Source organism: Bordetella genomosp. 7 (genome assembly GCF_002261415.1).
GTDB lineage: Bacteria > Pseudomonadota > Gammaproteobacteria > Burkholderiales > Burkholderiaceae_B > Bordetella_A.
Window position 1 is genome coordinate 281365 of the sequence record NZ_NEVI01000023.1, and the last position, 57477, is coordinate 338841.

The window sequence follows — 57477 nt, forward strand, 5'->3', positions numbered from 1 at the left end:
GGCACAGCGCCTGGACACGGCGCGCCAGGCGCGACCAGACGTCATAGGACATGTTCTGGCTGCCGACGCTGGCGACTTGCTCGGCCCGTATATGCGCCAGTTGGCCCAGGCCCGGCACGGCCGCCAGCAGTTCGCTGACGTCGAGCGCGCCGGCGCGATAGGCCGCCGAAGCCTGCTCGGACTGGACGCCGGCGATCGTGCCGCCCGTTGCCAATACCGCGATGGCGGGCAACCTCGGTTCAGGCATCCAGCACCCCGGACAGCCCCTGCCGTTCAAGCAGGGCGTTTAAATGCTCCCAGCCATGGAAGTCGATGACGATCTGGCCTTTTTCGCGCGCGCCCACTTTCAGGGCCACGCGCGTACCCAACTGATCGGAAAGCGCCTCTTCCAGGCGTGCGACGTCGCGCGAGGCGCCGCTTGCCTTTTTGCGCAGCGGCGTTTCCGCGTCCTTGGCCGTCTTTGCAACCAGTTTTTCAGCTTCACGCACCGAGAGCCGCTTGGCGATGATCTGGTTGGCAAGCTGGATCTGCGTGGCGGCGTCCACCGCCAGCAACGCACGCGCGTGGCCCATGTCGATGTCGCCGGCCAGCAACATGGTCTGTACCGGAGCGGCCAGGTTCAGCAGGCGCAGCAGGTTGCTGGTAGCCGAACGCGATCGTCCGATGGCCTGGGCCGCCTGCTCGTGCGTAAGGCCGAACTCGTCGAGCAGCCGGCGCACGCCCTGGGCTTCTTCGAGGGGGTTCAGATCTTCGCGCTGGATGTTTTCGATCAGGGCCATGACCGCGGCGTTTTCGTCGGCCACGTCACGCACCAGCACAGGCACTTCTTTCAGGCCCGCGAGCTGGGCGGCGCGAAAGCGCCGCTCTCCGGCGATGATTTCGTAGCGACCGGGGTCGTCGCCAAGCGCGCGCACAAGAATGGGCTGCATGATGCCCTGGGCTCGAATGGACTCGGCCAATTCATTCAACGCGCCCTCGTCCATGCGCGTGCGGGGCTGGTACTTGCCGGCGCGCATTTTCGAAACCGGCAGGGTAGACGGCGGGCCTTCCGACTTTGCCGGAGTCTTGCCGAAGGTTTCGATGGCAGGCCCGTCTGCACCTAGCAGCGCATCCAGCCCGCGGCCCAGGCCCTTGGGTTTCTTGGTGGCCATGTCGATTAATCCTTTCTACTACTTTCGATATTGGTGTTGGCGGCCTGCAGGCCGCGCGATAAGGTGCCGACCACGGCTACACCCCTCTTGCGCCAGCTGGAACGATACGCCGGCCAACGCCGCCGTGGACGTGTGGATAACCCCAGCATGGCGACAGGGCAGCCATGGCGTCGCGTCAGTCCATGCTTTCGACGCGCTTTACCATCTCGGCGCCAAAAGCGATGTATGCCTGCGCGCCTCGTGAGTTCTCGTCGTACACGACGCCCGGCAGTCCGTAGCTGGGCGCCTCGGCGAGCCTGACGTTGCGCGGAATGACTGTCGAGAACACCTTGTCGCCGAAGTGCGATTCGAGCTGCGCCGACACTTGCTGCTGCAGCGTCATGCGCGGATCGAACATGACGCGCAGCAAACCGATCAGGCGCAGTTCACCGTTGATGTTGCGGTGAACGCGCTTGATGGTGTTTACCAGGTCGGACAGCCCTTCGAGCGCGAAGTACTCGCACTGCATGGGGATAATGACGCCATGCGCTGCAGCCAGTCCATTGAGCGTCAGCAGCGACAAGGTGGGCGGACAATCGATAAGAATGAAATCGTAATGCGTGGCTACTGCATCGATGGCGGCCCTTAGTTGCCGCTCTCGTTCATCCATGTTTACCAGGTCGATTTCGGCGCCGGCCAGTTCGCGGTTGGCGGGCAGCACGTCGTATCCACCGGCTTCGGACGATACCCGCGCCTGCTCGATGGAAGACTCGCCTATCAGCACCTGGTAAAGATTGGATTCGAGCGAGCTCTTGTCGATGCCGCTTCCCATGGTGGCGTTGCCCTGGGGGTCCAGGTCTACCAGCAGTACGCGCTTGCCGTGCTTGGCCAGCCCTGCGGCCAGGTTGATGGCAGTAGTGGTCTTGCCTACCCCGCCTTTCTGGTTGGCAATGCAGAATACGCGGGCACTGCGAGGACCGGACGAAGTGGTGTTCATAGAGTTCCTTGACTGCGACGCATCCAGATCAGGCAACGTTGCGCATCCAGCCGGGGCACCTGCAGCGCCTGGATGTCTTCTACGCGCCAATCGCCTTGCTGATGCAAGGCTTCAATCTCGTCTTGCGGGACCTTCCCTTTCATGGCGACGAGCGTACCATCGTTGCGCACATGGCGGCCTGCCAACGACGCGAAATCCTTGAGCGAAGCGAACGCGCGCGAGATCACCAGGTCGCACTGCGCAGGTTGCAACTGCTCCACCCGCGCATGCACGGCGTGCAGGTTGGGCAGCGCGAGCACGCCCGATACCTGGCGCACAAAAGCCGTTTTCTTTTCGACGGCGTCGACACAGGTAACCTGCCAAGGCGCACGCATGATGGCGAGCACCACGCCGGGCAGACCGCCTCCCGAGCCGACGTCATAGACGCGGGCCGGCGTGTGCGCGGCAATGACGCGACCCAGCGGCGCAATCACACTGAGGCTGTCAAACAGATGTTGCACCAGCATCTGCGCGGGATCACGGATGGCGGTCAGGTTGTAGGTGCGATTCCAACGCTGCATTTGCGCCAGATAGCCCAATAGTTTTTCTGCCTGGGGCGTGTCTATGGACACGCCCAGTTCCGCCGCGGCTTCGTGCAGTTGCTGCGACAGGTCGACGCCGGTTGCGGCGCTCATGCGACTTGCTTGCGCGAGCCGTAGTGCAGGCGCTTCAGGTGGATGAGCAGCAGCGATATGGCCGCCGGAGTGACGCCGGACACGCGGGCGGCCTGGCCGATGGTTTCCGGGCGATGCGTCTTGAGCTTTTGCCGCACTTCGAACGACAGGCTGCTCACAGCGTCGTAATCCAGATCGGCGGGAATGGGCTGCTGTTCATGTGCAAGATGCTTTTGCACTTCGTCCTGCTGGCGCGCGATGTAGCCCGCATACTTCACCTGTATTTCTACCTGCTCGGCCAGTATGTCGTCGTCCAGCAGCCCCGGGCCGGCCAACAGCGTGCCGTCGGGGTTGCGCGTCTGCATCAACGTGGCATAGGACACCGCGGGTCGCTTGATCAAATCTGCTAGTGAGTACTCACGTTCAATTGGTTTGCCGAGCAGTGGCTCGGCTACTTCTGCGGGCAGGGTGCGCGGGTTCACCCACGTGGATTTCAGACGTTGCACTTCTGCAGACACCGCATCGCGTTTGCGGCAGAAGGCATCCCAACGTGCGTCGTCGACCAAGCCCAGCTTGCGTCCGGTTTCGGTGAGCCGCAAGTCGGCGTTGTCTTCGCGCAGGCTGAGGCGATATTCGGCCCGAGAGGTGAACATGCGATACGGTTCAGTGACGCCGCGCGTAACCAGGTCGTCTACCAACACGCCCAGGTAGGCTTCGTCCCGCCGCGGCGTCCAGGCCTCGCGCTCCAGTGCACATAAGGCTGCGTTGGCGCCCGCCAACAAGCCTTGCGCGGCCGCCTCTTCGTACCCTGTGGTGCCGTTGATCTGGCCGGCGAAATACAGGCCGCCGATGGCTTTGGTTTCCAGCGTAGATTTCAAGCCACGCGGATCAAAGTAGTCGTACTCGATCGCGTAACCTGGGCGCAAGATATGTGCGTTTTCCAGGCCGGGCAGCGAATGGATCAGATCCCATTGCACATCGAACGGCAGGCTGGTGGACACGCCGTTGGGATACACCTCGTGCGTATCCAGGCCTTCGGGTTCCAGGAATACCTGGTGCGATTCCTTGTCCGCGAAGCGATGGATCTTGTCTTCGATAGACGGGCAGTACCGGGGGCCTACACCTTCAATGACGCCGCTGTACATGGGCGACCGATCCAACCCTTTCCGGATGATGTCGTGCGTACGCGCATTGGTGTGGGTTACCCAGCACGACACCTGACGCGGATGCATGCCGGTATTTCCCATGAAAGAAAAAACCGGCACGGGATTAAGGTCGCCCGCCTGTTCTTCCAGCACGCTGTAGTTGATAGAGCGGCCGTCGATGCGTGGCGGCGTGCCCGTCTTCAGCCGCCCTTGCGGAAGTTTCAATTCCTTCAGACGTTGCGCCAGAGAAACCGCCGGAGGATCCCCGGCACGCCCGCCCGAATAGTTCTGCAGGCCGACATGGATCAAGCCATTCAGGAACGTTCCTGCGGTAAGCACAACCGTACGGGCACGGAACTTCAGCCCGATCTGGGTGACGGCGCCTGTCACCCGGTCTCCGTCCACGAGCAGGTCGTCGACGGCTTGCTGGAATATCCAGAGATTCGGCTGGTTTTCCAGCCGGCCGCGAATTGCCTTGCGGTAGAGCACCCGGTCCGCTTGAGCCCGCGTGGCGCGCACTGCAGGACCCTTGGAGCCATTCAGAATCCGGAACTGAATGCCGGCCTCGTCGGTGGCAATGGCCATGGCCCCGCCCAATGCGTCGACTTCTTTGACTAGATGCCCCTTACCGATACCGCCTATGGACGGATTGCAAGACATCTGACCCAAGGTCTCGATGTTGTGAGTCAGAAGGAGGGTTTTCGCGCCGATGCGCGCGGCGGCGAGCGCGGCTTCGGTACCGGCGTGGCCGCCCCCAACGACAATCACGTCAAATTCGCGCGGATAATCCATAGTGCAGAGCAAAACAAAGAGCTAATTAGGCTCCATTATAGAGTGCGCAGAGTTGGTGTTTCACGTGAAACCTAGGAGGAATTGCAATCGGATGAAGCCGATTGTGGCCCCAGTGTTTCACGTGGAACATCGGCACTTTGTCCTTGCGCCTATATGCTCGCTCTTCTGACCGCCAAGGTGGTGTTTCGCGAGCGGGTCGTTGGCATATCGGTAGACCGCGTACTTACGTGAGGTTCGGCTGCCTAGGGCCAATTGAATCGAGACGACGACCCGACGCAATCGCGCTGGACGCTATCCGCGTGGCGGCGTTGTGGATACTCGCAGCTAAACAGCCGACTGCCGGAGGTCTGCCCACCTGGTGCCACGTACCGGGCGCCTATTGAGATTGTTTCACGTGGAACATCCCACCATTTCGTTGCATGACTTACGGGCCGTATGCCTAAGGGCTACGTGCCGGACCCATAGTTGATTCACGCCAAATAGTCGGCCGGATTTCCTTCGCCTGGGAACCTTTGATAATCGAACCAGCGTGCCGGCTTGGATCATCAAACAAGAATGGGCAACGCAAGGCCGACCTATCGCGTCCCGCCAAGCCATACCTCACCTATAGGTACTTAGGCACGTCATGTGGCTGATGTCCCCCTTATTGCGGTTAACACCCGAGGCACTCCGCGTTGGAAGCACCACCCCGAACTCAACGATCGGGGCAGCAGCTTAGGTTGAACGACATGAGCGTTGATGGGTGCATCCGAGGCGCCAGCGCGATGACCCCGGTGTTAAATATCCGAAAGTCCAATATCCAAGACACGCCGTCTTTAGGTCCCGTGCGTTCCAAGTTCGCTTGAAAGTTACCTATCGTTTAGCCTGTACGGAGCGGCACCCAGAAGTCATGTTTCACGTGGAACACATCACGCCGCCGTTAAGGCCGACGGCCCAGACGCAACTATCCACACAAACGTGTCACTTCTGCGTCACGGAGCAGGCGCAGGCACGCAAGGGCGCAAATCTGGGGATATCTTTGTGAACAACTGCCCGCCCCATGCGGCGGTGCAATAAGAAGACAGCACGGCAAGCCCGCGCTGCGTTATTCCGAATCCGCTGCATTAGCCACACGAACGACGATAAGTGCCGGAAATCATGGCAGTTTTTGAAACAGCACCTCGCCACCCTCCGTGTGGACCGTAAGGTGCCGGACGTTCTGTAGCTTCGGTGCGCGGGCATGTTCCACTGTGCAAAACTATTTCGGTACACGAGCCAATTACGGCCTTATCCCGGCCGCCTTCCACCGCCCGGCCGCTTCTCCACAGTGTTATCCCCAAGCTTACTCACAGCGGTTGGCTGGGCGAAGGCGACAATGGCCGAGCCAGAAATAACAACGCCCCGCAAGCTGTGCAGCTTCGGGGCGCGGCAGCCAGGGGGGGCCCTGGCAGAAGAACGGACTATACCGATTCAGAGCGGACGGATATCGGCCGCCTGAGGCCCTTTGGGCCCTTCCTTGACTTCGAACTCGACTTCCTGACCTTCGTTCAGGCTGCGATAACCACGCCCCTGAATCGCGGAGAAATGTGCAAACACGTCGGTGCCGCCGGCGTCCGGGGTAATGAAACCGAAGCCCTTGTCGGCGTTAAACCATTTGACCTTGCCCTTCTGAACCATTGTCTAGCGTCCTGGTAGTAAAAACGAATGCAAGTGAATCAAGGACGCCAACGCTGTAAAGGCCTGTGCAACACTTGAATCAACTGCGAAAGCCAGCATACTCACGGGTCTTGGACAAGACAAATAGTTGTTTACCCCTATGTGGCTTTTTCCCCAAGCCGGATCCCGTAAATATCCCTGTCACGTGTGCCGGAGCCAGGCGTCAATAGTGGGATACTTACGTGTTTTCAATTCACGACCTCGCCGCTGTACAACACCATGATCCGATCGAAGCTGCCAGATGTCGGCACGACTATTTTTACCGTCATGAGCCGCCTGGCCACTGAGCACGACGCTATCAACCTGGGGCAAGGGTTTCCCGATTTTGATCCCGACCCTCGCCTTTGCTCGCTCGTCACCGAAGCAATGCGCGCCGGCCATAATCAGTACCCCTATATGCCTGGCGTCGCGCCGCTGCGTCAGAGCATTGCCGACAAAATCAATACCCTGTACGGGCACGCCTACGACCCCGAAACCGAAATCACCGTCACCAGCGGCGCAACCGAAGCCCTGATGGCCACCATACTGGCCTCTGTAAACAGCGGCGACGAAGTCGTGGTCATCGAGCCCTGCTTCGACTGCTATCTGCCCGGCATACGCCTGGCCGGGGGCACGGCGGTGCCTGTACCCTTGCGCGCCCCCACGCAAGACGACCCTCATTACCGCATCGACTGGCAACGGGTGCGCGACGCCATTACTTCACGCACGCGGCTGCTGATACTCAACTTCCCCCACAACCCCACGGGCGCAGTACTGGACGACAGCGATCTGGATATGCTGGAAACCATCGTCAGCGAAACGGGTGTGCTGTTGCTGTCCGACGAGGTATACGAACATATCGTGTTCGACGGACGGCCGCACGCCAGCCTGACCCGGCGCCCCCTGCTGGCCGAACACGCCTTCGTGATTTCGTCGTTCGGCAAGACCTACCACACGACAGGCTGGAAAATCGGGTACTGCTGCGCGCCTCGCCACCTGAGCGCCGAACTGCGCAAAGTGCACCAATTCATGGTGTTTACGGTTTCATCGCCCATGCAGTTCGCGTTGGCCGAGTACATGCGCGACCCCAAACCGTATACGGAACTGTCCGCGTTCTACCAGGCCAAGCGCGACCGGCTGGCCGCCGGCCTTGCCGGTACGCGGTTCAAGCCGCTGCCGAGCGCGGGAACGTTCTTTCTGCTGGCCGACTACAGCGCGATTTCCCGGCAATCGGAATCCGACTTCGCGCAGGACCTGACGGTACGCCACGGTGTCACCGTTATTCCGGTTTCCGCGTTCTATCAGCACCCCGATGCGCCGCAGTCGAACCATCAGTTGGTGCGTTTTTGCTTCGCCAAAAAGGATGCCACGCTGGATGACGCTATCGAGCGACTGGCGGCCGTATAAAAAAGGGGCCAGATCAATGATCTGGCCCCATTAAAGCAGTGGTCAGGCTGCCGCGTTGCGCGGCTGGCGATGCTGTCGCCTGCGACGCAGTATCTGCGGCACAACAACCACTGCTGCGGCGGCAATCCACAGGCCGACTGATACGGGGCTGCTGTACAGCACCGACAGTTCACCGTTGGTAATCGAAAGGGCGCGACGCAAGCTCTGTTCCATCATGTCGCCCAGCACCACGCCAAGCACCAGGGGGGCCATGGGCACGCCGAACTTGCGCAGCAAGTACCCGATGGCGCCGACGCCCACCACCATCAGCAAGTCGAACGTACCGGCATTGATCGCGTATACGCCGATGTAGCTGATGCTCAGGATGCCCGGCACCATCAGCCAGCCCGGTACCGACAGCACCTTCGAAAACACACGCACCATAGGCACGTTCATCAGGAACAACAGCACGTTGGCGATGAACAATGACGCGATAAGTCCCCAAACCAGTTCTGGCTTGGTGTCGAACAGCACGGGGCCGGGCGTAATGTTGTAGAGCGTGAGCGCGCCCATCATCACCGCCGTGGTGCCCGATCCGGGCACGCCCAGGGTCAGCATGGGAACGAACGACCCGATCGCCGACGCGGTGGCCGCCGACTCGGGCGCGACCAGCCCGCGCATGTCGCCTTTGCCGAACTTGGCATCGGGGTCCTTGCCTTCGATGATGCGTTTCTCTTGGGAATACGCCACGGCGGCGGCCACGCTGGCGCCCGCGCCAGGCAATACCCCGACGCCGAATCCGACCAGCGAGCTGCGTCCGATGCTGCCCGCGGTAAAGGCGAGTTCCTTCAGGTTGAACAGTTTGCGGCCGCTGGGCTTGACCTCGACGCTGTGACCTGCAACCACCTTTTCCAGCATTTCCAGCATTTCCGCCATGGCAAACAGCGCAATAACCACCACAACGAAATCGACGCCGTCGGCCAGGTGTACCGATTCGAACGTATAGCGATAGACGCCGGAATTCGAGTCCACGCCGATCACGGAAATACCGAGGCCTATCATGGCTGCCAGCACGCCCTTGACCGGCTGCTTGCCCAGCAGGCTGGTCAGGCAGCAGAACGCGAACACCATCAGCACAAAGTATTCCGCGGGCCCGAACGCCAGCGCCCACCGGGCCAGCAGCGGCGCAAGCAGAACGATGCCTGTCACCGACACAAGAGCGCCGACGAAAGCCGACGCTGCCGACAGGGAAAGCGCCACGTTGGCCAACCCCTGCCGGGCCAACGGATAGCCGTCCAGTGTCGTCATGATGGCGCTGGCTTCACCGGGCACGTTAAGCAGGATGGACGTAATGCGCCCGCCGTATTCCGCGCCCACGTATACCGCCGCAAGCAGGATCAGCGCGGTTTCGGGGGGCAGGTTCATGGCGAAGGCGATCGGTATCAGCATGGCCACGCCGTTGATGGGGCCCAGGCCTGGCAATACGCCCACCATGGTGCCGATGAATGAGCCTATGGCCGCCACCAGCAGGTTGGTCAGCGAGAACGCGACGCCAAAGCCGATAGACAGATGGTCGATGATGCCGCTCATAGCAGATCCCCCAGCAGGCCGGCCGGCAACACCACATCCAGCACCTGATCAAACAGTACAAAGAAGAACACGCCCATGATCAGGCCGCCAACGGCGCACTTGAGCCAGGTGCCGCCAAACAGACGGCCCACGAACATCGTCATCAGCGTGGTGGCAAGCACAAAGCCCAACCACTGGAACAGGAAAGCGTAGCCGCCGGCAACCAGCACCATCAGGGCAATCCGCGAATTTGCGCCTGCGGAGTTGGCTTCGACCGGATTGCCGCCCTTGATGGCCAGGCGCAGGCCGCACAGGCCGATGATCAGCGCAATCAGCATGGGAAAGGCGCGCGGCCCCACGGGCTCGTACGCAAACGGCGCTTCGATGTCCCAGCCGGCCCACGTCATGAGGGCGGCCAGGACCAGGGCGGCAATGCCCAGGGTTCGATCGTTCATGATCAATATCCAAGAATCGGAGTGCCGCGCGCGCATCCGGACTACACGCTACTCGCGCCGCGGCACGGAAGATGGCGGCGGTCGCCGCCTGCGGCTTACTTCTTGATCAGGCCGAAACTGTCGGCCAGTTCGCGGTAGGCCTGTACGCGCTCTTTGACATACGCATCGAGCTCCGCGCCCGTTTTGTCGAACGGGAACAAGCCCTGCTGCTCGCGCAATTTGGCGTATTCGGGCGAGGCCATCGTCTTGTTGAAGGCGTCGACCCAGAATTGGTAGGCTTCGTCCGAAACTTTCGGGCCTACGTAGAACCCGCGGATGATGGGCCATTCGATGTCGTAGCCCTGTTCCTTGGCGGTGGGCACCACGCCCAGCTTGCCGGGCAGGCGCTCGCTGTTGAACACCGCCAGCACGCGTATGGGGGCGCCGCCTTCCAGCATGGTGAAGGCTTCGGCGGCGTCTCCCATGTAGGCCTGGATGTGGCCACCGCGCAGGGCCGTCACGGCTTCGCCGCCGCCTTCGAACGCCACAAAGCGCATTTTGCGGAAATCAACGCCAGCCGCCTTGGCGGTAAGCGCGGCTTTCATCCAGTCCTGGCTGCCCACCGTTCCGCCTGCGCCCAGGACGATCTTGGTGGGGTCTTTCTTGAACGCCTCCATGAGGCTCTTGAGGTCGGTATACGGTGAATCATTGCGCACCACGGCAACACCATAGTCGGTGCCTATGCCTGCGAGCCAGCGCACATCGTTCACGTTGTACTTGCCGAACTTGCCCTGGGCCAGATTCAACAGTGATCCACCGGAGAACGCCACGATAGTGCCCGGTTGGTCGGGGTGCTGGGCCACAATGTTGTTGTACGCCACGGCGCCGATGCCGCCGGGCATGTAGATGATGCGCATCGGCTCTTTCAGGGCGCCGCTCTGCTTCAGGCCCTCGGTCGCGAGCCGGCAGGTCAGGTCGAATCCGCCACCCGGCTGGGCGGGCGCGATGCATTCGGGCCGGCGCGGTTCTTCGGCGCCCTGAGCGGTCATGCCCGCCAATAGCGCACAAGCGCCCATAACCGCTATCACGCGGGTTTTCAGGAAGGATTGCATTACGGTCTCCGTGAATCGCTTTTTAAAAGTAATCACAGCAGCCGGGCACTGAAGAGCGGCCCGGGCCACGGAACAGAACCGTACCCAATCGAGGCTTTCCGGAAGCTTTCAGAAACCGGCTATTTCGTGTCGCACCGCAGCATCGGGAAAGGAATCAAGGGTAAACACCAATGCCGCCCGCAACCCCCCATTAGCGGCAAGGTTTTCCAGCACCATCTTTCCGCCGTGTATGTCGACGATCGTGCGGACAATGGCCAGTCCCAGGCCGGCGCCGGGCTTGTTCTTGCCCGCCGCGCCGCGCCTGAAACGCACACTGGCGCGGCGGATGTCGTCCTCGGACATCCCGGGGCCGCAGTCTTCGACGGTGACCCGTGCATAACGTTCGTCGGCATAGACGCGAACCGTCACCTGGCTTGCCGGCGCGGTGTACCGGATGGCGTTGTCCACCAGATTGCTCAACGCCTCGCGCAACAGCCAGTCAACGCCCTGGATACACACCGGCAGGCTCGACGCCTCCAGGCCCAAGTCCAGCTGGCGGGCCCGCGCCGCGGGCAGCAGGGCGCGGATCACGCTTTGGGCGACAGCGGTCAGGTCAACTTTTTCGGACGCCAGGCCGCCCTCTGCCAGCGATGCATCCTTGGCGCGCGCGAGCGCCAGCATCTGGTTGGTGGTGCGTACGGCGCGGTCCAGGCCTTCCTGCATGGCCAGCAACACCGACCGGACCTCGTGCGGGTCGGATTCCCGCAATGCGTAGGCTGTCTGGGTACGCAAAACCGACAAGGGAGTGCGCAACTGGTGCGACGCGTCGTCCAGGAACTGCCGCTGCAGCCTCGCCTGGGCCGCAAAACGGCCCATGTGGAGGTTTACGGCATCGACCAGGGGGCTGACCTCACCCGGGATGTCCGGAGCCTCTACGGGGCTTAAATCGTCTGCCGACCGGCTCTCGACGTCCTGGCGCAGCCGTTCCAGCGGCCGCACGGCCATGAGAACGCTCCACACCACCACCAGCACCACTATGCCGATAACGACGATATCGCGCTCCAGCGCGCGCAGCAGCGCCCTTTGCAGGAAGTCCTGGCGTGACTCAAGCGTTTCGGCCACCTGCACAATGACCCGCCCGCCCAGATTGTTGTACAGGGGCGGATCCATGGGCCGGGCCAGGGCCGCCACGCGCAACGGCACCCCCTGGTATTCCGCGTAAAAGAACTGGGGCTGTCCCGATATCAACGGTTTGTCGGGCATCGGCAGGTCCGGGTTGCCGATTTCGGCCAGCCCGTCTTCCGTCGCCACCCGGTAGTACACATTGCCATTGGCCGTGAGTTCGAAGAACTCGAGCATCAGGTAGGGCTGCTCCATGGCCAGCCCACCGCTGGCTGTGGATATGTTGTGGTCGATGGAGCGCAAGGCTCCCGCAAGCGAACGATCGTACGCAAGATCTACTTGTTGGCGCAGCTGGTTATTGGACAACCACAGGGCTGCCAACATAATGCAGACCAGCGCCGGCACCAGCCACCACAACAGCAGCGACTTCAGCGTGCGGGGGCGCGCCGGCCGCCACCCACGGCCGAGCCTAGCCTTCAACGGTGGCCTCCAGGCAGTACCCCATGCCGCGCAGGGTAACGATCTGCACACCAGTATCGGCCAGTTTCTTGCGCAGCCGGTGTACCAGGACTTCGACCGCCTCCAGGTTGATATCGGAATCGTCGGTCTGGATGCGGTCAAGAATTTGCTGCTTGTTCATCGGTTCGCCGCTGCGCTGGATCAGCACCCTGAGCACGGCATGCTCGCGTGGCGACAACTGCAAGGCCTGGCCACGCACGGTAAAACGCTGCGCCGACGTATCCAGCACGAGGTCTCCCAATGCCAACCGGGGGTGCTCGCGTCCGCGGCTGCGCCGGATCAGGGCGGTAAGCCGTGCTTCGAGTTCTTCAAGCACAAAAGGCTTGGGCAGGAAATCGTCCGCGCCTTCATGCAGCGTGCCTACGCGTTCGACCAATGAGTCGCGAGCGGTCAGCACCAGCACCGGAGTGCGGTCATCGCGGGCGCGGATCTTGGACAACAGGGTATGGCCGTCCATGCCTGGCAACCCCAGGTCGAGAATCACCGCGTCGAATTCTTCGATCGCAAGCCGGCGTTCGGCCAACAGCCCGTCATCGGCCCATTCGACCACGAAGCCGGCGTGGCGCGCCAGGCTGCGTGACAGCCACCTGGCCAGTTCGGCTTCATCTTCTACCAACAGGATACGCATAGGGTGAAATTTTGCCACCAGGCCCGTGGCGGGACGGGATAGATGTTTTTTCTCTTCTTTCTTCTTTATATAAAGACTAATGATTAATAAGGCCTGTGGATAACTCCATTAACTTGGTATTGCACAGAAAATTCAACGGCTTACGGCTATTTTTGACTGTGCAAGACTTCTGTTTAGCGACTTGGAGCAAGTTGAACAACTTTTTCGGGCGCCTGCCGAACCCTTGGTTGTTCATCCTGGGTCCACATACTGTACACAGTACTGCTTCCCAGAGGTTATCCACAGGCACGAAATTTTAGGCGGGCATGATTTCCACCCAGGGTGAATACTTACTAACATATCCTGCAATTCAACCGCAAGAACCGGAATTCTTGCGGTCAAATTCTGGAGTACCGTGTTGTCAAGCGAACTTGAAAGTGGTGCGAACATGGATGCCCCGCAGCCGGACACTGACTATACGACCGAAGAATCCAGATGGGCGGCTGTGTGCGCGCGCGATACCGCTGCCGATCCGTATTTTGTTTACGCGGTGCGCACCACGGGCGTGTACTGCCGGCCCAGCAGTGCGTCGCGCCTGCCGCGCCGCGAGAACGTATGCTTTTTCGATACACCCGAACAAGCCGAGGCGGCGGGTTTTCGGGCGAGCCGGCGCACCGCTGCCGACCGCAGCAGCGTCGCCGCCCGGCACGCGGCCCTGGTGGCACAGGCCTGTCGACAGATCGAGACTGCCGAGCATGCCGTGGATCTGTCCATGCTGGCCGCCCAGGCTGGCCTGAGTGCATTCCATTTCCATCGCATCTTCAAAGCCGAAACAGGGCTTACCCCCAAGGCGTACGCCACTGCGCATCGCGCACGGCGGCTGCGCGATGAACTGTCGGGCGCCAACACGGTAACGCAGGCCATCTACGATGCCGGATTCAATTCCAACAGCCGGTTCTACGAGGCCAGCGCGGGCATGCTGGGAATGCGCCCCAGCGACTACCGGGGGGGCGGCTGCAATACGGATATCCGGTTTGCCGTGGGTGAATGTTCCCTGGGTGCCATCTTGGTGGCATGCAGTCAGCGCGGCATATGCGCCATTACGCTGGGCGACGATCCCGATGCGCTCGTGCGAAATCTGCAGGACCGCTTTCCCAATGCCCGCCTGCATGGCGGCGACCCGTCCTTCGAACGCCTGGTGGCCGAAGTGGTGGGATTCGTGGAAGCTCCCGGGCTGGGGCTCAATCTGCCGTTGGACGTGCGCGGCACGGCGTTCCAGCAACGGGTGTGGGAAGCACTGAGGCAGGTGCCGGCTGGCGCCACCGTCAGCTACGCCGACATTGCGCAACGCATAGGCGCTCCCAGGGCGGTTCGCGCGGTGGCCCAGGCCTGCGGCGCGAATCTGCTGGCGGTAGCCATTCCGTGCCATCGCGTGGTCAGGCGTGACGGCGACATATCGGGATACCGGTGGGGCGTGGAACGCAAGCGCGAACTACTCAAGCGCGAAGCCGAACCGACCGTGGCGGACGCAGGCGCCGCCTGAGCGGCGCGCCGCTCAGCCCGCAAACCCGCCGCCGTCCAGAAACGCCTGCTCTTCAGGAGTGGTGTCGCGCCCCAACTCGCGATTACGGTGCGGGAAACGTCCGAACTGTTTGATGATTTCCAGATGTTCTTCGGCGTGAAACAGCGCGAGCGAGCCCAGCGGTGTGTTCTTTTCTACAGCCAGGCGCTGGTCTTGCATGTTCTCGGAATGCGAAAACGGCAAATAACAAAAGACGCGCATGGACGCTTCAATTTCGGCGTCCTGGCCCGACTTGAGCATGTTGCGCGCGTAATACCGGGCCAGCGGGTCGGTGGCATACATGTGGCCTGTGCCCCGAAACGCATTGCGCGGGAACTGATCAAGCAGGATCAGCAGCGCCAGAGTTCCGTATGCCGTGTCTTGCCACGCGTCCAGTTGCCGCCTTGCCGCGGCCATGTGCAGGTCGAGAAAGCGGGCGCTGAATGCCTGGTCGAACGCCGGGTCTTTGGTGAACCAGCGCTGCGGGCCGGCGTTGCGCCAGAAGTCCACGACCTGAGCAGGGTGTAGAGAAGTATCAGCCACGGTGGGTAGTGTCGTCGTTGCCAGGACGGCCAGCTTACCCAAGGCGTAGAAAAAGAACTAGTCACTTTGCCGTGCGGCAGCAGGTCGGCCGACGAATGTTCAGGGGTCGTACGCATCCGTATCTTGGGTGCATGGCCACAGAAGTTCATCGACCTGAGCAACCCGCTATGGAACACCCCGCTTCAACGGGCGCCGCAACCCGTGTGCTGATCTCCAGTACGTTCGCCTTCACAATCTGCTTTGCGGTATGGATGATATTTGCCGTGCTGGGCATTCCGATCAAGACCCAGCTGGGTTTGTCGGAAACCGAGTTCGGGCTGCTGGCCGCCATGCCTGTGCTCAGCGGCTCGCTGGTTCGGGTGCCGCTTGGCATCTGGACGGACCGGTATGGCGGACGCATCGTCTTCTTCCTGCTGATGCTGGCGGCCGTGCCCGCCGTATGGCTGTTGGCGTACGCGACCCAATACTGGCATTTCCTGGCGCTGGGGCTGTTCGTGGGCCTGGCGGGCGGCTCGTTCTCGGTGGGCACGCCCTACGTGGCCCGATGGTTTCCGCGCCATCGCCAGGGTTTGGCGATGGGCATCTTCGGGGCCGGAAATTCCGGGTCTGCCTTGACCAAGTTCGCCGCGCCCGCGTTGATAGCCGCCGCGGGCGGGGCGTGGGTCATCGTGCCCAAAGTCTATGCAATAGCGCTGTTGGCCACGGCAATCCTGTTCTGGGCAAGTTCTGCCACCAACCCGGCCCACAAGGTGCAACAGGAAACCAGCCTGCGGACACAGCTGGCCATGCTGCGCGACCCGCGTGTATGGCGCTATTGCCAGTACTACTCGGTCGTGTTTGGCGGCTACGTGGCGCTGGCCCTGTGGATGACCAAGTACTACGTCAGCGAATATGGCTTCGATATGCGGCTGGCGGCGTTGCTGGCCGCGTGCTTCTCTTTGCCGGGCGGCGTGTTGCGCGCCGTAGGCGGCTGGATCTCCGATAAGTACGGCGCTTACCGCACCACCTGGTGGGTAATGTGGGTGTGCTGGGTGGCGTTCTTTCTGCTCAGTTACCCGCAAACGCATTTCATCGTACAGACCGACGCCGGGCCGCGCGAGTTCTCGCTGGCGATCGGCCCCACTCTGTTCACGATCCTGATGTTTGTCGTGGGCATTGCCATGGCCATCGGCAAGGCCTCGGTCTTCAAGTTCATCTCTGATGAGTTCGGCCAGAACATCGGCGCCGTCTCGGGCGTGGTGGGCCTGGCCGGCGGGTTGGGCGGCTTCGTCCTACCCATACTCTTCGGCGCATTGCTGGACCTGACCGGCGTCCGGTCCAGCGCCTTCATGCTGATGTACGGCACGGTATGCGTGTCGCTCATCTGGATGCACTACAGCTTTCGTCCCACCCCTGTCGAACGCCTGCGGGCCGCCTGAGCCCCAGTCATCCCAGCCGGGCGCCTGCCGCGTCCGGCACATCTGAACGCGAGAACATCATGTCCAGCTATGTACTGAACCGCTGGGAACCGGAAGACCAGAAATTCTGGCGCAACACCGGCGCCCGCATCGCGAACCGCAATCTGTGGATTTCCATCCCCGCCCTTGCCCTGGCATTCAGCATCTGGATGTTGTGGAGCGTGGTAGTCGTCAATCTCGACAAGGCCGGATTCGAACTCTCGAAGAACCAGATGTTCTGGCTCACCGCCCTTCCCGCGCTGTCGGGCGCGACCTTGCGAATCTTTTATTCCTTCCTGGTGCCGGTGTTCGGCGGCCGCCGCTGGACCGCCATTTCGACCGCCACCCTGCTGATTCCCGCGCTGGGCATGGGCTTCGCGCTGCAGGACTCCACCACCTCTTACCCCACCCTGCTGGCACTGGCCCTGCTGTGCGGCCTGGGGGGCGGAAACTTCAGTTCCAGCATGGCCAACATCAGTTTCTTCTTTCCCAAGGAAAAGAAGGGCTTCGCCACCGGCATGAACGCGGGAATCGGCAATCTGGGCGTGTCGCTGGTGCAGTTCGTTGTACCGGTGATCATTTCCATGGGCGTGCTCGGCACGTTGGGCGGCGACTCGCAACGCTTCGTGGTAGATGGCGCCGAGCACCAGATCTGGCTGCAGAATGCGGGCTTTATCTGGGTGCCCATCATCCTGGCCTCGTCGCTGGCGGCGTGGTTCGGCATGAACGACATTGCCGACGCCAAGGCCTCGTTCGCCGACCAGGCGGTGATCTTCACGCGCAAGCACAACTGGCTGATGTGCTGGCTGTATGTGGGCACCTTCGGGTCGTTCATCGGGTTTTCGGCCGGCTTTGCGATGCTGACCAAAGCATTGTTTCCCGACATCGATCCAATGACATATGCCTTCCTGGGGCCGCTGGTCGGATCGCTGACCCGTCCGCTGGGCGGCTGGATATCCGACAAGGTCGGCGGAGCGCGCGTCACCCTGCTCGTGTTCGCCGCCATGATCCTCGCCGTGCTGGGTGTGCTCATGTATGTGCCCGGTCCGGCCGGCCCCGGCAACTTCACCGGCTTCCTGGCGATGTTCATTGTGCTGTTTGCCCTGACCGGCCTGGGTAACGGTTCGACCTTCCGCATGATTCCCGTGATCTTTCTGCACGAACGCACGGCCGCGGCGCAGGGGCGCGGCGCCGCTGCGCAGAAGCAGGCGCTGATCGATGCGGGCAAAGAGTCGGCGGCAGTGCTGGGTTTTTCGGGGGCCATAGGCGCGTACGGCGGTTTCTTCATCCCGCGCAGCTTCGGCACATCCATTGAACTGACCGGGGGCGTTGCGGGGGCGCTGTACTGCTTCATCGCCTTTTACGTCACGTGCCTGGGCGTCACGTGGTGGTACTACGCACGGCGCAATGCGCCCGTGCCGTGCTGAGGCATGGCCTGTGCCTAGTCATATCGGGCTAGCAAAGCCTAGTACGCATGGCGTGCCCGCCCACTACTAGCGATGAATGGTCACGCCAGTGCGCGCTCAATAAAGTGTCAAGCAAGATCACGCCGGACCTCCGGCGTACACGGAGAACAGAATGAGTCATTTCCTGGACCGGCTGAAGTTCCTGTCAAGGGTCAAGTCCACCTTTTCCAATGGGCACGGTGAAGTCGTAAACGAAGACCGCACCTGGGAAAACGCCTATCGCAACCGGTGGCAGCATGACAAGATCGTGCGGTCTACCCACGGTGTGAACTGCACGGGATCGTGCTCGTGGAAGGTGTATGTCAAGAACGGCCTGATCACCTGGGAAACCCAGCAGACCGACTACCCCCGCACCCGGCCTGACCTGCCCAACCACGAGCCGCGCGGCTGTCCGCGCGGGGCGTCATACAGCTGGTATGTATATTCGGCGCAGCGCATCAAGTATCCGATGATTCGCGGCCGCCTGATGCAGATGTGGCGCGAGGCGCGCAAGACCATGGATCCCATCGCCGCGTGGGAATCCATCAGCCAGGATCCGGTAAAGGCCAGGCAATACAAATCGGTGCGCGGACTGGGCGGCTTCGTACGTGCCGACTGGGACACGGCCACCGAGATGATCGCCGCGGCCAACGCGTACACCATCAAAAAATTCGGCCCCGACCGCGTGGTCGGTTTTTCGCCGATCCCCGCCATGTCCATGGTGAGCTATGCCGCCGGGGCGCGGTATCTGAGCCTGCTGGGCGGCGCCTGCCTGAGTTTCTACGACTGGTATTGTGACCTGCCGCCCGCCAGCCCGCAGGTATGGGGCGAACAGACCGATGTGCCCGAGTCGGCCGACTGGTACAACTCAACCTACCTGCTGGTATGGGGCTCCAACGTTCCGCAAACCCGCACCCCGGACGCGCATTTCTACACCGAAGTCCGCTACAAGGGCACCAAGACGGTGGCCGTGTCCAGCGATTTTGGCGAAATGGTGAAGTTCGGCGACATCTGGCTGGCGCCCAGGCAAGGTACCGATGCGGCCCTGGCGCTGGCCATGGGCCACGTTGTGCTGAACGAATTCCATCATGGCGGCAAATCGGATTACTTCCGCGATTACGCCAAGCGCTACACCGACATGCCGATGCTGGTGCAGTTGAAAGAGCGCGACGGTTACCTGGTGCCCGACCATTTCCTGCGCGCTTCGCAACTGGCCGATGCGCTGGGGCAGAACAACAACCCCGACTGGAAGACGCTGGTGTACGACGGCCTTACCGGCGATCTGTGTGCGCCCAACGGCAGCATCGGCTTCCGGTGGGGCGAGGCAGCCGTCGACGGCGGCGCCAGGACGGGACGCTGGAACCTGGAACAGAACGACGGCGGAAGCGGCCGCGCCATCGACCCCGTGCTCAGCCTGCTCGACAACCACGATGCAGTGGCCAGCGTCGGGTTCCCGTACTTTGGCGGCGAGCACGGCAGCGTACTGCAACGCAACGTTCCCGTGCGCCATGTGACGCTCGCCGACGGCAGCCGCGCGTGCGTGGCCACGGTGTATGACCTGCAGATGGCCAGCTATGGCGTAGACCGCGGCCTGGGCGGCGACAACGTTGCGGCATCGTACGACGATGACGTTCCCTACACGCCGGCCTGGCAGGAAAAGCACACGACCGTGCCGCGCCACCTGGTCATACAGGTGGCGCGCGAGTTCGCGCAGAACGCGCACGATACCCAAGGCAAGTCCATGGTCATCGTCGGCGCGGCGCTGAACCACTGGTACCACATGGACATGACTTACCGCGGCATCATCAACCTGCTGATGATGTGCGGCTGCGTGGGCAAGAGCGGCGGCGGCTGGGCGCATTACGTGGGCCAGGAAAAGCTTCGCCCGCAGTTCGGATGGGCGCCGCTGGCCTTTGCCGCAGACTGGTCGCGCCCGCCGCGCCACATGAACGGCACATCTTTCTTCTATGCGCACACGAGCCAATGGCGGCACGAGAAGCTGCCCGTCAGCGATATCCTGGGGCCTACCGCCGATGCGATGCGCTACAGCGATCTGAGCCTCATCGACCTCAATGCCAAGTCCGAACGCATGGGCTGGCTGCCGTCCGCGCCGCAACTCGAAACCAATCCGCTGGACGTGGTGGCGCAGGCCGAAGCGGCTGGCGAAGACGCCGTCGCGTACGCTGCGCGGCGGCTCAAGAACGGCGAACTCAACCTCAGTTGCGACGATCCCGACAACCCCGCCAATTTCCCGCGCAACATGTTCGTGTGGCGCTCGAACATTCTTGGGTCCAGCGGCAAGGGACACGAATACTTCCTGAAGTATCTGCTGGGCACGCAGAACGCCATGTTCGGCGACGAGGCCGATGCCATCAAGCCCGCGCAGGTGCGCTATCGCGAAGAAGCTGCCGAAGGCAAGCTCGACCTGCTCACGGTGCTCGACTTCCGCATGAGCACCACCTGCCTGTATGGCGACATCGTGCTGCCCACGGCCACCTGGTACGAAAAAGACGACCTCAACACGTCGGACATGCACCCGTTCATCCACCCGTTGTCCGAAGCGGTGCAGCCCCTGTGGGAAAGCAAGACCGACTGGGAAATCTACAAGCTGCTGGCGCGCAAGTTCAGCGATATCGGCGGCCCGTACCTGGGCAAGCGCAAAGACCTGGTGCTGACGCCGTTGCTGCACGACACTCCGGGAGAGCTGGGCCAGGCGTTTGAGCCGAAAGACTGGAAACTTGGCGAGTGCGACCTGATCCCGGGCAAGACGGCGCCCACCATGACGGTTGTCGAGCGTGACTACAACGACATCTACCGCAAGTTCACGTCGGTAGGCCCCCTGCTCGACAAACTCGGCAATGGCGGCAAGGGCATCAACTGGAACACCGAACACGAGGTACGCGAACTCGGCGCACTGAACCGTTGCGTCGAGCAGCCCGGCGTAAGCCACGGGCGGCCCCGCCTGGAAACGGCCATCGACGCAGCCGAAATGATCCTGACCTTCGCGCCCGAAACCAACGGCCATGTGTCGGTGAAGGCCTGGGAAGCGCTGGGCAGGATAACCGGGCGCGATCACACCCATCTTGCGGCGGGCCGCGAACACGACAAGATTCGCTTTCGCGATATCCAGGCGCAGCCGCGCAAGATCATCTCTGCGCCCACATGGTCGGGTCTGGAAAGCGAAGAAGTCAGCTACAACGCCGGCTATACCAATGTGCACGAGCTGATTCCATGGCGCACGCTGACCGGGCGCCAGCAGTTCTACCAAGACCACCGCTGGATGCTGGATTTCGGCGAAGGGCTGTGCGCCTACAAGCCGCCCATCGACACGCGCACAATCGAACCCATGCTGGGCCGCTACCCCAACGGCGAGCACGAGCTGGTGCTGAACTGGATCACGCCACACCAGAAATGGGGCATCCACAGCACCTATTCCGACAACTTGCGCATGCTGACGCTCAGTCGCGGCGGCCCGCATGTGTGGGTGTCGGAAGCCGAGGCCAGGCAGGCCGGGCTGGTCGACAACGATTGGGTAGAGGTATTCAACGTCAACGGCACACTGACCGCGCGGGTCGTGGTCAGCCAACGCGTGCCGGTGGGCATGTGCCTGATGTACCACGCGCAGGAAAAGATCGTGAACGTGCCCGGCGCCGAGACCAGCGGCATGCGCGGCGGCATACACAACTCGGTGACGCGCACCGTGCTCAAGCCCACCCACATGATAGGCGGGTACGCGCAGCAGGCTTACGGCTTTAACTACTACGGCACGGTGGGCAGCAATCGCGACGAATACGTCGTCGTGCGCAAGATGAAAAAGGTGGATTGGATGGAAGGCTCGCTGGCGCAACAGCAGCTCGAGGAAGGAAGCGCAAAATGAAAATCCGTGCCCAAGTTGGGATGGTGCTGAACCTGGACAAGTGCATCGGCTGCCACACCTGCTCCATCACCTGCAAGAACGTCTGGACGAGCCGCGATGGCGTCGAGTACGCATGGTTCAACAACGTGGAAACCAAGCCCGGCATCGGTTACCCCAAAGAATGGGAAAACCAGTCGCGCTGGAACGGCGGCTGGACCCGAACCGCAGCCGGCAAGCTCGAACCGCGCCAGGGCGGCAAGGTGAAGATCCTGGCCAACCTGTTCGCCAACCCGAACCTGCCCGCCATTGACGATTACTACGAGCCTTTCACTTACGACTACGAGCGGCTGCAGAACGCGCCGCTTTCCCAGACGCCGCCCACCGCGCGCCCCATTTCCGTGCTTACGGGGCGCAAGATGGACAAGATCGAATGGGGCCCCAACTGGGAAGACGACCTGGGCGGCGAGTTCAGTTCGCGCAGCCGCGACGCGCTGTTCGAAGGTGTGCAGAAAGAAATGTACGCCACCTTCGAAAACACGTTCATGATGTACCTGCCGCGCCTGTGTGAACATTGTCTGAACCCGGCATGCGTGGCCAGTTGCCCGTCGGGCTCGATCTACAAGCGCGAAGACGATGGCATCGTGCTGGTCGACCAGGACAAATGCCGCGGCTGGCGCATGTGCATTTCGGGCTGCCCCTATAAAAAGGTGTACTACAACTGGCAAAGCGGCAAAGCCGAGAAGTGCACGTTCTGCTACCCGCGCATCGAAGCGGGCCAGCCTACGGTGTGTTCGGAAACCTGCGTAGGGCGCATCCGCTACCTGGGCGTGTTGCTGTATGACGCCGACCGCATCGAGGCGGCCGCAGCCAGCGCAAGCGAACAGGATCTATACCAGGCGCAGCTCGATGTCTTTCTGGATCCGCATTCGCCGGACGTCATCGCCGAGGCGCGGCGCCAGGGCATACCCGACTCGTGGCTGCAGGCCGCGCGGCAGTCGCCCGTGTACAAAATGGCATGCGAATGGAAGGTGGCATTTCCCTTGCACCCCGAATACCGCACGTTGCCCATGGTGTGGTACATACCGCCGCTTTCGCCGATTCAATCGGCTGCCGAAGCGGGCCATATGCCGCACAAGACGGTGGGGCGTTCGGGTGTGATTCCCGATGTGTCCAGCCTGCGCATTCCCATGCGCTACCTGGCCAACCTGCTGACGGCCGGCGACGAAACGCCGGTGCAGCGGGCGCTGGAGCGCCTGCTGGCCATGCGCGCCTACATGCGCGCCGAAACGGTGCACGGCGAGCCTGACGACGCCATCTTGCGCGACGTGGGCCTGGATGCGGAAACGGTGCGCGACATGTATCGCATCATGGCTATTGCCAACTACGAAGACCGCTTCGTGGTGCCGTCCAGCCACAAAGAAATGGTGGAAGACAGCTTCAACGAAAAGGGCAGCTGCGGCTTCACGTTCGGCAATGGATGCTCTGGCGGCGTGTCCGATGGCGCGCTGTTTGGCAAGAAGGCGCGCGGCAGCGAGATCTTCATTGAAATGCCCAAGTCTCGCAAGAAAGCCGCCGCCGCATGAGGAACCCATCATGAGCCTTTATCGCATTCTTTCTGCTTTGCTGATGTACCCCGAGCAGCCGCTCATCGACGCTTTGCTCGAGATCGACGATGCGCTCGACGCGCATCCCGAGGCGCAAGACCAGTTGTCTGCGCTGACCGACTATCTCAAGACCCATAGCCTGATCGAGCTGCAAGAGAACTACGTGGCCACCTTTGATCGCCAGCCCGCGTGTTCGCTGCACCTGTTCGAGCACGTGCACGGGGAAAGCCGCGATCGCGGCCAGGCAATGGTGGACCTGCTGCAGGAATACCGCCGGCACGGCCTGGAGCCCGGCGCTGCCGAACTGCCGGATCACGTGCCGCTGTTCCTGGAGTTCCTGGGTGTGATCGAGCCGGCGCAGGCAGGGGCCCTGCTTGATGACGCCATCCATGTGCTGGCCGCCATCGGTGCGCGTCTGGCGCGCGACGGCAGCCCGTACTCGACCGTGTTCGCGGTGCTGCGCGGCATGACCGACGTGGTGCCGCGCGAGCAGACCGACCCCCCCGTGCGCGACATGGACGACGCGCTCGAAGTCTACGGCGTGGGTCCTGACGGCGTAGAACCCCTGTTGCCGATGGCCGCCGCGGGTACGCATGTCGTGCATTTCCATCTCCGCTCGCGTGGCGCTCAACATTAAGACGGGACGACTTCGATGAACACCGTGCATCAGTTTCTATTCGGCATCTATCCCTACATTGCACTCGGCATCTTTCTGCTGGGCAGCCTGGCGCGCTTCGAGCGCGAACAGTACACCTGGAAAAGCGACAGTTCGCAGCTGCTGTATCGCGGCCAGCTGCGCCTGGGAAATATTCTTTTCCACGTGGGCATCCTGGGTCTGTTTTTCGGCCACCTGGCAGGCCTGCTTACCCCGGTCGTGGTGTGGGACGCGCTGGGCGTGTCACACAGCGTGAAGCAGGGAGTCGCCATGGTGGCGGGCGGGGTCATGGGTGTCACCTGCCTGGCGGGCCTGGTCATCCTGCTGCACCGTCGGCTGGCGCACCCTCGCATCGCCCGCGCATCGCGCCCCGGCGACAAGCTGCTGTTGTTGTGGCTGCTGGTTACCCTGCTGCTCGGGCTTTCCACCATTGCCGTGTCCGCCGACCACATGGATGGCCACATGATGGTGCAGTTCATGACCTGGGCCCAGCACATCGTGACCTTCCAGGGTGACGCGGCCAGCCATATCGCCGATGCCCCGCTGCTCTTCAAGGCACACTTGTTCATGGGGCTGACGCTGTTCGTCATCTTTCCGTTTACCCGGCTGGTGCATGTCTGGAGCGGCTTTGCATCGCTGGGCTACCTGGGCCGCGCCTGGCAGCTGGTGCGGACGCGCTGAACCACGGCACACGAAACGATCATGCCCATAGTTGTCAACGGTGTAGAGCTGACAGATGCCGAGCTCATGCATGAACTGCCCCGCCACGGCGATGCCGGCAATCCTCAACGCCGCGCCATCACGGCGCTGGTGCTGCGCAGGCTGATGCTGGACGAGGCGCAACGCCTGGGGCTTTCCGCCCCGGCGTGCAGCTACGGCGATGACCACGATGAGGCGGTAATCGGCGCGTTGCTCGAATCACAGGCAAGCGTTCCCACGCCGGACGCAGCGGCCTGCCGGCGCCACTACGACGCGCATCCCGAACGCTTTACCGTGGGCGAACTGGTGGAGGCCGATCACATCCTGTTCCAGGTGACGCCCCACGTCGATCTGCATCGCCTGCGTGAGCAGGCCGAATCTGTGTTGGCAACCGTGCTGGCGGATCCGTCCTGCTTTGCCGAGCTGGCGCGCACCTGGTCGAATTGCCCGTCCGGCGCGCTGGGAGGCAGCCTGGGGCAGCTGGGGCGCGGCGATACCGTACCCGAGTTCGAACGTGCGATATTCGGCCCGCCCGCGGGCAGCGTGGTACCCCGGCTGGTGCAAACGCGCCATGGCTTGCATATTGTGCGCATCGGGCGTCGCGTGGCGGGGCGCCTGTTGCCGTACGAGCAGGTGGCGGCAGGCATCGCCCAGGCGCTCGCCGCGGCCGCCCGGGACACCGCGTGGCGGCAATATGCGCGCATGCTGGTGGGCCGGGCACGCATCGAAGGCATCGAGCTCGAAGGCGCAGACGGCCTTCTGGTGCAATAGGAGCCTGGCATGCCTGGCAATGCGGCGCTGGTGGACGGCCATGGCCGGCGGATCGACTACCTGCGCATCTCGGTAACGGATCGCTGCGACCTGCGTTGCACCTACTGCCTGCCTGCGCATTTCAAGGATTTCGACGCGCCCGCCCATTGGCTGACCCACGATGAAATGACGCGGCTGGTGGGCCTGTTCACCGCAATGGGGGTGCGCAAGCTGCGCCTGACGGGTGGCGAGCCATTGACGCGCGGCGGCCTTGCTACCTTGGCGGGCGCCCTGGCGGCGTTGCCCGGCGTGCAAGACCTGTCGTTGTCCACGAACGGCACGCGGTTGGCGCGACATGCCGCCGACCTGCGCGCGGCGGGCGTCAAGCGCCTGAATGTCAGCCTGGACACACTGGATGCGGCAGCCTACGCGCGCATTACCGGACGTGATTGCCTGGACGATGTTCTGCGTGGCCTGCACGCCGCGCGATCTGCCGGCTTTGCGCCCATCAAGCTCAACGCGGTGGTGCAGGCAGGAACCCCCGAAAACGATCTGGACAGACTGCTGGCCTATAGCCGTGCCCATGGGTATATCCTGCGTCTGATAGAGCCGATGCCCGTGGGCAGCACGGGCCGGCGCACGATGGGAGTCGATCTGAGCGCGCTGGGCCCGCGGCTGGCCGACCGTCACGGGCTGCTGCCCGTGCTGGCGGGCCGCGGCGCCGGCCCGGCACGGTACTGGGGCGACGCCGGGTCGCCTGCGCTGGGGGTGATCACGCCCATGTCCCAGCACTTCTGCGACGCGTGTAACCGGGTGCGCCTGGGCGCCGACGGCACCTTGTATCCCTGCCTGGGCGAACACGCCAGCGTGCCGTTGGGTGCGTTGCTGCGCCACGGGGCCAGCGACGCGCAATTGGCGCACGCCATCGTCGGCGCGATCGCCGCCAAGCCCGAACGCCACGACTTCACGCGTCACCCCGAGCGCATCGTGCGGTTCATGTCCCAGACGGGGGGGTGATAATAGACACTATCCTGCCCAAGCCCGTTCGCTGGCACCCGCAACATGCCTTCTTCAGATCCTCCCGTCGGCCCGGACGACCTGCCTACTCTGCGCGATAGGCTACCCACCCGCATCATCGCCAGTTCGCTCGTGGCCCTGGCCGTGGTGCTGAGCATGGTCGCGTGGACGCTCTGGCTGTCGTGGGGGCTTGAAGGCGCGGGCGCGGCGATCAATGACACCGGCAGCTTGCGCATGGCCGCCAATCGCGTGGCCGTCGAGCTGATGCGGCCCGACCCAGGGCGGGCGCAGGCCGATGAATTCCTGCGCGCCCAGGATGACACACTTGCGCTGCTCGAGCGCGGCAACCCGGCACGCCCGCTGTTCCTGCCCGACGACCCCGCCATTGCCGACCAGCTGGCCGTCGTGGCGCGGCAGTGGCACGACGTCATGAAGCCCGCGGCGCTGCGCGCGCGTGACGGCGGCGAGCTGGCCGACTATCTGCGCGCCCTGCCCGAATTCGTGGCCCAGGCAGACCACCTCGTGCGCATGATCGAACACGACAACGCCGGCAAGACCACGTTGCTGAGGCTCTCGCAGGGCGTGCTGGCAGGCATAGGCAGCGTGGGCACGGTGGCCATGATCTATCTGCTGTATCTGTGGATCATTTCACCCGTCATGCGCCTGCGAGATGGCCTGCGGCGCATGACCGCCGGCGAGTTCAGCGCCCGCCTGCCCGTGGAATCGCGCGACGAGTTCGGCGTGCTGGCGCGCGGCTTCAACTTGATGGCCGACAAACTCGAGAACCTGTATCGCGACCTGGAAAACCGGGTGCGCCACAAGACGGCCGAGCTCGAGGCCCAGAACCGCGACATTGGCGCGCTGTACGACATGACGGCGTTCCTGAACCAGCCCAACAGCATCGAAGCCATCTGCCGCGGGTTCTTGCAGCGGGCAATGAGCCAGTTCGGCGCTGCGGGCGGCACCATTCGCACGCTGGATCCTTCCGACGAACGCCTGAACATGATGGTGTCTGAAGGGCTGTCGCCCGAACTGGCCGAAGCCGAACGCTGCATGCGGGCCGACCATTGCTATTGCGGCATCGCGACGCAGGACGGCACGCAGATCGTGCGCGACATGCGCAAGCTGGCCCCCATCGAGGCCTTTCATTGCTCCAACGAGGGCTTTCGCAGCCTGGCCGTGTTCCGCATCGTTGCGCGTGACGAGGTGCTGGGTTCCTACTCGCTGCACTTCAAGACGCAGCGCGACATCACGCCAGCGGAAACCCAACTGCTCGAAACCCTGGGGCAGCACCTGGGCGTTGCGCTGGAAAACCGCCGCCTGGAAGCCCATGCGCGCCAGTTGGCAGTGGAACGCGAGCGCAACCTGGTGGCGCAGGGCCTGCACGACAGCATCGCCCAGGGCCTGAACTTTTTGAAGCTGCAGCTGCAACTGCTGGACGATGCGCTGGCGCGAGGCGACCAGGACGACGTTCGCGATATCGTGCCGCTGTTGCGCACGGGCGTCGAAGAAAGCTACCAGGACGTACGCGAGCTGCTGGTGAACTTCCGCACCAAGCTCGACCAGGGTGCGCTGCCCGATGCCATCGAAGAGGCGATTTTGCGGTTCCAGCGCCAGACGGGCATAGAGGTCGACCTGGACATGCGTTATGACACCGACCGACCGCTTGCGCCCGACCAGCAGCTGCAGGTGCTGTTCATCCTGCAGGAAGCCCTGTCGAACGTGCGCAAGCACGCAGAGGCGAACCGTGTACGGGTGTGGCTGCGCAATAACCAGGACTTCGAACTGGAGATTGCCGACGACGGCGTCGGATACGATCCGGACGAAGTCGGGCAGCGGGTCGACAGCCATATCGGGCTGCATATCATGCGCGAGCGAGCGGCTCGCCTTAACGCTGTGATAAAACTGTCATCCCGGCCCGGCGCCGGCGCCACGGTGCGGCTGGTACTGCCGCGCGACAAGCGCCGCGCCGCCTGAAGACGCTCGCTACCATGGCTATCCGCATCCTGCTTATCGACGACCACAGCCTGTTCCGATCCGGCGTGCGGCTGCTGTTGCAGCGCCAACCCGATTTCGAAGTCGTGGCCGAAGCGGCAGACGGGCTGGAAGGCGTCAAGCGCGCCAAGGAATTCCAACCCGACGTGATCCTGCTGGACCTGAACATGCCGGGGCTGTCGGGCCTGGAAACGCTGCAGTTGCTGGTGCAGGACGTGCCGCGCAGCAATGTGGTCATCCTGACCGTATCAGAAGAAGCCGACGAACTCAGCCAGGCGCTGCGCGACGGCGCGCGAGGCTATCTGGTGAAGAATATCGATGCCGAGGCCCTGACGACGGCGATACGCCGCGCGGCGTCGGGCGAGCCGGTGATAGCCGACAACATGACAGCCAAGCTGGTCGACCGTTTTCGCGAGCAGGCCGCGCAGAGCAACGGCGCGGCCGCGGGCGGCGAACGCACGCGCCTGACGGCGCGCGAACGGGAAATCGTGCAATGCCTGGCGCACGGCGCCAGCAACAAGGTAATTGCCCGGCAGCTTGATATTGCCGAGAGCACGGTGAAGATACACGTGCAGAACATCCTGAAGAAGCTCAACCTGACGAGCCGCGTACAGGTGGCCGTGTATGCGGTCGAGCATGGGCTGGTTTCGGATTGATTCGGGCCCTGCCAGTTCGCTGGCGCCAGCACGTGGGAGCCGCGAATATCCACTGCCTTATCGCCTTCAGGCAAGTGGGGCGACCAGTACCCGCACGTTCTCCAGCGCCTGGAATGGCGCCAGTTGCGCAGGGCTGGCGTCAGCGTCGGTGATCAGCGTCCAGACGCCGCGCATGGGCGTCCAGGCCTGCTGGCCGGCAAAGCCCAGCTTTTGCGAATCGGCCAGCACATAAACGGCTTCGGCACGGTCCATCATCTGCTCTTTCAAGTAGGCCTGGTCGGCACTGGCTTCGCACAGGCCGCGTCCGGCCACGATGCCATCGGCGCCCAGGAAAACCTTGTCGGCGGTGATGCGCCCCAGCGCGAGGTCGGCCAGCGGCCCCACTGTACCCATGCTGAGCTTGCGCACCTCGCCGCCCAGCATGGTGACGCGTATACAGTCGTCGCGTGCAAGGATAGTCAGCGCTTCGATATTGTTGGTGACGACATGCAGTCGGTCACGGCCGCGTAGCATGCGTGCCAGCGCCGCGGTGGTCGTGCCAGCATCCAGCAGCAGCGTGTCTCCGTCCTGGATCTGCCGTAGCGCCAGCGCAGCGATGGCCTCTTTTTGTGGGCGCTGGATGAACATGCGTTCGTTCAGCGTGTGCTCGCGGCGGTCGTGGGAAACGTATGCAGCGCCGCCATACGTGCGCAGTAGCCGCCCTTGCGCGGCCAGATGGGCGAGGTCGCGCCGGATGGTCGAAATCGATACCCGCAGGTTGTGGCTGAGTTCCTCGACGTCGTTGATGCCTTCGTGCACCAATTGAGTGATGCGCTGCTGGCGCTCGCGGGTTTTGCTGGACGACATTGGAGGCCTCGCCGGCATGGGTATATGGAAGGTCGGATGCAGTCGCTGCGGTTGCGTTCTATGCGCAACTATGCGGGCATTTTGCCTGGAACATGATCGTTTCAATCAATATTTCGTATAACAAAAGGCAGCCAACGATAGTTTTGATCGAAACGCGCAGAATTTCGTTGACATGACAAAACCTCGCGTGCGACGATGGTCAAAAAATGTGCAGGGCGGCGACCCAACAGCCAGCCCCACAAGGAGACAATCATGAAAACGCAAGCCAAGGCGTTTGTGCTATGCGCCGCCACCCTGATGGTGTCTTGCCTGCCGGCCATTGCTGCGCCGCAGGCCGACTGGAAGTTCTTCACCTACTTTGCCGCCAACGATAAGCCTACGCTGTTGCACAAAGCGTTCGCCGAGGACGTGACGAAGGCCAGCCAGGGCCGCTTGAACATCCAGGTATATGCGTCCGGTGAATTGCCTTACAAGGCGTCGGACGTATTGCGCGCGGTGGCGCGCAACCAAGTGCAAATCGGAGACGTTGCGTTCGGCTTCGTGGCAGGCGATGTGCCGCAGCTCAATGCCTTGTCTATGCCATTCTCGTGTACATCGATAGACAAGTTCTACGACAAGGCTGCGCCAGCCATGGAGAAGGACATCAACGACGTGCTGGGCGGAAAGTTCAAGACGCAATCCATCATGCAATGGGTGATGCCGCCGCAACAATTATGGCTGGTCAAGCCTATTGATGACATCGAAGGGCTCAAGGGCCTGAAGGTGCGCGCCTGGAACCGCGAGCAGGTCGACATGATGGCGGCGCTGGGGGGCGCCGGTGTGACGGTGACGCCCGCCGAAGTGATCCCTTCTTTGCAACGCAAGGTGGTCGACGGCGCCTTCACGGCGGCTGTGCCGGCGTTGGACTGGAAGTTCAACGAAGTGACGAAAATGGGCTATATGCTCAACCTGACGCTCGCTCACCAGGCCATGGTGGTGAACCAGAAGGCGTTGCAGGGCTTGCCCGATGACCTGCAGAAACTGCTGGCCGACAAGGCCGCGGAGTGGGCGCCGAAGTACCGTGCCGCCATGATAGAAGCAGATCGCGATGCGCGTCGCCAGCTGCAGGAAAAAGGCATGACGCTGCAGGATGTCAGCTCGGCCGATATGGAAAAGCTGCGCGCTGCCACGCGCCCGATCGGCGAAGCGTGGGCGGCCAAGAACGGCGATCTGGCCGCCAAGATGCTGGCCGGCGCCATCGATGCCTGCCGCTGATCCACGCGCCCCCATGAAGGCCGTTGCGCCGCCCGACAGGCTCGGCCGTGCGCTGGACCGCCTGGGGTCGGGCGCGCTGACCGCATCGGCCTGCATGCTGCTCTTGATGATGGTCCTGATGTGTGTGGAGATCGCCGCGCGCCTGTTCTTCAAGACATCGATTCAGATATCGGAAGAGTACAGCGGCTATCTGTTCACCTGGGCCACGATGGGCGGCTTTCTGTATGCCCAACGGTCGGACCGATTCCTGCGTGTGGATGCGCTGCGCAACGCGCTTCCCGTGCGAGTGCGCGCCGCTGTCGATGGGCTGGCTGCGTTGGCCGGCGCAGTGCTTTCACTGATTCTGCTGGAGGCGACGTGGCACACCTTTTACAGTAGCGTTCTGTTTGAAACCACGTCCATGCAGTATTCCGAAACGCCGCTGTATCTGCCCCAGGTGATCATGCCCGTGGGGTTCGCGTTGCTGACCCTGGCGTTCCTGCACACCGCGTTTGCGCAGTGGCGCGCCGCGTGCGGACTTGCGCCCGTGCCCCAGCCGATGGTGATTGCCGCCGATTCGCCAAAGGCGGTGCAGGAATGAGCTGGCAGGCGACGCTGGGCATCTATGGCGTGATGTTGCTGGCCACCCTGGTTGGGGGCGTAGGCATAGGCATCAGTATCGGGCTGGTGGGCATCGTCGGCATCACCTTGGTGGCCGGCACTGACCTCTGGTTGTCGCTCGGCGACATCGTTTGGAACACCACCAATAACTTCACGCTGGTCTCGATACCGCTGTTCGTGCTGATGGGCGAAGTCATCCTGCGCAGCGGCATCGCCGGACGTTTTTATTCCGGCGTGGCGGTGCTGCTGCGCTGGCTGCCCGGTGGCCTGGCCCAGACCAACATTATCGGTTGCGCGATCTTCTCGGCCATCGCGGGTTCTTCCGTGGCTACTGCCATGACCGTGGGCTCGGTGGCTATTCCAGAAATGCGCAAGCGGGGCTATGCGGACAGCCTGACGCTGGGCACGCTAACGGGCGGCGGCTGCCTGGGCATACTGATTCCACCGTCGATTCCACTGATTGTCTATGCGTCCATGACGCAGGTATCACTGCTGGACCTGTTCATGGCGGGTGTGATTCCGGGTTTGCTGATGGCGGCCATTTTCATGGCGTACGTGGCCTTGCGGGTTGCCCTGGACCCGGCACTGGCGCCTCGCGACGTCGAGCGCCCCACTTCCCAACAGGTGGCGCAGGCGGCGCGGGATGTCTTGCCGGTGGTAGGCTTGATTGCCGCTGTGATCGGCAGCATGTATTTCGGAGTCGTGACGCCGACAGAAGCCGCAGCGTTGGGATGTCTGTTTGCCCTGGTCCTGGCGGCGGCCTACCGGGTGCTGACGCGCGCCCGCCTGATGCACGCACTGGTCAATGCGGCGATCACCAGCGGCGTGGTGATGTTCATCACCATCAACGCGCAGATTCTCAATTTCGCCATCGTGACCTCGGGCGTCGGCCAGGGGCTTGCCAACGGCATGGTCGACCTGGGGCTGACGCCATTTGCGTTCTTCCTGGTGTTGCTGGTGGTGTATCTGGTGGTGGGCATGTTCATCGACGGGTTGTCGATCATGTTGCTGACAGTACCCATTCTGTATTCGTCGTTCATGGCCATGGGTTTTGACGGCGTCTGGACAGGCATCATCATTGTCGTGTTCATCGAACTGGGCGCGCTGACGCCGCCCATGGGCCTGAACCTGTTTGCGGTGCAATCAATCGCCAGTGATACTCGACTGGGTGCCGTGGCACGCGCCTCCATGCCATTTGCGCTGATCATTGTGGCGTTCGCCTTCTTGCTGTATGCCTTCCCCGGCATCGCCCTGTGGCTGCCGTCGATGATGAAAGGAGCGTAAGCGTGTTGTTCGATGCACCGCCGGTTATTCCCACCCGCGTATTCGCGCGCCTGCCCGATACCTTGCGCAAGCGGGGCAAGGATACTGAATGGCACTGTGGCCAGCCGGGCAATCTGCCCGAGCATTCATTGTTGGAAGGCCCGGCCTTCGACCGCGACGGCACGCTGTGGTGCGTAGATATTCCGTACGGACGCATATTCAAGGTGTCGCCCGACGGCGAGTTCTCGCTTGCGCTGGAATATGACGGCGAGCCCAACGGCGTTGCCATTCATCAGGACGGGCGTCTGTTCATCGCCGACTACGCGCACGGCATCATGGTGTACGACCCGCGCACGGGTGACATACAACCGTTCGTCACGCGGGTGCGGCTGGAACGTCTGAAGGCCGTCAACGACCTGGTGTTCGCGCCCAACGGCGACCTGTTCTTTACCGACCAGGGGCTAACGGGCCTGCATGACCCCACGGGACGAGTGTTTCGTGTACGGGTCGATGGCCGCGTGGACTGCCTGCTGGACAACATTCCCAGTCCGAACGGGATCGCGCTGGATCCCAGCGGTACGGTGCTGTATGTGGCGGTGACCCGCGCCAATGCCGTATGGCGCGTGCCGCTGATGCCGGACGGCACGATTGCCAAGGTGGCGAACTACATCCAGTTATCGGGCGGCGGTGGGCCCGACGGGTTGGCCGTGGATAGCCAGGGAGGCCTGGCCGTGGCCCATATTGGCCTGGGAGTGGTGTGGCTGTTCGACCGGCGCGGCGTGCCGGTGGGCAAAGTGCAATCCGCGGTGGGCGACCACACGACCAACGTCGCATACGGCGGCCCGCACGGAAAGACCCTATACATCACCGAGTCCGAAAGCGGCCAGATCCTGCAGGCGGACGTGGCCGTGGCGGGCCTGGGGCTGTATTCGGGGGTGTAGCGTGGTGGGTAAGGCGGCCTCAGGCATTACTTGCCGATGCAAAAACTCGAGAAGATCTCTCCCAGCAAGTCGTCGCTGGTGAACTTGCCCGTGATGCTGGTCAGGCTTTCGTGCGCCAGTCGCAGTTCTTCGGCAAACAGATCCAGCACGCGGTCGTCCTGCGCGGCGTGTTCGCACGCCAGGGCCAGGTGGTCGGCGGCCAGCTGCAGGGCCTGCACATGCCGTTCGCGCGCAAGCCAGGGCGATTCGGCGCCGGGGTTCCAGCCGGCCAGGGCCAGCAGGCGCGCGCGCAGATCGTCCAGCCCTGTGCCCTGGCGCGCCGAGATGCCCAGCTGTTTGTCGGACGGTTGAAACGGCGCATCCAGCAGGTCCACCTTGTTGAACACCGTCAGCACCGGGGTGCGGGCGGGCAGGCGCGCCACGATCTGCGCGTCGATCTCGTCGCCGGGCTGCGTGGCGTCCTGCAGGTGCAGGATGACGTCGGCCCGTTCGATTTCCTGCCAGGTGCGGGCGATGCCTATGCTTTCGACCGTATCGTCGGTATCGCGCAGTCCGGCGGTGTCGACCACGTGCAGCGGCACGCCGTCGATGTGGATTTCCTGCACCACTTTGTCGCGCGTGGTACCGGCAATGGGTGTGACGATGGCGATGTCGTCGCCTGCCAGCGCATTCAGCAGGCTGGATTTGCCGACGTTGGGCTTGCCCGCCAGCACGACGTGCAGGCCCTCGCGCAGGATGACGCCCTGACGCGCCTGCGCGATAAGCGCGTCCAGATCGGCGGCCAGTGTTTCGAGCGTGGGGCGCGCCTGGTACTTTTCAAGAAAGTCGATTTCTTCTTCGGGAAAGTCCAGCGTGGCTTCGACCAGCATGCGCAGGTGCACGATGCGGTCGGACAGGGCGTTGACGCGCGCCGAGAATTCGCCCGACAGGGACGCCATGGCGCCGCGCGCGGCGGCAATCGATGATGCATCAATCAGATCGGCCACCGCTTCGGCCTGGGCCAGATCCATGCGGTCGTTCAGAAAGGCTCGTCGCGTGAATTCGCCCGGCTCGGCCAGGCGCAGGCCCAGGTCTGCGCCGGCCTGCAGGCAGCGGTCCAGGATGCGCCGCAGCACGGCGGGCCCGCCGTGCCCCTGCAGTTCCAGCACGTCTTCGCCGGTATACGAGTGCGGCGCGCGGAAGTACAGCGCGATGCCTTCATCCAGGTGTTCGCCGGTATCGGCCGTAAAGGGCAGATAGTGCGCGTGGCGCGGTGTAAGGGCGCGGCCGAACAGGCGCCGCATAAGGCCGGACAGATCGGGGCCGGACACCCGGACAACGCCTATGCCGCCACGGCCGGGCGCGGTGGCAATCGCAGCGATGGGGGCGTGTGTGGGCAGGGCCATAGAAAGCAGAATCCAGACAGAGCCAGAAGGGCAATAAGGGAATATAACTGTTGCGTGGGCCGAGGTTTGCTGGTTATGTTCTTCGGCAGTCCAACCGCGGAACAAACTGGGAGAAGCAAGATGGCGTCTCGATGGTTACGTTTATTGGCAGGTGGTGTGGTGACCCTGGCGATGGCGCTGGGCGCCACGGGGCCGGCGGCGGCCCGCGACCTGGTGGTGGCCTTGAAAACCGAACCCAGTTCGCTGGATCCGCAATATCACGCGCTGACGCCGAATACGCAGATATCCCAGACGCTGTTCGATCCGCTGGTGCGCGCCGATTCGAAGCTGCAGCCGCAGCCCGCGCTGGCAGAGTCCTGGACGGTGGACGGCAATGTCTGGACGTTCAAGCTGCGGCCTGATGTGAAGTTCTCGGACGGCACGCCGTTCACGTCGGAAGATGTGGTGTTCACGTACGACCGCATTCCCAAGGTGCCCAATAGCCCGTCGCCCTTTACCCTGTACCTGGGGTCGGTGGCCAAGACCGAGGCCGTGGACCCCCTGACCGTGCGCATCACCACCAAGGCTCCGGCGCCGCTGTTGCTGATCAACCTGGCGCAGTTGCCGATTTTGTCGAAGCAGGCGGCTTCGGGCCCCGCGCCCGAGGGCAAGACCACCACGCAGCTCAATAGCGGCGACGGGCTGGTGGGTACGGGGCCATATAAGTTCGTGTCCTGGAAGCGCGGGGCCGAGCTGGTGTTCGAACGCAATGAACACTATTGGGGCGACAAGCCCGACTGGGACCGCGTGATCTACCGCCCCATGTCGAACGCCGCGGGCCGTGTGGCCGCGCTGCTGGCGGGCGATGTGGACTTGATCGAGGATCCGCCCACCGACGACCTGCCCAACCTGAAGAAGAACGAAGACCTGTACGTGGAAGAAACGCCGTCGGTACGGGTGATGTACGTGGCGATGGACCAGCATGCCGAGCCGACGCCGGGCATCCCGCTCGACAAGAACCCGCTGAAAGACAAGCGCGTGCGCGAAGCGCTGTCGCTGGCGATCAACCGCGATGCCATCGTCGACCGCGTCATGGGCGGGGTGGCCAAGGCCGCGGGCAACGTGCTGCCGTATCCTATGTTCGGCTCGTCGAAGGAACATGCCGAAGCGCCCAAGGCCGACACGGATAAGGCCAAGGCCTTGCTGAAGGAAGCGGGCTATCCGGATGGGTTCACGATTACGCTGGGCTCGCCGTCGGGCCGGTATGTCAACGACTCGAAGATCGCCCAGGCGCTGGCGTCGATGTGGTCGCGCATAGGCGTGAAGACCAGCGTCGAAGCGCTGGCGCCGTCGGTGTTCTTCAAGAAGCGCGACAGCTATGAGTTCAGCGCCTATATGGCGGGCTGGTCGGTAACCAGTGGCGAAATGTCCAATCCGCTGACCTCGCTGCTGATGACCCGCAATCCGGATGCGGGCGAAGGCACGACCAACCGCGGCCGCTATTCCAACCCTGAAATGGACAAGCTGGTGCGAGAGGCGGCATCCACCATGGACGACGACAAGCGCGCCAAACTGCTGCAGCAGGCCAGCAATATCGCCATGGACGACTTCGCGTTGCTGCCGCTGCATTTCGAGTTGTCTGTGTGGGCCATGAAGAACGACATCCGCTACCAGGGGCGGCCCGACCAGACCACGCTGGTGCAGTATGCAACCCTGAAGAAGTAACGCTGGAGCCGCGCCAACGTGCTGGCCACCATTATTCGCAGGCTGCTGCAGACGCTGGTTGTATTGCTGGTGATGTCCGCGCTGGTGTTCGTGGGCATCTACCTGGTAGGCGACCCGGTGTCGATGATGGCCAGCCCCGAGGCCACGGATGCGCAGCGGGAGGAAATACGCGCATCGCTGGGGCTGGACCGGCCCCTGTTGATGCAGTACCTGACCTTCCTGGGCCAGGCGGTGCAAGGCGACTTCGGCAACAGCTTCCTGACCGGCGAGCCGGCCATGCGCCTGATACTCGAGCGCATGCCGGCCACCGTTGAACTGGCCACCGTGGCCATGCTGATGTCGGTGCTGATCGGCGTGCCGCTGGGCATCATCGCGGGCCTGCGTCCCAAGGCGGTTGGATCGCGGGCCATCATGACAGGATCGGTGTTGGGCTTTTCGCTGCCGAACTTCTGGGTCGGCCTGATGCTGATCATGCTGTTTGCCGTGACGCTGGGCTGGCTGCCGGCCAGCGGCCGCGGCGCGACGGTTACGGTGCTGGGCGTGCCGCTCAGCGTGCTGACCCTGAGCGGCTGGGCGAGCCTGATCCTGCCGGCCAGCACGATTGCGCTGGCCAAGTGCGCCATGATCGTGCGGGTGACCCGCGCGGCCACGCGCGAGTCCCTGCCTATGGATTACATCAAGTTCGCCCGGGCGAAGGGCCTGTCCGAAAAGCGCGTGCTGGGCGTGCACCTGCTCAAGAACATCCTGATTCCCATCGTGACGGTGGCCGGGCTGGAATTCGGGCAGGTCATGGCCTTTGCCGTGGTGACCGAAACCGTGTTTTCCTGGCCGGGCATGGGCAAGCTGCTGATCGACTCCATCATCAACCTGGATCGCCCGGTGGTGGTGGCCTACCTGATGTTGATCGTTTTCTTCCTGGTGATGCTGAACCTGATCGTGGACATCGTCTATACCGTGCTCGACCCGCGGGTGCGTCTGGAGCGCCGCGCATGACCACGCCCGTTAGCCCCGCCGATGTTGCCGAGCCGCCTGTCGCCGCGCCGGTGGAGACGCCTCTGCGGCGGTTCATGGCGGATTTCTGCGCCAGCAAGCTGGCGTTGCTGGGCTTGGCGCTGTTGCTGCTGACGGTGGGCGCGGCGCTGTTCGCCCCCTGGATCGCGCCGCAGAACCCGTTCGACATCGGATCGCTGGACATCCTGGATTCAAAGCTGCCGCCAGGCAGCACGAGCAGCGACGGCAGCATGACGTACTGGCTGGGCACCGACGGCCAGGCGCGCGATGTGTTCTCGGCCATTCTGTATGGCATGCGCACGAGCCTGATGGTGGGTACGATCTCGGTGCTTGCCGCCTTTATCATCGGCGCCACGGTGGGGCTGATCGCAGCCTATTTCGGGGGGCGCGTCGACGCGTTCCTGATGCGCGCCGTGGATATCCAGTTGTCGTTCCCGGCCATCCTGGTTGCGTTGATCCTGCTGGCGATCCTGGGCAAGGGCGTGGACAAGGTCATCATCGCGCTGGTGGTGGTGCAATGGGCGTACTTTGCGCGCGCCGCCCGCGGGGCTGCGCTGGTTGAGCGCAGCCGCGAGTATGTCGAGGCGGCGCGTTGCATGTCGCTGGGCTGGGGGCGCGTATTGTTTCGCCACGTGCTGCCCAACTGCATGCCGCCGCTTATCGTCATTGCCACCATAGATCTGGCGCACGCTATTGCACTGGAAGCCACGCTGTCGTTCCTGGGCGTGGGCGTGCCGGTGACCGAGCCATCGCTCGGCATGCTGATCTCGAATGGCTTCGAGTATCTGTTGTCGGGGCTGTACTGGATTTCGTTCTTTCCGGGCATCGCGCTGGCGATTGCCATCGTGGGCATCAACCTGGTGGGGGATCACTTGCGCGACGTGCTCAACCCCCGCAATGCGACATGAGCAGCATGCCCGACATGAATGCGCATCCGTCCGCCGCGCCCATGCTCGAGGTGCGCGGCCTGAAGACGCATTTCTTTACGCGAGCCGGGGTCGTCAAGGCCGTTGACGGGGTAGACCTGTCGGTAGGCGCGGGCGAGATCCTGGGCCTGGTCGGCGAATCGGGATCGGGCAAGAGCATCACGGGGTTTTCTCTGCTGGGGCTGGTGGATCCGCCAGGCCGTGTGGTCGATGGCGAGATACGCCTGAACGGTGAAGACCTGCGCCAGGCTTCGCCGCGGCGCTGGCGCGAACTGCGCGGCAGCGACATCGCCATGATCTTCCAGGACCCCATGATGACGCTGAACCCGGTGCTGCGGGTGGACACCCAGATGGTCGAGACGGTGTTGGCGCACCGTCGGGTCAGCCGGGCCGACGCGCACGCGCGCGCACTCGAGGTGTTGACCAAAGTGGGCATTCCGTCGCCCCAGGAGCGCCTGCGCGCCTACCCGCACCAGTTGTCGGGCGGCATGCGGCAGCGCGTGGCCATTGCGATTGCGCTGCTCAATGCGCCGCGGCTGATCATTGCCGACGAGCCCACCACGGCGCTGGACGTGACCATACAGGGCCAGATTCTTTACGAGATGCAGAAGCTGTGCCGCGAGACCGGCACGGGGCTGATCTGGATCACCCACGATCTGGCGGTGGTCGCGGGGTTGGCGGACCGCGTGGCGGTGATGTATGCCGGCCGCGTAGTGGAAACCGGCACGACGGCCGACGTAATCGGCCAGCCCTTGCACCCCTATACGCGAGGCCTGATCGCGTCGATCCCCACGCCGCATACGCGCGGCGAGCCGCTGGAGCCCATCCCGGGCATGACGCCGTCGCTATTGAACCTGCCGCAGGGCTGTGCGTTTCGCGAACGTTGTGCGCGTGCCACCGAAGCCTGTCTGCAGGCTCCGCCGGCCGTCGAGCACCGGCCGGGCCACTGGGCGCGCTGCTGGCATGCAGGAGATTCGTAGTGCAGACCCCCGCATTCCCGTCTTCCGTGCCTTCGGGGCAACCGCCATCGCGGCAGGCAGGCGTTCCGGTTTTGTCGCTGCGACAGGTAGAGCAGCATTTCGTGCAGCCTGTCGATTTGGCCGGCCGCATCGCCAACCTGTTCGGGGCCGGCCTGAAGACGCTGGTGGTGCAGGCGGTGGGCGGCGTGGACCTGGACGTGCGCGCGGGCGAAGTGATAGGCATCGTCGGCGAGTCCGGCTGCGGCAAGTCGACCCTGGGCCGCATGGTGGCCGGCATCCTGCGCCCCACAGGGGGAGAAATCCTGTACCGCGGCGCGTCCGTGGCGAAGATGCCGGCACGCGAGCGCCGCGCCTATGAACTTGGGGTGCAGATGATCTTCCAGGATCCTTATGCATCGTTGAACCCCCGCATGCGGGTGCTGGACATCATCGGCGAGGCGCCCGTGGCGCACGGCCTGATCCGCAGTGGCGAGAAGGCCGCTTATGTGGCTGGCTTGATGCGCCAGGTGGGCCTGGACCCGGCTTACGCGCAGCGCTATCCGCACCAGTTCTCTGGCGGGCAGCGACAGCGCATCGGCATTGCACGCGCCCTGGCGCTCAAGCCATCGGTGATCGTGTGCGACGAGGCGGTCGCCGCGCTGGATGTGTCGATCCAGGCGCAAGTGCTGAATCTGTTCGCGCAGTTGCGCCGCGAGCTGGACCTGACGTATCTCTTCATCAGTCATAATCTCAGCGTGGTGAGCCATATCTCGGACCGTGTGGCCATCATGTACCTGGGCCGCATTGTCGAACTCGCGCCGACCGAGGCGGTGTTCTCGCGGGCGAATCACCCGTACACCCAGGCCCTGCTGAAAGAGCTGCCGGACCTGCGCCCCGGACGGCGCGATTACCAGCCCATCAAGGGCGAGCTGCCCTCGCCGCTGGCGCCGCCGGCTGGCTGTGCGTTTCATCCCCGGTGCCCGCACGCCATGCCGCGCTGCTCGGCCGAGCGGCCGCTGCTGCGCCAGATCGCGCCCGGCCACGCCAGCGCATGTCATTTGAATGATGAGCCGGGACGCCCGGGCGCGGCCGGCGCAAGCGCGAATGGTGTCTGACACCCTGCGGGAGTCAGACACCGGGGCGTGGGCGGGGTGAGCGGGTGGGTGATGTTCGGTGGGTGTCAGACTCCCGGCAGGGTGTCTGACACCGAGCGGTGGGCGGTTGAATGCACGCCCGCGGAGCGGTTTATTTGCTCCGCCGGAAATGCGCCCCCAATATGCTAAAAGACTTGGGTATCAGCAATTTCTGTAGGCCAGACGCTATGAAAACCATTGATGAGATTGAACGCGCTCATGCCGACTTGACCAGTCTGCGGCGCGATATCCATGCGCATCCCGAACTGGCGTTCCAGGAAACCCGTACGTCGGCGCTGGTGGCCGAACGGCTGCGCAGCTTCGGTATCGAGGTGCATACCGGCTTTGGCAAGACGGGCGTGGTGGGCGTGCTGAAGTCGGGATCGGGCGGCAAGACCGTCGGCGTGCGCGCCGACATGGACGCCCTGCCCATGCCCGAGCACAATCGTTTCGCGCACAAGTCCACCATCGAAGGCCGCATGCACGGTTGCGGCCACGATGGACATACGACCATTTTGCTGGGCGCAGCCGAGTACCTGGCAAAGCACCGCAATTTCAACGGGACTGTCGTCTTCATTTTCCAGCCCGCCGAAGAAGGCGGCAATGCCGGCGCGCGCGCCATGATGGAAGACGGCCTGTTCGAGAAATTCCCCTGCGACGCCGTGTTCGGGCTGCACAACATGCCGGGCATGCCGGTGAACCAGTTCGGCTTTCGCAGCGGCCCCGCGATGGCGTCGAGCAACCGGTGGGACATCACCATACGCGGCGTGGGCGGCCATGCGGCGCAGCCGCACCGTTCGGTGGACTCCATCGTCATCGCGGCGGATATGGTGCACGCGCTGCAGACGCTGATCTCGCGCAGCAAAGACCCGCTGGAATCGGCGGTGCTGACCATCACCCAGATCCATGCCGGCGACGCCTACAACGTCATCCCCGGCGAGGCCGTGCTGCGTGGAACGGTGCGCACCTACACGGTGGACGTGCTGGACCAGATCGAAGAAGGCATGCGCCGCATTGCCACGACCCTGCCGCAGGTATATGGCGCGACGGGCGAACTGGATTTCGTGCGCGCCTATCCGCCGCTGGTGAACTGGGAAAAGGAAACCGAGTTTGCCGCCCAGGTGGCGCGCGAAACCTTCGGCGACGAGCAGGTCAACTGCGATATCCCCGCTTTCATGGGCGCCGAAGACTTTGCCTTTTATCTTGAGAAGGTTCCCGGTTGCTATCTGTTCCTGGGCAACGGCGACGGTGACCACCGCCTGGCCAGTTATCACGGCATGGGGCCCTGCCAACTGCACAACCCCAACTACGACTTCAATGACGCCTTGCTGCCGGTGGGCGCCACCTACTGGGTCAAGCTGGTCGAAAAGTTCCTGGCCGCCTGAACGGCGCTGCCCCGCCGCCGCGCGGCCAGTGTGGTGCGCGGCGCTGCGGACCTATATGACCTGAGGCTTTGTCCAAACACCGATAACTTCGTTGGGGGTGCAGGCGGCGGTTTGCATAATTCAAGGCTCTGAATACCGGAGCCGTCCATGTCTGCCAGTACCGCGCTGCGCCACGCCGAACGAGCCGATGCATTTTTCCAGGATTTCGATGTCCGCCCCCTGCCCGGCGGGCTGGGCGCCGAAATCGTCGGCCTGGACCTTGCACAGCCGCTGGGCGACGATGACTTCGCGCGCGTGCACCGCGCGCACCTGGACCACCATGTAGTGGTCTTTCGCGACCAGCGCATCACGCCGCAGCAGCATATCGACTTCAGCCGCCGCTTCGGCAAGCTGATGATCCACGTACTGCACCAGTACCACTTGCCGGGCCATCCAGAAGTCCTGATCGTGTCGAACATCATCGAGCAGGGCAAGCCCGTGGGGCTGGGTGATGCAGGCAAGTACTGGCATTCCGACATCTCGTACAAGCCGCTGCCCAGCCTGGGCTCGCTGCTGCATGCGCAGGAACTGCCCGCCGAGGGCGGCGACACCCTGTTCGCGGACATGCACAAGGCGTACGAGACACTGCCGCTTCACTTGCGCCGGGCCATCGATGGCCGGCGCGCCGTGCACTCGTATCTGGCCAAGTATGGCCAGATGCAGAAAGACGGCAACTGGCGCCCCACCCTCAGCCCCGAGCAATTGGCACAAGTGCAGGAGGTCGTGCATCCCGTCGTGCGCACGCATCCGGAAACCGGCCGCAAGGCGCTGTTTGTCAGCGAAGGCTTCACGACCCGCATCGAGGGCCTGCCCGAAGACGAAAGCCGGCAGATTCTGGACGAGCTGTTCGCGCACAGCGTGCGGCCCGAGCACACGTACCGCCACGTATGGCGCGATCACGATCTGGTCTTCTGGGACAACCGGTCGCTGATCCACCTGGCCACGGGGTGCCCGCCGCACCTGCGCCGCAAGCTGTATCGCACCACCATCGAAGGCGACCTGCCGTACTGAACGGGATCACACCATGCATAAACTGTCCCCCCCCCGACATCGCCTGCGCCGCTACCTTGGCGCCGCGTTCCTGGCGCTCGTGATTGCCGTGCTGGCGCTGTTGTCGCCCACGCCGGCGCTGGCCGAAGGCCGCCTGCGCATCGCCGAGCAGTACGGCATCGTGTACCTGATGTTGAATGTGGCGCGCGACCAGCAATTGATCGAAAAGCACGGCAAGGCGGCCGGTGTGGATATCGAGGTGGAATGGGTCAAGCTATCCGGGGGCGCGGCGGTCAACGATGCGTTGTTGTCGGGCAGCGTGGACATCGCCGCGGCGGGCGTGGGCCCCCTGCTTACCATCTGGGATCGCACGCGCGGCCGCCAGAACGTCAAGGGCGTGGCGTCGCTGGGCAATTTTCCCTATTACCTGGTGACCAACAACCCTGCAGTCAGGACGATCGCCGACTTCACCGATAAAGACCGCATCGCCCTGCCGGCGGTGGGCGTGTCGGTACAGGCTCGCGTGCTGCAGCTGGCTGCGGCCAAGCAATGGGGCGATGCGCAGTATGCCAGGCTGGATACGATCTCGGTGGCCATGCCGCACCCTGACGCGGCGGCCGCCATTATCTCGGGCGGCACGGAAATCACGGCGCACTTCGGCAACCCGCCGTTCCAGGACCAGGAGCTGGCGCAGAACCCCGACGCGCGCATCGTGCTGAATTCGTACGATGTGCTGGGCGGGCCCAGTTCCGCCACGGTGCTGTTCGCTACCGAGAAGTTTCGCGAAGATAATCCCAAGACTTACGGCGCTTTCCTGAAGGCGCTGCAAGAGGCGGCGCAATTCGTGTCGGCCAATCCGGAGCAGGCGGCCGATATTTATCTGCGCGTGACGGGGGCGAAACTCCACCGCGATTTCCTGGTCAAGGTCATTACCAATCCCGACGTGTCATTTACCTTGCAGCCCAACAATACGCTGGTGCTTGCCAAGTTCATGGGCCAGGTGGGCGCCATCAAGAAAACCCCCCACGACTGGACCGAATACTTCTTCGACGATCCCGCCATCGGGCAGGGCAGCTGAGATGTCAGAATCGCTACTGCAGGTGCGAGACCTGACACTGGAATACAAGACGCCGCAGCGCCGTGTGCGGGCAACGCACGAGGTCAGCTTCGATGTGCTGGAAGGCGATCGCTATATCCTGCTGGGCGCATCCGGGTGTGGCAAATCCACCCTGCTCAAGGCCATCGCGGGTTTTGTCGCGCCCACATCCGGCCAGATCCTGTTGGGCGGCAATCCGGTGTCGGGCCCCGGGCCCGATCGCATCGTGGTGTTCCAGGAATTCGACCAGCTGCCGCCCTGGAAGACGGTGCTGGACAACGTGATGTTTCCACTGGCGGCCTCGCGCAGGCTGGGCCGGGCCGAGGCGCGCGAGCGCGCGCTGCACTACCTGGACAAGGTGGGCCTGTCGGCATTTGCGGGCGCATACCCTCATACCCTGTCGGGTGGAATGAAGCAGCGGGTGGCGATCGCGCGTGCGCTGGTCATGCAGCCGCGCATCTTGCTGATGGACGAGCCGTTCGCGGCGCTGGATGCGCTGACGCGCCGCAAGATGCAAGAAGAACTGCAGGCATTGTGGGACGAAGCGCGTTTCACCCTGCTTTTCGTCACGCACTCGATCGAAGAGGCGCTGGTGCTGGGCAATCGCATTCTGCTGTTGTCGCCGCATCCCGGCCGCGTGCGGGCCGAGCTCGACGCCCAGGCGTTCGACTTGCACAGCCAGGGGTCCGCGGCGTTCCAGGCGGCAACGCGGCGCATCCATGATCTGTTGTTCGACGCACCCGCGCATCGTCCGCTGCAGCGGGCCGCCTGAGCCCGCCGGAAGTCCTGTCATGACATTGCAAGCAAGCGGCGCCGCGGCGCGTCCCGAAATCGAATACATCCTGCCGCCCCTGCCGGAGCTGGCTAGCGAGGCGCCTTTGGCTTGGCACGAGCGGCTGCGCCAGCATGCCGGCCTGCGCAAGGCGGGCATTCTGCTGCTGCTCGCATTGGCATGGGAAGCGGCGGCCCGGTATACCGACAATGACCTGCTGTTGCCGGGCGCATGGCAGACCGCCCAGGCTTTCGTGCAGGGCTTGCTGGATGGCGAGTTGCCCCGCCGCGCGCTCCAGTCGCTTTCCGTGCTGCTCAAGGGCTATGCGGCGGGCATCGTGCTGGCGTTCGCGTTTACCACGCTCGCTGTCTCGACGCGGGTGGGCCGCGACGTACTCTCGACGTTGACAGCCATGTTCAACCCTCTGCCGGCAATTGCGCTGTTGCCGCTGGCGCTGCTGTGGTTCGGCCTGGGCGAAGGCAGCCTGGTGTTCGTGCTGATTCACTCCGTGCTGTGGGCGTTGGCGCTGAACATCTATTCCGGTTTCCTGGCGGTGCCGGAAACGCTGCGCATGGCGGGACGCAACTATGGCCTGAAGGGGCCGCGGTATGTGCTGGGCATTCTCATACCGGCGGCTCTGCCGTCTATCGTGGCGGGGCTGCGCATCGGCTGGGCGTTTGCGTGGCGCACGCTGATCGCGGCCGAACTGGTGTTCGGCGCATCGAGCGGCAAGGGCGGCCTGGGTTGGTACATCTTCCAGAACCGCAATGAACTCTATACCGACCGCGTGTTCGCGGGCCTGGCGGCCGTGGTGATGATAGGGCTGGCGGTCGAGAACCTGGTGTTCAACACACTGGAACGCGTGACCGTGCGGCGGTGGGGCATGCAGAAGTAACTCCGGGTACTGGGCCCGGAATCACCGTCTGCCGGCGGCGCGCAGCACCAGGTCGGCGCCCTTTTCCCCGATCATGATGCTTGCAGCGTTGGTGTTGGTGGACACCATCGCAGGCATGACCGACGCGTCGATCACGCGCAGGGCCGACACGCCGTGCACGCGCAATTCCGGGTCTACCACCGCGCTTTCGTCCTTGCCCATCTTGCACGAGCCGCTGGCATGGAACACCGTGCCGCCGTTGTGGCGGGCAAACTGTTCCAGGCTGGCATCGTCGGTCACCGCATTGCCGGGCATATATTCTTCGGATGTGACCAGATCGCGGAACGACGGCTGCCGGAAGATGTCCCGCAGTATCTTCAAGCCGTCCACCAGCACGCGCGCATCGTGCGGCTCGGTGAGATAGTTGGTGACAATGGCCGGCGGCTGCAGCGCATCGGCAGAGCGTATGCGCACGTGCCCACGCGACAGCGGCCGGCATTGTGTAGCCGAGGCCGAAAAGCCCGAAAACCGGTGCAGGGGGTCGCCCGGCTTGTCTACCGACAGAGGCATGACGTTGAACAACAGGTCGGGCCGGCCGCCCTGCGCGTACCGGCTGCACACCATGCCGCCCATCTGGCCCGCGCCCACGGTCAGGGGGCCCGATTGGGAAAACAGCCACTGCGCGCCCATGGACGCCAACCCTGCGATGCTGCGCGACTGGTCGTTCAATGACATCTTCTTGCGCAGCTTGACTACCACCCGTGCCTGATAGTGGTCTTGCAGGTTCTCGCCGACGGCGGGCAGGTCTGCCGTGACCGCTATGCCGTGCTGTTGCAGCAGCGCGGCCGGGCCCACGCCCGATAACTGCAGCAACTGGGGCGACTGCAGCGCGCCGGCGGCAAGCAGTACCTCGCTTTCGGCGCGCGCGGATTCCACCACGCCATCGCGCAGCCATTCCACACCGGTTGCCCGACCCTGCCGGATCAGCACGCGGGTGACGTGGGCGTGAGTCAGGACTTTGAGGTTGGGGCGGGCCAGTACGGGCAGCAGGAAGGCCGTGGCTGCATCGCAGCGCCAGTGGCCCCGCAGCGTAAGCTGGTACGATCCCAGCCCTTCGGTCTGTGCCCCGTTGAAATCGGGGTTGTGCGCAAAGCCCGCTTCGGCGCCGGCCTGCAGCCATGCGTGGCAGTACGGGTGGTTGTTGCGCAGATCCGAGACGCACAATTCGCCCGACGCGCCATGGTATTCATTGGCGCCGCCCTGGTAGCGTTCGGATCGCTTGAAAAACGGCAGCACCTGCCTATAGCTCCACCCGTCGGCGCCCAGCCGCTGCCAGTCGTCGAAGTCTGCATGCTGCCCACGGATGTACAGCAGCCCGTTGATGGCGCTGGAGCCGCCCAGCACGCGGCCGCGCGGCCACACGATGGTGCGGTTGCCGGTGGCCTGCTGGGGTTCGGTGGAGAATTGCCACGAGAACCGGGGGTCGTAGATGGTGCGAAAGTACCCGATCGGCAAACGCAGCCAGAAATTGCGGCTGCTGCCGCCCGCCTCGATCAAGAGGACACGGCAGCGGGGGTCGGCGCTGAGCCGGTTGGCCAGCACGCAGCCTGCCGAGCCCGCGCCGACAATGATGTAGTCGTAGCCCCCGGGCCGCCCGGTGTCGCGGCTCATGGCGCGGGCGTCCGCAGGCCCAGCCGCGAGTACGCTTCGGCGGGCGCGTCATTGTCGCGCATGATCTTCATCATCAGCTCCTGCAGTCGTGCTTCGATCGCCGCGTCGCGGAACGGTTGTTCTTGCGCATAGTCGGTCTCCAGGTCATACAGCACCGTCGTGGTGTCTTCGTATCCGCCGCCCTGCCCCTGGTGGCCGGTGGGTTGGCCACGATCGTTGCGGCGCGCGGGCACTTTCAGCAACGGAACGCCCTGGGTGAAGGAAAACGGCGGCGCCAGCTCCAACCCACGCAGGTCGTCGACATGGAACATGGATTTCAGGTGCATCGGCATCAGTGTGTATTCGTACAACTGCTGGCGCGTCATGTCTTCGGGGTACAAGAAGTAGGTGTACCGGCCATCGGTAATGTTGGTGCCGGCCCCGAACATGCCGTAAAGCGCGGCCTCGCGCCCCGGGCCGTCTTGCGTCAACAGCGGCAGCAATGACCGGCCATCGCACGTGGGGGGCGCCTCTACGCCATGCAAGGCCAGCAGCGTGGGCATGATGTCGATGGTCTGCGTCAGTGCCATGCGCCGTTGCCCCGCCTGGCTGGCGCAGTCAGGGTGATAGACCATAAGCGGTATATGCGCGATCTCGTTATAGAAGGGCATGCGGTTCTTGCCCCACCAGTCGTGCTCGGCCAGCAGGAAGCCGTGGTCGGTGGTCAGCACCACGGCGGTGTCTTTCCACATGTCGTGCTTGTCCATGAAATCGAGCAGCCGGCCGAAATGGTGGTCGCACATGGCCACCAGCGCCGCATAGTTCGCGCGCAGCTCGGCGATCTCGCTGGCCGATTCTTCATTGCGCTTATAGCGCGGCCAGTCGAGGATGGGGCCGTCGTAATCGGTGGGATACCGTTCGCGATAATGGGCCGGCGCATGAAAGGGCTCGTGCGGGTCGAAGCATTCCAGGTGCAGCAGCCAGTTGTCCGCATGGCGGTTGTGTTCCAGGAACTCCAGGCCGGCGTCGAAGGTGCGCGGGCAGCAATAGTCGGCTTCTTCGCGCATGAATTCGCGGTTCACCATCGCCTGTACCCGGCCGTCGTTCTTGCCCATGGGGTGCTGCATGGGGTGGTACATGGCGCGCAAGCGTTCCAGGGGCGGCTGCACCATGGCTTTCCACTTGTCCCATTCCTGGCCGCGCACGAATTCCCAGGTGTTGTAGCGGTTGTGATAAGTCGCGCCGCCGTCTTCCCAGTAGTGGTAATGGTCGGACACCAGGTGCGTGTATATGTCTTGTGCGCCGAGCAACTGTGCGAACGACTGGTCAAACGGCTCCAGCGGCCCCCAGCTGCGGTGCAGGAAGTTCAGCCGTCCGGTATGCATCTCGCGGCGGGCGGGCATGCACGGCAGGCTGCCCACGAAATGCCGATCGAACGCCACGGCTTTTTGCGCGAACCGGTTGAAGTTGGGCGTATCGATGGCCGTGCCGCCGTAGCATTGCAGCGCCGAGCGCATCAGCGAATCGAACAGCATGAAAATAGTACGCATGTATCACTCCACCTTGATCTGCGCGCTGCGGACCACGTCGGTCCATTTGTCCAGGTCGGCGCGCACCTGCGCGGCGAACGCATCGCTTGGGGTGGGGTCGGCTGCCGTAATGCCCGCGGCCGTCAAGGCCTCGCGGACTTTCGGGTCTTGCAGCGCCTTGCCCGTGGCCTGGTTCAGGCGGTCGATCACGGCAGCCGGTGTGGCGGCGGGGGCCAGCAGGCCTATCCATTGATCGGTGTCGAACCCGGCGATGCCGGCCTCTTTCATGGTGGGCACCTGGGGCAATTGCGGCATACGCTGCGCGCCGCCGACCGCCACCGCCGTGACCTTGCCGGCCGCCAGCTGCGGCAATGCCACCGCGGCGTTGGCAAAATGGAAATCCACTCTGCCGCCAATCTGGTCCGTCATGGCGGGCGGGCCGCCCTTGTAGGCAACATGCACGATATCCAACTGCTCGCGGGATTTCAGCCATTCGCCGGCCAGGTGTCCCGGCGTGCCGTTGCCCGCGGATGCATAGTTGAGCTGCCCCGGCGCGGCACGCGCCCGATCAACCAGATCGGACAGTGTCTTGGGCCCTTGCTGCGGGTGAGTGACCAGGATGAGCGAAGCATAGGCCAGCGGCGCGACCGGCTTGAAATCCTGCAATAGCGTGAACGGCTGCGGCAGGCCCACCGCCTGATTGATGGCGATGGCACTGGTCGTTACCATCAGCGTGTACCCGTCGGGAGCCGCCTTGGCCACTGCGTCGGCCCCGATGGTGCCGCCCGCCCCAGGCTTGTTCTCGACCACCACGGTAACGCCAAGCTCGGCCTGCAGCTTATCGGCCAGCAGCCTTGCCGGCAGGTCGACCAGGCCACCCGCAGGCCAGGGGACGACGATGCGTATGGCCTGCGTCGGGTAGTTTGCCGCTGCGGCTGTGGTCACCCCGCCGAGCAGCAGCAGGCCTGCCAGACCCGAAGTGAAACGGCGGCGGCCGATGGCGGCGCCCGCTAGGGCAAAACGCTTCATACTTGTCTCCTGTGCCAAGGCCGGCGCTTATTGCAGGCGCGATCCGGCGTATGGCGTTGCATGGGGTGTGTATTTCGCTATACATCTAAAGGTTCTATAAACCATACGACCGGCACAGTCGATATGTCAAGAGCGCTGCACGTATTCCGAGCCGCGCGCGCCAAAAGCATCGCCCCACGGCGCGATGCCGTGGGGCGATAGGGGCCCATGGGGCGCCGTCGCGTTGCCGCGACGGCCATGGGGTCAGTTCAGGCCGAGTGCGGCCGCGACACCCGCCGCGTAACGGGGGTCTGCGCGGCGGAAATGCTCCAGCTGCCGGCGCTGGATGGTTTCGGGCACACCAGCCATGTGGCGGGCAATGTTGTCGAACAAGGCCTGCTGCTGGGCCGGCGTCATCAACCGGAACAGCGCGCCGGGCTGCGAATAGTAGTCATCATCGACCCGGTGGCTCCAGCGGTCGGCGGCCTGGCCGTCCAGCGCCAGCGGCGGCTCGGCCGCGGCGGGGGATTCGCGCCACTGGCCGAAACTGTTCGGCTCGTAGTTGATCGTGCCGCCCAGGTTGCCGTCTACGCGTCCCGCGCCATCGCGATGGAAGCTATGGAAGGGGCAACGCGGTGCATTGACCGGTATCTGGTGATGATTGACGCCCAGCCGGTAGCGATGCGCGTCGCCGTACGAGAAAAGGCGGCCCTGCAGCATCTTGTCGGGCGAATAGCCGATGCCCGGCACGACGTTGGCGGGCGTAAACGCCGCCTGCTCCACTTCGGCAAAGTAGTTTTGCGGGTTGCGGTTAAGTTCGATGACGCCCACGTCGATCAAGGGGTAGTCCGCATGCGGCCACACCTTGGTCAGGTCGAACGGGTTGATGTGGTAGGTTGCCGCTTCGGACTCGGGCATGATCTGCACTTTCATGGCCCAGCGCGGAAAGTCGCCCCGCTCGATATGTTCGTACAGGTCGCGCTGCGCGCTTTCGCGGTCGCTGCCCACGACGTCGGCGGCTTCGGCGTCGGTGTAATTGGCGATGCCCTGCAGCGATTTGAAGTGGAACTTCACATAGAAGCGTTCATTGTCGGCATTGATGAAGCTGTACGTGTGCGAGCCGAAGCCGTGCTGCTGCCGGTAGTTCTTCGGCAGGCCTCGATCGCTCATCACGATGGTGACCTGATGCAGCGATTCCGGGTTCAGTGACCAGAAATCCCATGCCGCCGTGGCGCTGCGCAGGTTGGTCTGCGGGTCGCGCTTTTGCGTGTGGATGAAGTCCGGGAACTTGACGGGGTCGCGCAGGAAGAACACCGGCGTGTTGTTGCCCACCAGGTCCCAGTTGCCTTCTTCGGTATAGAACTTCAGTGCAAAGCCGCGCACGTCGCGTTCGGCGTCGGCCGCGCCGCGTTCGCCGGCCACGGTAGAAAACCGCAGGAACAAGGGGGTTTGCTTGCCGACTTCGGCGAAAACCCTGGCGCGCGTGTACCGGGTGATGTCGTGCGTGATGGTCAGCGTGCCATACGCGCCCGAGCCCTTGGCGTGCACGACGCGCTCGGGAATGCGTTCGCGGGCAAAGTGGGCCAGCTTGTCGATAAGCCAGACATCCTGCAACAAGACCGGGCCGCGCGGGCCGGCCGTGAGCGAATGGTTGTTGTTGGCGACGGGAGCGCCGGCGGCAGTCGTAAGAGTTTTGTCTGTCATGCGTCTTTCCAAGCTGAGTGACGAGGGCCGCAGGGCGGCGCGTGGACTCATATTAGGAAAAACTATTAATTCTAGGAAATTGATTTATTAATCAAATTCCATAAATAAAACCTAACCGGCCTGTGCCGGACGCCGGACCGACACGGCCGCGACCTTCCGAAATAGAAAAAGGGCCGGGCTCTGTCAGAAGCCCGGCCCTTGGCGGCCGTGTGATGCGGGCCGCAGTCGGATCAGCTGTTGGCTGCGGTGGCGGCCTTGCGCTCGATGCCGCGCGTGATCACCCATTGCTGTGCGATGGACAGGGTGTTGTTCACGCACCAGTACAGCACCAGGCCTGCGGGGAAGAAGAACATCATGCCGCCAAACACCAGGGGCATGATCATCATGACCTTGGCCTGGATGGGATCAGGCGGCGTGGGGTTCAGCTTGATCTGCAGGAACATGGTCGCCATCATGATCGCGGGCAGTATGAAGTACGGATCGCGCACCGACAGGTCTTGCACCCACAGGATCCACGGCGCGCCGCGCATTTCGACGCTGGCCAGCAGCACCCAGTACAGGGCGATGAACACCGGGATCTGCACCAGCATGGGCAGGCAGCCGCCCAGCGGGTTGATTTTCTCGGTGCGGTACATCTCCATCATGGCCTGGTTGAGCTTCTGGCGGTCGTCGCCATACTTTTCTTTCAGGGCCTGCAGACGCGGCGCCACCTGCTTCATGCGCGCCATCGACCGGTAGCTGGCCGAGGCCAGCGGGAAGAACACGGCCTTGATGATCACGGTAAGGGCGACGATGGCCCAGCCCCAGTTGCCCAGCAGCCCGTGCAACCACGTCAGCAGCAGGAACAGGGGTTTGGCGATGATGGTGAGCCAGCCGTAATCGACCACCAGTTCAAGCCCGGGCGCAAGTTCGCCCATGGCCTTCTGGTCTTGCGGGCCTACCCACAGGTGCGAGTCGACACGGGCGGTGTCGCCGGGCTGCACCGCGCCCACGGCTTCGATACTGCGCGCCGCGTACAGGTTGGGCTGGACTTGCAGCAGTTCGTTGGCGCGGGGCTTGCCCTGGGGCGGTACCCAGGCCGTGGCGAAGTAGTGCTGCACCACGGCGATCCAGCCGTTGTCGGCCTGTTTGATGTAGTCGCCCTTGTCTTTGGCGATGTCCGAGAAGGTGATCTTCTGGAATTTGTCCTGTTCAGAGTAGACCGCGAAGCCCGTGAACGTGTGATAGAAGCTGGACGTGTCCGCCGGGTCGTTGCCGTCGCGCTCGAGCTGCAGGTACAGCGAAGGCGACAGCGGCGCATCGGACGCGTTGGTCAGCGAATGCTGGACGTCGATGTCGTAGCGGCCACGATGCAGTGTGTAGGTCTTGGTGACCTTCAAGCCGCCCGATTCCGCCTCGAACACGACTTTGAGGGTGTCGCCGGACAGCTCGCGCTCGCTGGACACCACGCGGAAAGGCGTCAGGTGGGTGGGGAAGTTCTGGCCATTGGGCGCACCCACCAGGCCGGACTGCACGACGTACGTCAGTTCGGGCGAGCGGTCGAGCAGGATGGTGGGCTTGTTGGGCTGACCGGCGGTGGGGTATTTCAGCAGTTCCGCCCGTACCAGTTGGGCGCCCGTGGTGTCGAAGGTCAGGCGCAATACATCGGTGCTGACCACCACTTGTTCGGCCTGGGCGGCCGCCGGCGCGGGGGCCGCCCCTGGCACTGCGCTGGGCGCGGCGGCCGCGGCCGGCGCCGATGGCACCGAAGGCGTGGCCGTCTGGCCGTTGGCGCCGGGCTGTTGCGCGGACGATTCGGCGCCGGCCCCGGCGGGGGGCGCGCCGAACAACGACGGCTTGCCGTGCTGGACTTGCCAGTTGTTCCACAGGAGCAACAGCGAAAAAGAGAAGATCATCCAGAGGATGGTTCGTCGGATATCCATGATGCCTACGGTAAGTATGCGGGCCGGCCGGAAGCGGAACGGCAAACCCGCGAGTTTAGCGTCAATTGGGACCAGTGCGGTGCCGATGGGCGTTACACGGGGGCGAGTCGGGATGATGCGTATGGGGCACCGGGTCGTAGCCGCCGGCGGCCCAGGGATGGCAGCGGCCGATGCGGCCCGCCGCCATCAACAGGCCCCGCCAGGCGCCGTGCTGCTCGATGGCTTCAATCGCATACGCCGAGCAGGTGGGGGTGAACCGGCACTGCCGGCCCAGCCAGGGGCTGAGAAAGAACCGGTAGAACCGGATGGGGGCGATCAGGAAGGCCTTGATCATGGCCGCACCCGTGAGAAGTGAGCGTCTACTTCGGCGCGCACCTGCTGCTTGAGTTCAGTAAGTGTGGCGGCAGCGGGCTTGCTGTGCAGCCGCACCACGTAGTCGCGAGCGGGCAACTGCTGCCGATGGTGCCGGAACGATTCGCGTATGACCCGCTTGATGGCGTTGCGCGTGGTCGCGCGAGCCGCATAGCGCTTGGCGATCACCATGCCCAGACGGGCCTGTTCGGGCTGGCCGGGCAGCAGGGCGTTGGGCGCGCCGCTGAGGACGAAGAAAGCCCCTCGGGCCAGCCGGCGCCCTTTAAGGGCAGCGGCAAACTCAGAGGGGCGATGCAGCCGCGCCTCGGGAGGAAGCGTGGCGCGCGGCATGAACGACCGGAGCGGCGATACGCGGCGGACGAATAGACCGGGTGCCGGCCTTAGACGGCCAGGCGCTTGCGGCCCTTGGCGCGGCGGGCGTTCAGTACGGCGCGGCCGCCACGGGTTTTCATGCGCACGCGAAAGCCGTGGGTACGCTTGCGGCGGGTAACGGAAGGTTGGTAGGTGCGTTTCATGGACGATCCACAAAAAGAACAAAGTCAGAAGGGACCTGCCCGACGGGTTCTTGGCCAGGACAACGCTTGGCGCATAAGGCAACCGGGGGTGCCCCCGGTGCGCGTAAATAGAACCTTCTGACAGACAGAATTCGGAAAAGCCCATCATTTCAGCAAGTTTTCTCTGCCTTGTCAAACAGTTACGGGTCGGGCGCGGGCAAGGGGCACGTCCGGCCTGTGGATAACCTACCCCCAGGCAAGGTAGAATCGAGGTTTGAACAAGAGCGACATGAAAGATTTCTGGCAGACCTGCGTCAGTCGTCTAGAGCAGGAACTCCCCCCCCAACAGATCAGCGCCTGGATCAGGCCGCTGGTGCCGCTTGCGTACGACGAGACGCAGGCCGTGTTACGCGTTGCCGCGCCCAACCGGTTCAAGCTGGACTGGGTGCGCAAGAATTTTTCCCACCAGATAGAGGCCTTGGCCGCCGAATGGTTCCAGCGGCCGGTGCAGGTTGCTTTCGAGCTGCCATCGGGCAGCGCGGCGCCGCGCATGCCGGCGGCCCCCCGCGCGCCGTCCCCGGCCCCCGGGGCGGCGGCGCCGGTCGCGCCCGCCGTCCAGGGCGCCGTGCCGGCGCAGGCGCCGAATCCGCCCGCGGCGAACGTGGCGGCGGCCATGCAGGCCGATGCCGCCGGCGTGGTGTACGAGCGGTCCCGCCTGAACACGGACCTTACCTTCGAAAACTTCGTTACCGGCAAGGCCAACCAGCTGGCCCGCGCCGCGGCGCTGCAAGTGGCCGAGAACCCCGGCATTTCGTACAACCCGCTGTTCCTGTATGGCGGCGTGGGCCTGGGCAAGACCCACCTGATCCATGCCATCGGCAACGCCATGGTGGCCGCGGGCACGGGCGTGCGGGTGCGCTATGTGCACGCCGACCAGTACGTGTCCGACGTGGTCAAGGCGTACCAGCGCAAGGCGTTCGACGACTTCAAGCGCTATTACCATTCGCTTGACCTGCTGCTGATCGACGACATCCAGTTCTTTTCGGGCAAAAGCCGCACCCAGGAAGAATTCTTCTACGCCTTTGAAGCGATGGTCGCGCAGCGCAAGCAGATCATCATCACCAGCGACACCTACCCCAAGGAACTCGCCGGCATCGACAGCCGCCTGATCTCGCGCTTCGATTCCGGCCTGACCGTCGCCATCGAGCCGCCCGAACTCGAAATGCGCGTGGCCATCCTGCTGCGCAAGGCCGAATCCGAAGGCGTTCCCATGCCCGAGGAAGTCGCCTTCTTCATTGCCAAGCATTTGCGCAGCAATGTGCGCGAACTCGAGGGCGCGTTGCGCAAGGTGCTGGCCTATGCCCGCTTCCACGGGCGCGATGTGCTGTCGGTCGACGTCTGCAAAGAGGCGCTGAAAGACCTGCTGTCGGTGTCCAACGGGCAGATCACGGTCGAGAACATCCAGAAAACGGTGGCCGATTTCTACAAGATCAAGGTCGCCGACATGTATTCGAAACGGCGTCCCGCCAATATTGCCTTGCCGCGCCAGGTCGCCATGTACCTGGCCAAGGAGCTCACCCAGAAAAGCCTGCCGGAAATCGGCGATTTGTTCGGTGGCCGCGACCACACCACCGTGCTGCATGCGGTACGCAAGATTTCCGATGCCCGCGCCAAGCAGGCCGAGCTTAACCATACCCTGCACGTGTTGGAACAAACTCTAAAAGGATGAACATGCAACTCGTACAAACCACGCGCGATGCATTGCTGAAACCGCTGTCGACCGTGGCGGGAATCGTCGAAAGACGCCATACCCTGCCCATCCTGGCGAACATCCTCATGCGCAAGGAAGGCAACAAGGTCGCCTTCATTGCCACCGACCTCGAAGTCCAGATCACCACGCATGCCGATTTCGGCGTGGGCAATGACAACGAATCCACCACGGTCGCCGCGCGCAAGTTGCTGGACATCCTGAAAGCGTTGCCCGACACGGGCGAAGTCAAGCTCGGCCTGGCCAACAACAAGCTGTCGGTGCAGTCGGCCAAGAGCCGGTTCGCCCTGCAGACGCTGGCCGCCAGCGAATTCCCCACCGTGGCTCAACCCGACCACTGGGATGTGTCGCTGAGCCTGCCGCAGCGCACCCTGCGCCACCTGCTGAACATGGTGCACTTTGCCATGGCGCAGCAAGACATCCGTTATTACCTGAACGGCATGCTGCTGGTGTTCGAAGCCGGCCACGTGCGCGCCGTGGCCACCGACGGCCACCGCCTGGCCCATTGCGCCACCA

Annotated in this window: 50 protein-coding genes (2 of these 50 cut by a window edge); 28 read left to right on the forward strand and 22 right to left on the reverse strand. The window is 63.5% G+C overall.

The annotated features are described in order from the left end of the window. From CAL18_RS18280 to CAL18_RS18305, 6 genes are all read right to left on the reverse strand, one after another. Positions 1-247, reverse strand: the start of a protein-coding gene (locus CAL18_RS18280) for an asparaginase (RefSeq protein WP_094818468.1). Its footprint begins 758 nt before the window's first position; 247 of the gene's 1005 nt are visible here — the first part of the coding sequence; the start codon lies at positions 245-247; its stop codon lies off the left edge, out of view. Then, complete coding sequence (locus tag CAL18_RS18285; protein ID WP_026640531.1) at positions 240-1151, reverse strand: ParB/RepB/Spo0J family partition protein; 912 nt, start codon at positions 1149-1151, stop codon at positions 240-242. The genes CAL18_RS18280 and CAL18_RS18285 overlap by 8 nt, the downstream gene beginning before the upstream one ends. Before the next feature lie 175 nt (positions 1152-1326). Beyond that, on the reverse strand, positions 1327-2127 hold the full coding sequence (locus tag CAL18_RS18290; protein WP_026640532.1) for a ParA family protein: 801 nt from the start codon (positions 2125-2127) through the stop codon (positions 1327-1329). Further along, positions 2124-2801: a 16S rRNA (guanine(527)-N(7))-methyltransferase RsmG gene (rsmG, locus tag CAL18_RS18295; RefSeq protein WP_026640533.1), complete on the reverse strand. Its 678-nt coding sequence runs from the start codon at positions 2799-2801 to the stop codon at positions 2124-2126. Before rsmG ends, CAL18_RS18290 begins: the two co-directional genes overlap by 4 nt. Then, positions 2798-4717, reverse strand: a complete 1920-nt coding sequence (mnmG, locus tag CAL18_RS18300; protein ID WP_094818469.1) for a tRNA uridine-5-carboxymethylaminomethyl(34) synthesis enzyme MnmG — start codon at positions 4715-4717, stop codon at positions 2798-2800. The genes rsmG and mnmG overlap by 4 nt, the downstream gene beginning before the upstream one ends. Positions 4718-6166: 1449 nt before the next feature. Then, positions 6167-6373, reverse strand: coding sequence for a cold-shock protein (locus CAL18_RS18305; protein ID WP_026640535.1), 207 nt, complete (start codon positions 6371-6373; stop codon positions 6167-6169). Between the two features lie 258 nt (positions 6374-6631). Here CAL18_RS18305 and CAL18_RS18310 point away from each other — a divergent pair, with 258 nt between their 5' ends. After that, on the forward strand, positions 6632-7798 hold the full coding sequence (locus CAL18_RS18310; protein WP_094818470.1) for a pyridoxal phosphate-dependent aminotransferase: 1167 nt from the start codon (positions 6632-6634) through the stop codon (positions 7796-7798). A 42-nt stretch (positions 7799-7840) separates the two neighbouring features. Here the strand turns inward: CAL18_RS18310 and CAL18_RS18315 are convergent, their stop codons facing one another. From CAL18_RS18315 to CAL18_RS18335, 5 genes are all read right to left on the reverse strand, one after another. After that, entirely contained in the window at positions 7841-9367 is a 1527-nt protein-coding gene (locus tag CAL18_RS18315) for a tripartite tricarboxylate transporter permease (protein WP_026640537.1), read from the reverse strand. After that, entirely contained in the window at positions 9364-9801 is a 438-nt protein-coding gene (locus CAL18_RS18320; protein ID WP_026640538.1) for a tripartite tricarboxylate transporter TctB family protein, read from the reverse strand. The genes CAL18_RS18315 and CAL18_RS18320 overlap by 4 nt, the downstream gene beginning before the upstream one ends. 95 nt (positions 9802-9896) lie before the next feature. Next, a complete protein-coding gene (locus tag CAL18_RS18325) occupies positions 9897-10892 on the reverse strand; it encodes a Bug family tripartite tricarboxylate transporter substrate binding protein (protein ID WP_094818471.1) in 996 nt (331 codons plus the stop codon). A 108-nt stretch (positions 10893-11000) separates the two neighbouring features. Next, positions 11001-12377, reverse strand: a complete 1377-nt coding sequence (locus CAL18_RS18330; RefSeq protein WP_051423849.1) for a sensor histidine kinase — start codon at positions 12375-12377, stop codon at positions 11001-11003. Positions 12378-12462: 85 nt separating this feature from the next. Next, complete coding sequence (locus CAL18_RS18335; protein WP_026640541.1) at positions 12463-13140, reverse strand: response regulator; 678 nt, start codon at positions 13138-13140, stop codon at positions 12463-12465. A gap of 427 nt (positions 13141-13567) precedes the next feature. Between CAL18_RS18335 and ada the strand changes: the two genes are divergently transcribed. Beyond that, entirely contained in the window at positions 13568-14662 is a 1095-nt protein-coding gene (ada, locus tag CAL18_RS18340; protein WP_094818472.1) for a bifunctional DNA-binding transcriptional regulator/O6-methylguanine-DNA methyltransferase Ada, read from the forward strand. A gap of 12 nt (positions 14663-14674) precedes the next feature. Here the strand turns inward: ada and CAL18_RS18345 are convergent, their stop codons facing one another. Then, on the reverse strand, positions 14675-15223 hold the full coding sequence (locus tag CAL18_RS18345) for a DUF924 family protein (protein WP_094818473.1): 549 nt from the start codon (positions 15221-15223) through the stop codon (positions 14675-14677). Between the two features lie 167 nt (positions 15224-15390). Between CAL18_RS18345 and CAL18_RS18350 the strand changes: the two genes are divergently transcribed. The 10 genes from CAL18_RS18350 to CAL18_RS18395 all read left to right on the forward strand — a co-directional run bounded on the left by CAL18_RS18350 (position 15391) and on the right by CAL18_RS18395 (position 29336). Continuing rightward, positions 15391-16641 (forward strand): MFS transporter, encoded by a 1251-nt coding sequence (locus CAL18_RS18350; protein WP_094818474.1) that lies wholly within the window; start codon positions 15391-15393, stop codon positions 16639-16641. Between the two features lie 59 nt (positions 16642-16700). Next, entirely contained in the window at positions 16701-18086 is a 1386-nt protein-coding gene (locus tag CAL18_RS18355; RefSeq protein WP_026640545.1) for a NarK family nitrate/nitrite MFS transporter, read from the forward strand. Between the two features lie 151 nt (positions 18087-18237). Continuing rightward, a complete protein-coding gene (locus CAL18_RS18360) occupies positions 18238-21981 on the forward strand; it encodes a nitrate reductase subunit alpha (RefSeq protein WP_094818475.1) in 3744 nt (1247 codons plus the stop codon). Then, positions 21978-23543: a nitrate reductase subunit beta gene (narH, locus tag CAL18_RS18365; protein ID WP_026640547.1), complete on the forward strand. Its 1566-nt coding sequence runs from the start codon at positions 21978-21980 to the stop codon at positions 23541-23543. The genes CAL18_RS18360 and narH overlap by 4 nt, the downstream gene beginning before the upstream one ends. 10 nt (positions 23544-23553) lie before the next feature. Next, positions 23554-24201, forward strand: a complete 648-nt coding sequence (narJ, locus tag CAL18_RS18370; RefSeq protein WP_094818476.1) for a nitrate reductase molybdenum cofactor assembly chaperone — start codon at positions 23554-23556, stop codon at positions 24199-24201. 15 nt (positions 24202-24216) lie between these two features. Beyond that, positions 24217-24900 carry a respiratory nitrate reductase subunit gamma gene (narI, locus tag CAL18_RS18375; protein ID WP_026640549.1) on the forward strand — a complete coding sequence of 228 codons (684 nt, stop codon included), beginning with the start codon at positions 24217-24219 and terminating at the stop codon, positions 24898-24900. Positions 24901-24921: 21 nt separating this feature from the next. Beyond that, on the forward strand, positions 24922-25689 hold the full coding sequence (locus tag CAL18_RS18380; RefSeq protein ID WP_094797624.1) for a peptidylprolyl isomerase: 768 nt from the start codon (positions 24922-24924) through the stop codon (positions 25687-25689). Between the two features lie 9 nt (positions 25690-25698). Beyond that, positions 25699-26685 carry a GTP 3',8-cyclase MoaA gene (moaA, locus tag CAL18_RS18385; RefSeq protein ID WP_094818477.1) on the forward strand — a complete coding sequence of 329 codons (987 nt, stop codon included), beginning with the start codon at positions 25699-25701 and terminating at the stop codon, positions 26683-26685. Between the two features lie 45 nt (positions 26686-26730). Beyond that, entirely contained in the window at positions 26731-28662 is a 1932-nt protein-coding gene (locus CAL18_RS18390) for a type IV pili methyl-accepting chemotaxis transducer N-terminal domain-containing protein (RefSeq protein WP_026640552.1), read from the forward strand. Positions 28663-28676: 14 nt separating this feature from the next. Further along, positions 28677-29336 carry a response regulator gene (locus CAL18_RS18395; protein WP_026640553.1) on the forward strand — a complete coding sequence of 220 codons (660 nt, stop codon included), beginning with the start codon at positions 28677-28679 and terminating at the stop codon, positions 29334-29336. 66 nt (positions 29337-29402) lie between these two features. On the opposite strand, the gene CAL18_RS18400 is transcribed toward CAL18_RS18395, so the two are convergent. Further along, entirely contained in the window at positions 29403-30182 is a 780-nt protein-coding gene (locus tag CAL18_RS18400) for a DeoR/GlpR family DNA-binding transcription regulator (protein ID WP_026640554.1), read from the reverse strand. 252 nt (positions 30183-30434) lie between these two features. Between CAL18_RS18400 and dctP the strand changes: the two genes are divergently transcribed. The 4 genes from dctP to CAL18_RS18420 are packed head-to-tail and all read left to right on the forward strand — an operon-like array spanning position 30435 to position 34240. Further along, positions 30435-31436 carry a TRAP transporter substrate-binding protein DctP gene (dctP, locus tag CAL18_RS18405; protein WP_026640555.1) on the forward strand — a complete coding sequence of 334 codons (1002 nt, stop codon included), beginning with the start codon at positions 30435-30437 and terminating at the stop codon, positions 31434-31436. Then, a complete protein-coding gene (locus CAL18_RS18410) occupies positions 31423-32016 on the forward strand; it encodes a TRAP transporter small permease (protein WP_170940390.1) in 594 nt (197 codons plus the stop codon). Before dctP ends, CAL18_RS18410 begins: the two co-directional genes overlap by 14 nt. Then, positions 32013-33320: a TRAP transporter large permease gene (locus CAL18_RS18415; protein WP_094818479.1), complete on the forward strand. Its 1308-nt coding sequence runs from the start codon at positions 32013-32015 to the stop codon at positions 33318-33320. The genes CAL18_RS18410 and CAL18_RS18415 overlap by 4 nt, the downstream gene beginning before the upstream one ends. A gap of 5 nt (positions 33321-33325) precedes the next feature. After that, positions 33326-34240: an SMP-30/gluconolactonase/LRE family protein gene (locus CAL18_RS18420; RefSeq protein WP_094818563.1), complete on the forward strand. Its 915-nt coding sequence runs from the start codon at positions 33326-33328 to the stop codon at positions 34238-34240. A gap of 26 nt (positions 34241-34266) precedes the next feature. On the opposite strand, the gene mnmE is transcribed toward CAL18_RS18420, so the two are convergent. After that, positions 34267-35619: a tRNA uridine-5-carboxymethylaminomethyl(34) synthesis GTPase MnmE gene (gene mnmE / locus CAL18_RS18425; protein WP_094818564.1), complete on the reverse strand. Its 1353-nt coding sequence runs from the start codon at positions 35617-35619 to the stop codon at positions 34267-34269. 126 nt (positions 35620-35745) lie between these two features. Here mnmE and CAL18_RS18430 point away from each other — a divergent pair, with 126 nt between their 5' ends. From CAL18_RS18430 to CAL18_RS18475, 10 genes are all read left to right on the forward strand, one after another. Further along, positions 35746-37329 (forward strand): ABC transporter substrate-binding protein, encoded by a 1584-nt coding sequence (locus CAL18_RS18430; RefSeq protein ID WP_026640560.1) that lies wholly within the window; start codon positions 35746-35748, stop codon positions 37327-37329. An 18-nt stretch (positions 37330-37347) separates the two neighbouring features. Then, positions 37348-38322 carry an ABC transporter permease gene (locus tag CAL18_RS18435; RefSeq protein ID WP_094797629.1) on the forward strand — a complete coding sequence of 325 codons (975 nt, stop codon included), beginning with the start codon at positions 37348-37350 and terminating at the stop codon, positions 38320-38322. Next, a complete protein-coding gene (locus CAL18_RS18440) occupies positions 38319-39248 on the forward strand; it encodes an ABC transporter permease (protein WP_094818480.1) in 930 nt (309 codons plus the stop codon). The genes CAL18_RS18435 and CAL18_RS18440 overlap by 4 nt, the downstream gene beginning before the upstream one ends. Then, entirely contained in the window at positions 39245-40246 is a 1002-nt protein-coding gene (locus CAL18_RS18445; RefSeq protein WP_094797630.1) for an ABC transporter ATP-binding protein, read from the forward strand. The genes CAL18_RS18440 and CAL18_RS18445 overlap by 4 nt, the downstream gene beginning before the upstream one ends. Positions 40247-40272: 26 nt before the next feature. Then, a complete protein-coding gene (locus CAL18_RS18450; protein WP_051423850.1) occupies positions 40273-41340 on the forward strand; it encodes an ABC transporter ATP-binding protein in 1068 nt (355 codons plus the stop codon). Between the two features lie 206 nt (positions 41341-41546). Next, on the forward strand, positions 41547-42743 hold the full coding sequence (locus tag CAL18_RS18455; RefSeq protein ID WP_026640564.1) for a M20 aminoacylase family protein: 1197 nt from the start codon (positions 41547-41549) through the stop codon (positions 42741-42743). Between the two features lie 147 nt (positions 42744-42890). Then, a complete protein-coding gene (locus tag CAL18_RS18460; protein WP_038852499.1) occupies positions 42891-43793 on the forward strand; it encodes a TauD/TfdA dioxygenase family protein in 903 nt (300 codons plus the stop codon). A 13-nt stretch (positions 43794-43806) separates the two neighbouring features. Next, positions 43807-44850, forward strand: coding sequence for an ABC transporter substrate-binding protein (locus CAL18_RS18465; protein WP_094818481.1), 1044 nt, complete (start codon positions 43807-43809; stop codon positions 44848-44850). Between the two features lies 1 nt (position 44851). After that, a complete protein-coding gene (locus CAL18_RS18470; RefSeq protein WP_094818482.1) occupies positions 44852-45640 on the forward strand; it encodes an ABC transporter ATP-binding protein in 789 nt (262 codons plus the stop codon). Positions 45641-45659: 19 nt separating this feature from the next. Continuing rightward, positions 45660-46535, forward strand: a complete 876-nt coding sequence (locus CAL18_RS18475; RefSeq protein WP_094818483.1) for an ABC transporter permease — start codon at positions 45660-45662, stop codon at positions 46533-46535. 21 nt (positions 46536-46556) lie between these two features. Here the strand turns inward: CAL18_RS18475 and CAL18_RS18480 are convergent, their stop codons facing one another. The 8 genes from CAL18_RS18480 to rpmH form a co-directional block, all read right to left on the reverse strand. Further along, positions 46557-48185 (reverse strand): GMC family oxidoreductase, encoded by a 1629-nt coding sequence (locus CAL18_RS18480; protein WP_026640569.1) that lies wholly within the window; start codon positions 48183-48185, stop codon positions 46557-46559. Then, complete coding sequence (locus CAL18_RS18485; RefSeq protein ID WP_094797633.1) at positions 48182-49714, reverse strand: sulfatase; 1533 nt, start codon at positions 49712-49714, stop codon at positions 48182-48184. The genes CAL18_RS18480 and CAL18_RS18485 overlap by 4 nt, the downstream gene beginning before the upstream one ends. Before the next feature lie 3 nt (positions 49715-49717). Next, entirely contained in the window at positions 49718-50722 is a 1005-nt protein-coding gene (locus CAL18_RS18490) for a Bug family tripartite tricarboxylate transporter substrate binding protein (RefSeq protein ID WP_094818484.1), read from the reverse strand. A gap of 243 nt (positions 50723-50965) precedes the next feature. Beyond that, positions 50966-52405: a catalase gene (locus CAL18_RS18495; protein WP_094797635.1), complete on the reverse strand. Its 1440-nt coding sequence runs from the start codon at positions 52403-52405 to the stop codon at positions 50966-50968. A gap of 230 nt (positions 52406-52635) precedes the next feature. Continuing rightward, complete coding sequence (gene yidC / locus CAL18_RS18500) at positions 52636-54327, reverse strand: membrane protein insertase YidC (protein WP_094818565.1); 1692 nt, start codon at positions 54325-54327, stop codon at positions 52636-52638. A gap of 61 nt (positions 54328-54388) precedes the next feature. Beyond that, complete coding sequence (yidD, locus tag CAL18_RS18505) at positions 54389-54661, reverse strand: membrane protein insertion efficiency factor YidD (protein WP_026640574.1); 273 nt, start codon at positions 54659-54661, stop codon at positions 54389-54391. Then, the gene (locus CAL18_RS18510; RefSeq protein ID WP_094818485.1) at positions 54658-55029 is read right to left on the reverse strand and encodes a ribonuclease P protein component; all 372 of its coding nucleotides are present in this window, start codon (positions 55027-55029) and stop codon (positions 54658-54660) included. Before CAL18_RS18510 ends, yidD begins: the two co-directional genes overlap by 4 nt. Positions 55030-55079: 50 nt before the next feature. Beyond that, on the reverse strand, positions 55080-55214 hold the full coding sequence (gene rpmH / locus CAL18_RS18515; RefSeq protein WP_003800771.1) for a 50S ribosomal protein L34: 135 nt from the start codon (positions 55212-55214) through the stop codon (positions 55080-55082). A 268-nt stretch (positions 55215-55482) separates the two neighbouring features. Between rpmH and dnaA the strand changes: the two genes are divergently transcribed. Then, the gene (dnaA, locus tag CAL18_RS18520) at positions 55483-56922 is read left to right on the forward strand and encodes a chromosomal replication initiator protein DnaA (protein WP_094797637.1); all 1440 of its coding nucleotides are present in this window, start codon (positions 55483-55485) and stop codon (positions 56920-56922) included. A 2-nt stretch (positions 56923-56924) separates the two neighbouring features. Further along, on the forward strand, positions 56925-57477 hold the beginning of the coding sequence (gene dnaN, locus CAL18_RS18525; RefSeq protein ID WP_026640577.1) for a DNA polymerase III subunit beta. Its footprint extends 557 nt past the window's final position; only the first 553 of its 1110 coding nucleotides appear in the window; the start codon lies at positions 56925-56927; its stop codon lies beyond the right edge, outside the window.

What these genes read in the sequence shown, in the direction of transcription:
- CAL18_RS18415 (WP_094818479.1), top strand. Translation starts at nt 32,013, where the DNA reads ATGAGCTGGCAGGCGACGCTGGGCATCTATGGCGTGATGTTGCTGGCC.
- rsmG (WP_026640533.1), bottom strand. Translation starts at nt 2,801, where the DNA reads ATGAGCGCCGCAACCGGCGTCGACCTGTCGCAGCAACTGCACGAAGCC.
- CAL18_RS18400 (WP_026640554.1), bottom strand. Translation starts at nt 30,182, where the DNA reads ATGTCGTCCAGCAAAACCCGCGAGCGCCAGCAGCGCATCACTCAATTG.
- CAL18_RS18395 (WP_026640553.1), top strand. Translation starts at nt 28,677, where the DNA reads ATGGCTATCCGCATCCTGCTTATCGACGACCACAGCCTGTTCCGATCC.
- CAL18_RS18320 (WP_026640538.1), bottom strand. Translation starts at nt 9,801, where the DNA reads ATGAACGATCGAACCCTGGGCATTGCCGCCCTGGTCCTGGCCGCCCTC.
- narH (WP_026640547.1), top strand. Translation starts at nt 21,978, where the DNA reads ATGAAAATCCGTGCCCAAGTTGGGATGGTGCTGAACCTGGACAAGTGC.
- dnaA (WP_094797637.1), top strand. Translation starts at nt 55,483, where the DNA reads ATGAAAGATTTCTGGCAGACCTGCGTCAGTCGTCTAGAGCAGGAACTC.
- CAL18_RS18315 (WP_026640537.1), bottom strand. Translation starts at nt 9,367, where the DNA reads ATGAGCGGCATCATCGACCATCTGTCTATCGGCTTTGGCGTCGCGTTC.
- rpmH (WP_003800771.1), bottom strand. Translation starts at nt 55,214, where the DNA reads ATGAAACGCACCTACCAACCTTCCGTTACCCGCCGCAAGCGTACCCAC.
- CAL18_RS18460 (WP_038852499.1), top strand. Translation starts at nt 42,891, where the DNA reads ATGTCTGCCAGTACCGCGCTGCGCCACGCCGAACGAGCCGATGCATTT.
- narI (WP_026640549.1), top strand. Translation starts at nt 24,217, where the DNA reads ATGAACACCGTGCATCAGTTTCTATTCGGCATCTATCCCTACATTGCA.
- CAL18_RS18330 (WP_051423849.1), bottom strand. Translation starts at nt 12,377, where the DNA reads ATGTTGGCAGCCCTGTGGTTGTCCAATAACCAGCTGCGCCAACAAGTA.
- CAL18_RS18430 (WP_026640560.1), top strand. Translation starts at nt 35,746, where the DNA reads ATGGCGTCTCGATGGTTACGTTTATTGGCAGGTGGTGTGGTGACCCTG.
- CAL18_RS18310 (WP_094818470.1), top strand. Translation starts at nt 6,632, where the DNA reads ATGATCCGATCGAAGCTGCCAGATGTCGGCACGACTATTTTTACCGTC.
- dctP (WP_026640555.1), top strand. Translation starts at nt 30,435, where the DNA reads ATGAAAACGCAAGCCAAGGCGTTTGTGCTATGCGCCGCCACCCTGATG.
- CAL18_RS18440 (WP_094818480.1), top strand. Translation starts at nt 38,319, where the DNA reads ATGACCACGCCCGTTAGCCCCGCCGATGTTGCCGAGCCGCCTGTCGCC.
- CAL18_RS18470 (WP_094818482.1), top strand. Translation starts at nt 44,852, where the DNA reads ATGTCAGAATCGCTACTGCAGGTGCGAGACCTGACACTGGAATACAAG.
- CAL18_RS18325 (WP_094818471.1), bottom strand. Translation starts at nt 10,892, where the DNA reads ATGCAATCCTTCCTGAAAACCCGCGTGATAGCGGTTATGGGCGCTTGT.
- CAL18_RS18390 (WP_026640552.1), top strand. Translation starts at nt 26,731, where the DNA reads ATGCCTTCTTCAGATCCTCCCGTCGGCCCGGACGACCTGCCTACTCTG.
- narJ (WP_094818476.1), top strand. Translation starts at nt 23,554, where the DNA reads ATGAGCCTTTATCGCATTCTTTCTGCTTTGCTGATGTACCCCGAGCAG.
- moaA (WP_094818477.1), top strand. Translation starts at nt 25,699, where the DNA reads ATGCCTGGCAATGCGGCGCTGGTGGACGGCCATGGCCGGCGGATCGAC.
- CAL18_RS18305 (WP_026640535.1), bottom strand. Translation starts at nt 6,373, where the DNA reads ATGGTTCAGAAGGGCAAGGTCAAATGGTTTAACGCCGACAAGGGCTTC.
- CAL18_RS18465 (WP_094818481.1), top strand. Translation starts at nt 43,807, where the DNA reads ATGCATAAACTGTCCCCCCCCCGACATCGCCTGCGCCGCTACCTTGGC.
- CAL18_RS18445 (WP_094797630.1), top strand. Translation starts at nt 39,245, where the DNA reads ATGAGCAGCATGCCCGACATGAATGCGCATCCGTCCGCCGCGCCCATG.
- CAL18_RS18290 (WP_026640532.1), bottom strand. Translation starts at nt 2,127, where the DNA reads ATGAACACCACTTCGTCCGGTCCTCGCAGTGCCCGCGTATTCTGCATT.
- CAL18_RS18335 (WP_026640541.1), bottom strand. Translation starts at nt 13,140, where the DNA reads ATGCGTATCCTGTTGGTAGAAGATGAAGCCGAACTGGCCAGGTGGCTG.
- CAL18_RS18360 (WP_094818475.1), top strand. Translation starts at nt 18,238, where the DNA reads ATGAGTCATTTCCTGGACCGGCTGAAGTTCCTGTCAAGGGTCAAGTCC.
- CAL18_RS18510 (WP_094818485.1), bottom strand. Translation starts at nt 55,029, where the DNA reads ATGCCGCGCGCCACGCTTCCTCCCGAGGCGCGGCTGCATCGCCCCTCT.
- CAL18_RS18380 (WP_094797624.1), top strand. Translation starts at nt 24,922, where the DNA reads ATGCCCATAGTTGTCAACGGTGTAGAGCTGACAGATGCCGAGCTCATG.
- CAL18_RS18350 (WP_094818474.1), top strand. Translation starts at nt 15,391, where the DNA reads ATGGAACACCCCGCTTCAACGGGCGCCGCAACCCGTGTGCTGATCTCC.
- CAL18_RS18480 (WP_026640569.1), bottom strand. Translation starts at nt 48,185, where the DNA reads ATGAGCCGCGACACCGGGCGGCCCGGGGGCTACGACTACATCATTGTC.
- ada (WP_094818472.1), top strand. Translation starts at nt 13,568, where the DNA reads ATGGATGCCCCGCAGCCGGACACTGACTATACGACCGAAGAATCCAGA.
- CAL18_RS18455 (WP_026640564.1), top strand. Translation starts at nt 41,547, where the DNA reads ATGAAAACCATTGATGAGATTGAACGCGCTCATGCCGACTTGACCAGT.
- CAL18_RS18410 (WP_170940390.1), top strand. Translation starts at nt 31,423, where the DNA reads ATGCCTGCCGCTGATCCACGCGCCCCCATGAAGGCCGTTGCGCCGCCC.
- CAL18_RS18355 (WP_026640545.1), top strand. Translation starts at nt 16,701, where the DNA reads ATGTCCAGCTATGTACTGAACCGCTGGGAACCGGAAGACCAGAAATTC.
- CAL18_RS18475 (WP_094818483.1), top strand. Translation starts at nt 45,660, where the DNA reads ATGACATTGCAAGCAAGCGGCGCCGCGGCGCGTCCCGAAATCGAATAC.
- CAL18_RS18485 (WP_094797633.1), bottom strand. Translation starts at nt 49,714, where the DNA reads ATGCGTACTATTTTCATGCTGTTCGATTCGCTGATGCGCTCGGCGCTG.
- CAL18_RS18285 (WP_026640531.1), bottom strand. Translation starts at nt 1,151, where the DNA reads ATGGCCACCAAGAAACCCAAGGGCCTGGGCCGCGGGCTGGATGCGCTG.
- mnmG (WP_094818469.1), bottom strand. Translation starts at nt 4,717, where the DNA reads ATGGATTATCCGCGCGAATTTGACGTGATTGTCGTTGGGGGCGGCCAC.
- yidC (WP_094818565.1), bottom strand. Translation starts at nt 54,327, where the DNA reads ATGGATATCCGACGAACCATCCTCTGGATGATCTTCTCTTTTTCGCTG.
- yidD (WP_026640574.1), bottom strand. Translation starts at nt 54,661, where the DNA reads ATGATCAAGGCCTTCCTGATCGCCCCCATCCGGTTCTACCGGTTCTTT.
- CAL18_RS18495 (WP_094797635.1), bottom strand. Translation starts at nt 52,405, where the DNA reads ATGACAGACAAAACTCTTACGACTGCCGCCGGCGCTCCCGTCGCCAAC.
- CAL18_RS18490 (WP_094818484.1), bottom strand. Translation starts at nt 50,722, where the DNA reads ATGAAGCGTTTTGCCCTAGCGGGCGCCGCCATCGGCCGCCGCCGTTTC.